A 57,671-nucleotide genomic window follows, 5' to 3' on the forward strand; every position below is an offset into this window, starting at 1 on the left:
GCCGCATGTGCTTGTCATGAGTGCGACGCCGATCCCGCGGACGCTGGCGATTATTTTATATGGGGATCTTGATATTTCCATCATCGATGAACTTCCGGCAAACCGGCAGCCGATCAAGAACTGTGTCGTGAACCGTGAATTTCGCCCGAATGCCTACCGTTTCATCGAAAATGAAGTCCGCGCCGGCCGTCAGGCATACGTCATCTGCCCGATGGTCGAGCCGAGCGAGATGCTGGAGGCAGAGAACGTCATCGATTATACCGAAGAGCTGCGCCGCGCCCTGTCCCCGTCGATCCGGGTGGAATATCTGCACGGAAAGATGAAGGGAAAAGAAAAAAATGCGATCATGGAAGCATTTGCGGCAAATGAGATTCATGTGCTGGTATCCACCACGGTCATCGAGGTCGGAATCAATGTCCCGAATGCTACCGTTATGATGATCGAAAATGCCGAGCGTTTCGGTCTGGCGCAGCTCCATCAGCTCCGCGGCCGTGTCGGTCGAGGAAAAGATCAGTCCTACTGCATCATGGTCAACGCCTCCGGCGAGGAAGACGCCGGAAAGCGGCTGGATATTCTCAATAAGTCAAATGACGGCTTCTACATCGCCTCCGAAGACTTAAAACTGCGCGGTCCCGGCGACCTATTTGGCGTCCGCCAGAGCGGTGATCTCGAATTCCATTTAGCGGATATATTTGCAGATGCAGATATATTGAAGGCAGTTTCGGATGAAGTGAAGAAATTAATGGATAAAGATCCGCTGTTGGAGGCGGAGGAGAATCAGGAACTGAAACGGAAGATGAATGGGTATTTGGAGAGAGGTTGGGAGAAGGTGAATTTGTGATGGGGATGGATTGAATTGCAAATCGCGGTTTGAGTAGATTAATTAGAAAAAGCTCCTGCATACACAGAATGAACATTCATCTGTGTATGCAGGAGTTTTTTGAAATTTACAGCCGTTTATCAGCCGTCAATTCTCATTACATCTGTCCCTCGTTATACCGCTTAATCAGCTTCTGGATCTTCGCAGTCGGAGTCAGTGCGTTCTCCAGAGATACGTTATGGTTCAGGGAGTTGATGATTGCAGCGATAAACTTGCTCATATCAGCTTCTACATACCAGTCACGTTTAAGAAGTTCCGGCGTGTGGTAGTTTAAGTTGGTGGTTACGACGCAGTCGAGGTAACCTTTTGCGAAAAATTCGTCGAATTTCTCAAGTCCGTTGGTGAACAGACCGAAGGTAGCGCATACAACGACGCGTTTTGCCTTGCGCTCTTTGAGGGCGCGGCAGGTGTCCAGCATGCTCTCGCCGGAGGAGATCATGTCATCGATGATGAGAACGGTCTTTCCTTCAACGGAAGAACCTAAGAACTCATGGGCAACGATTGGGTTACGTCCATTGACAACACGGGAGTAATCGCGGCGTTTGTAGAACATACCCATGTCAACACCCAGGTTGTTTGCCAGATATACGGCGCGGGACATAGCGCCCTCGTCCGGGCTGATAACCATCAGGTTGTCCTTGTCGATCTTTAAGGTTTTGTCATGGTTCAGTAATGCCTTGATAAACTGGTAGGTCGGCATGAAATTATCAAAACCGCTTAACGGAATGGAGTTCTGTACACGCGGGTCATGTGCATCGAAAGTAATGATGTTGCTTACGCCCATCTGAATCAGTTCTTCGAGCATCATCGCGCAGTCAAGGGATTCACGACCGCTGCGCTTGTGCTGGCGTCCTTCATATAAGAACGGCATGATAACATTGACACGATGTGCGGTAGCAATGGATGCGCCGATGATACGTTTTAAATCCTGGTAATGGTCGTCCGGGGACATATGATTGGTAAATCCGCTCATTTTGTAGGTCAGGCTGTAGTTGGTTACATCGACCATGGCGTAAATATCGGTACCACGGACAGACTCATTGACGATGCCTTTTGCTTCACCGCTTCCGAAACGCGGGCACGCGCAGTCAAGCATGTAGGAATCAGCATCATAGCCGCGGTACTGTAAATTTTCCTGACGTTTTTTCAGGACTTCAATATCGTTGCGGCGGAAATTGATAATGTGGGAGTTGACTTTCTCAGCCAGATCCCGGCAGCTCTCCAGTGCGGCAATTTTAAGCGGCGCAACCGGAAGCGTGTCATTAAACACGTAGTCATTCGACATGATTATACCTCCAAACAGTGTAGGTCCTTCGATGCATGCGGGCAGAGCGTACAAGTTTGTCTGCCATTTGCAGGACATAATACAACTATTTTATACCATTTTACGATAAGAAACGTCAATAGCAAATGAGAAAATTACAAAAAAAATCAAATATTTGGCTTGCTTTTGAAAAAATCCACATCTGCGAATCAGAAGCACAACTTTACAAAAAAGCTGATTACTGTTAATATAATACTGGATTCTTAGGGTTTAAAAATATTTGAAATGAGGATTTTATAAATGAAAAAAGGTCATCTGATAAAATCGGTCGATCCGGGCTCGATTGCGGAGGAAATGGAGCTGGAGCCGGGGGACGTCCTTCTGACGATCGATGGAGATGAGATAGAGGATATTTTTGATTATGAATATAAGATAAACAGTGAGGAGATTACGCTGCTGGTCCGCAAGAAGAACGGCGAGGAGTGGGAACTGGATATCGTAAATGAGTATCAGGATCTGGGGATTACCTTTGAAAATGGTCTGATGAGCGATTATCGTTCCTGCAGGAATAAGTGCATCTTCTGTTTCATCGACCAGATGCCGCCGGGCATGCGTGAGACACTGTATTTTAAGGACGATGATTCCAGACTTTCGTTCCTGCAGGGCAACTATATCACGCTGACGAATATGAAGGATAAGGATATTGAGCGGATTATCCGGTTTAAGCTGGCGCCGATCAATATTTCAGTGCAGACGACGAATCCGGAGCTGCGCTGCAAGATGCTTCATAACCGCTTTGCCGGTGAGGCACTCCAGAAAATCGACCGCCTGTATGAGGCGGATATCCCGATGAATGGTCAGATCGTTTTATGCCGGGGCGTCAATGACGGGGCGGAGTTAGACCGTTCGATCCGTGATCTGACGAAATACATTCCGGCGATGCAGAGTGTTTCGGTCGTGCCGGTCGGTCTCTCGAAGTACCGCGATGGTCTGTATCCGCTTGAGCCGTTTACACCGGAGCAGTTGGGCGATACCATTGATTTGATAGAGAAATGGCAGAAGAAGATCTATGCGGAACACGGTATTCACTTCATTCACGCCAGCGATGAGTTTTACATGGGCGCCGGGCGCCCGCTTCCGGAAGCGGATCGCTATGATGGCTATATCCAGCTGGAAAATGGGGTCGGCATGATTCGCCTGATGGAGGAGGAGATAGCCGAGGCGCTGGAGCAGCTGCATCCGGGAGAGGCTGGCGAGGTGTGCCCGGAGGAGATTTCGATTGCAACGGGACGGCTGGCTGCCCCGTATATTGAGCAGTATGTAGAGCGCGTGTGCCGCCAGTTCCCGGGGAAAAAGGTACATGTATATGCGATCCGCAATGACTTCTTTGGTGAGCGGATCACGGTGGCGGGGCTGATCACGGCAAAGGATCTGATTGCACAGTTAAAGGAACAGCCGCTTGGCAGCCGCCTGCTGCTTCCAAGCGCCATGTTCCGAAGCGGCGAGGAGACATTTCTGGATGATCTGACCCGCACGGATGTACAAAATGCTTTACAAGTTCCGGTGGATATTGTAAAATCAAGCGGACGTGATTTTGTGGAAGCAATTCTGGCTCCTGTGAAGGAGGAAAGCTCCAGGCATGGCGAGTATGAGCCGGATCCGGAGGAATTTGCCGCTCAGATGGATGATAACTGGCAGGAAGAAGATCTGGATGGCGTACAGGTGTACGCATATGAGCCGGAAGACCTGGATTAGGATGCCCCGGACGAAGTCGTTTGTTTTGAAGAGGAAGACTCAGATCTGGAGGATGAGAAAGAAACGTGATGGCTGGAAATACAGAGGAAAACGTGCTTTCGGACACACAGAAAGAAAGCGTCTGGATGTGAAATGCATCACAATGAATGAAACAAGTAACTGGACAATAAAAATAGCAGCTGTGGATTTACAAACCAGCTGCGGAGCATGAAAATAAATGGAGGCATAAATATGAAAAAGAAACCGGTGGTGGCGGTCGTTGGACGTCCAAACGTGGGAAAATCCACCCTTTTCAACGTCCTTGCGGGCGATATGATTTCGATTGTAAAAGATACTCCAGGTGTAACGCGTGACCGTATTTACGCGGACTGTACCTGGTTAGACCATGCTTTTACCCTGATCGATACTGGCGGTATCGAGCCGGATACGAAGGATATTATCCTGTCCCAGATGCGTGAGCAGGCGGAGATCGCGATCGCGACGGCGGATGTGATCCTGTTTATCGTAGATGTGCGTCAGGGCATGACCGATTCGGATTCCAAGGTGGCGGATATGCTGCGTAAATCGAGAAAACCGGTTGTTCTGGCGGTCAATAAAGTAGACAATCCGGCGAAATTTGGCAATGATGTCTATGAGTTCTACAACCTCGGTATCGGTGATCCGGTAGCGATCTCGGCAGCCTCCCGTCTGGGACTGGGCGATCTGCTGGATGAAGTCGTGGCACATTTCCCGGAGGGAAGCGGTGACGAGGAAGAGGATGACCGTCCGAGAGTGGCGATTGTCGGAAAACCAAACGTAGGTAAATCTTCTATTATAAATAAGCTTCTGGGCGAGAACCGCGTCATCGTATCGGATATCGCCGGTACGACCCGCGATGCAGTCGATACAGAGATTGTCCGCAACGGTACCGAATATGTCTTTATCGATACGGCAGGTCTGCGCCGCAAGAGCAAGATCAAGGAGGAGCTGGAGCGCTACAGCATCATCCGTACCGTAACGGCGGTTGAGAGGGCTGATGTGGTTCTGATGGTCATCGATGCGAAAGAGGGAGTAACCGAGCAGGATGCAAAGATTGCCGGTATCGCACATGAGCGTGGAAAAGGTATTATCATCGTGGTAAATAAATGGGATGCGATCGATAAGACCGATAAGACTATTTATGAGTACACCAATAAGATTAAGACCGTTCTGTCCTTTATTCCGTATGCGGAGTTCGTGTTCGTATCCGCACTGACCGGACAGCGTATGAATAAGCTGTTTGAGATGATCGACATGGTGCGCGAAAATCAGACACTGCGTATTGCAACCGGCGTTCTCAATGAGATCCTGGCAGAGGCAGTGGCACTGCAGCAGCCGCCGTCTGACAAGGGCAAGCGTTTAAAGCTCTACTATATGACACAGGTAGCGGTCAAACCGCCGACATTCGTTGTGTTTGTCAATGATAAGGAACTGATGCATTTCTCATATACACGGTATCTCGAGAACAAGATCCGTGACGCATTCGGATTCAAGGGAACTTCCTTAAAATTCCTGATCCGCGAGAGAAAGGGGAAGGATCAATAATGGAACGTCTCATCTGTATTGTGATTGGCTATATCTTTGGTCTGATCCAGTCCGGCTATCTGTATGGAAAGGCAAATCATATGGATATCCGCCAGTACGGCAGCGGAAATGCCGGTTCTACGAACGTCCTGCGTGTGATGGGAAAGAAAGCGGGCGCGATCGTATTTTTAGGGGACTTTTTCAAGGCGGTGTTTGCAATGGCAGTCTGCCGTCTGCTGTTTAAGGGAAATGCGGATGTGGATCTTCTTGCATTGTATGCGGGTCTGGGAGTCACACTCGGTCACAATTTCCCGTTTTACCTGAAATTCAAGGGAGGCAAGGGAATTGCCTGCATGGCGGGCATCATGACAGCGATGGATCTGCGGATTACGCTGACCTGTTTCGTGATTTTCTCCGTAACGGTGTTCCTGACCCGCTATGTATCGCTTGGTTCGATTCTTGTGTCGATCACCTTTTTTGCAGAGCTTGTGATCTTTGAGAGCATGGGTTCCTACCGGGTAAGCACGCCGAACCGCATCCAGTTCTATGCACTGGGCGCGATTCTGATGTGCATGGCGATCTGGCGCCATCGGAGCAATATTGGGCGTCTGTTGTCCGGCACAGAAAACAAACTGGGCGCGAAGAAATCATGAAAGAAGTTTAGCAACACTTTACATAGTTGCCATAAGGTAATTGTTCACAGGTGGGCACTTTTGGAACCGAAAGTGCCGTAAGAAAACGTGGTGGCAGCAGGAATTTGCCGTATTTAAATGCGAAGCCACGGCAAATTCCGTTACTGGGCACGTATGCATGAACAGTAACGTCATAAGTAGTGGGAATGTATAAAAATTTCCAAATAACATTGACCTGTAGAGAGAAGAAGAGAGAAAAGCAGGTCGGGAGGTATCAGGATGGCAGCAGTAGGAATTATCGGAGCCGGAACCTGGGGCACAGCCCTGGCGGTGCTTCTGAACAATAATGGGCAGGATGTGACAATCTGGTCCGCATTTGATACAGAGATCCAGGAAATGAGCCGCACCAGACGGCACAAAAATCTGCCGGAGGTTGTACTTCCGGATCAGATCCAGATGACAGCTGATCTGCGCACCGCGATGGCGGAGAAGGATATGCTGATTATGGCGGTTCCGTCCGTCTATGTCCGCAGTACGGCGGCGAAGATGAAGGAATACCTGCGTTACGGTCAGATTGTCGTGGATGTGGCGAAGGGAATCGAGGAGCAGAGTCTTATGACGATGTCACAGGTCATCGAGGAGGAACTTCCGCTGGCGGAGGTAGCCGTCCTTTCCGGACCGAGCCATGCCGAGGAGGTGAGCCGGGGACTTCCGACTACCTGTGTGGCAGCGGCGCACCGCAAAAAGACTGCCGAGTTCATGCAGAGTGTGTTCATGAGTCCGGTGTTCCGCATTTACACCAGCCCGGACATGCTGGGCGTGGAAATTGGCGCGGCTCTTAAAAATGTCATTGCGCTGGCAGCCGGTACAGCGGATGGGCTGGGATGCGGCGATAACACGAAGGCGGCACTGATCACCCGCGGAATTGCGGAGATTGCCCGTCTGGGTATTGCAATGGGCGGAAAACAGCAGACCTTCTACGGATTATCCGGCATCGGTGATTTGATCGTAACCTGTGCGAGCATGCACAGCCGCAACCGCCGGGCGGGTATCCTGATTGGAAAGGGATACACGATGGATGAGGCGATGAAGGAAGTGCAGATGGTTGTCGAGGGCGTTTATTCTGCGAAAGCCGGTCTTCTGCTGGCACAGAAATACGGCTGCGATATGCCGATCGTTTCCCAGGTCAATCAGGTGCTGTTTGACGGAAAATCTCCGAAAGAGGCGCTGGCGGATCTGATGATGCGCGATCCGCGGATCGAATCGAGCGATCTTCCGTGGGAAGGATAATTCAGACGGCAGCCGTTTTTCTGAATTTGAGTGATAGAATTCGGAAAAATAGCAATGAGATCTACTATGTTTTTCTGGAAAATGCAGGTGTCTGTGTCAGGCGGACAAAACTTGTAAAAAGTGTTTACTATAACCCGTAAGAATATCTAATATAACTACAAGATCTGGAAAAGAGAGAATTTAGCGCAAAAAGTTGAAAATCTGCTAAATTCCCTCTTTTTTAGGTGGTTTTTGTATTGACAATTAGAGGGGTAAAATTTATAATTGCCTCATTCAAATAGTTGTTGTATTCCATTGCAGCATAGAATTGGAGGAGAATATTATGAAAAAAAGAGTAGTTAGTCTTGGGCTTGCGGCCATGATGGCGATGTCTATGACCGCTTGCGGCGGTTCTGGAAATGCGGGCACTTCTGAATCAGCAGCAGAAGATGCACAGGGCGCAGAGGGAGTTGACGGCGAAGTATTTAAAATCGGCGGCATCGGACCGATCACCGGCGCGGCTGGCGCTTACGGCGAGGCTGTAAAGAATGGTACTGAGCTGGCAATCAATGAGATCAACAAGGCTGGCGGTATCAATGGTTACCAGGTAGCGTTCAACTTCCAGGATGATGAGAATGATCCGGAGAAGGCGATCAACGCATACAATACCTTAAAAGACTGGAACATGCAGATGCTTCTTGGTACCGTTACTTCCAAGCCGTGTATCGCAGTTGTAGCAGAGACAGCAGCAGATAACCTGTTCCAGCTGACTCCGTCCGGATCTGCTGTTGAGAGTATTTCCGGCGACAACGCATTCCGCGTATGCTATTCTGACCCGGATCAGGGACGTGCATCCGCTCAGTACATCGGCGAGCACAAACTGGCAACCAAGATCGCTATCATCTACGACAGCTCCAGCGAGTACTCCGATGGTATCCGCGAGTCCTTCGTAGCAGAGGCCCCGAATCAGGGTCTGGAGGTAGTAGCCAGCGAGGCATTTACATCTGATAACAATACCGATTTCTCCGTACAGCTTGATAAAGCAAAAGAGTCCGGCGCTGATCTGGTATTCCTGCCGATCTACTATCAGGAGGCATCTGTTATCCTGAAACAGGCAAACGATAAAGATTTCCATCCGCAGTTCTTCGGCTGTGATGGTATGGACGGTATCCTGAGCGTTGATGGCTTTGATAAGTCCTTAGCAGAAGGTCTGATGCTTCTGACTCCGTTCTCCGTAGACGAGGAGTCCAGCCAGGACTTCGTAACTGCTTACCGTGATGCTTACGGCATCGACCCGCTTCAGTTCGCAGCAGATGCTTACGACGGCGTATATGCAATTAAGGCAGCTGCAGAGAAGGCAGAGATCACACCGGATATGAGCACTTCCGATATCTGCGATGCACTGAAAACAGCTATGACTGAGATCCAGATCGATGGTCTGACCGGTACAGAGATGCACTGGACGGCAGAAGGCGAGCCGCAGAAAGCGCCGAAAGCTGTAGAGATCAAAGACGGCAAATATGAGATGATGCAGTAATTAAAAATTTAAAAACTTCAGAACCGTTGCGGCTATATGTATGTAGCTCTGATGGGACTGCTACTGGATGTCCGGCGGCACAGATGGCTGCCGGGCATTTAGTAACAGCTTTCTTTTTAAAACGGTTCACTGCACATGCTTGCCTGCGACGGCAACCAGGTGTTTGCTTTCTGCAGACTGCGAGACGGTCATACTTGTTCTGCTAAATTCGGTCACAGGTAAACATGTGCAGCGAAATGCGTGTACAGGGAAATGCGAAAACGTAGAAACAAAGAGGTAGGTGTATACATATGAGTTTTCTTTCTTATTTAATCAATGGCATCAGTCTGGGAAGTGTCTATGCGATCATTGCACTGGGCTACACCATGGTTTATGGCATCGCGCGCATGCTGAACTTCGCACACGGCGATATCATCATGGTAGGCGGTTTCACAGTGTTTACGATTGTCACAACGATGGGCGGTTCTCCGGTTGTGGGTATTCTGGCTTCGGTGGTTGTGTGTACAGTGCTGGGCGTTACGATCGAGCGAGTTGCATACAGACCGCTGCGTGATGCGTCACCGCTGGCAGTTCTGATCACTGCGATCGGTGTCAGTTATCTGCTCCAGAACGTGGCGCTTCTGATTTTTGGTTCCAATGCGAGACAGTTTACATCGGTTATTACTGTACCGGCATTAAAGCTGGCTGGCGGCAAGCTTTCGATCTCCAGTGTCACGATCGTGACGATTTTAAGCTGTATCGTGATTATGGCTGCCCTGATGACATTTATCAATAAGACGAAAATGGGTCAGGCGATGCTGGCGGTTTCTGAGGACCGCGGTGCGGCAACCTTGATGGGTATCAATGTAAACCGCACGATCTCCGTAACCTTTGCGATTGGTTCCGCCCTGGCGGCAGTAGCAGGCGTGCTGCTCTGCTCGGCATACCCGTCCCTGTCTCCGTACACCGGTTCCATGCCGGGTATCAAGGCATTCGTGGCAGCGGTATTTGGCGGTATTGGTTCGATCCCGGGCGCATTTATCGGCGGTATCCTGCTTGGTATCATTGAAAACCTTGCCAAGGCGTACATTTCCTCCCAGCTTTCTGATGCGATCGTATTTTCTGTCCTGATTATTGTGCTTCTGGTCCGCCCGACCGGTATTCTCGGCAAGAAGATGACGGAGAAAGTATAATAGAGAAAATTATACGATGGTTCATGCCGGGGACTTTTGAAACGGAAAGTGCTGTGTGAAAACAAGATGGTGCATGAACTGCAATAAGCAAGAGAAAGTGCAGGTGTTTAAAATGAACGCATATAAAAATAAAATTCGGATTCAGAATGCGATCACGTATGCGATTGTAATCGGCTGTTACATTCTGATTCAGATTATGATGGCAGGCGGCCATGTAAACAGTCTTTTAAAGGGTATTCTGGTTCCACTTTGTACCTATACGATTTTGGCGGTTTCCTTAAACCTCACGGTTGGTATCCTCGGCGAGCTGAGTCTGGGTCATGCCGGATTCATGTGTGCGGGTGCGTTTTCAGGTGCATTTTTTAATCATGCCATGAAAAATCTGATCGCAAGCAACCAGGTACGCTTCATTCTGGCGCTCTTTGTCGGTGCGGCGGTAGCGGCGGTATTTGGTATCCTCATCGGTATTCCGGTTCTGCGTCTGAAAGGAGACTATCTGGCGATTGTAACGCTGGCATTCGGTGAGATCGTTAAAAATATTATCAATGTTCTGTACGTCGGCATCGACGGAAACGGAATCCACGTTTCCATGAAAGATGTAGCTTCCTTAAAGCTGGCAGCGGACGGTCAGGTGATCATCAAGGGTGCACAGGGTATCACAGGTACACCGAAGACGGCGACCTTTACGATCGGCATTATCCTGGTACTCCTGACCCTGTTTATTGTATTGAATATCATCAATTCCCGGACAGGCCGTGCGATCATGGCGATCCGCGACAACCGTATTGCGGCAGAGTCTGTGGGTATCAATATCACGAAATACAAACTGATGGCATTTACCATCTCTGCTTCCTTAGCCGGTGTGGCAGGCGTTCTGTACGCACACAACCTGGCGACGCTGGCAGCGACCCCGAAAAGCTTCGGTTATAATATGTCCATTATGATCCTTGTATTTGTGGTTCTGGGCGGCATCGGAAATATCCGTGGTTCCATGATCGCGGCGGTTATCTTAACCCTGCTTCCGGAGATGCTTCGAAGCCTCAATAATTACCGTATGCTGATTTACGCGGTCGTCCTGATTGTAATGATGCTTTTGACCTCCAGTCCGAAGGCGATCGAGGTCCGCGGGCGCATCTTTTCATCATTCCGGAAAAAGAAGACAGAAGGGGAGGCGTAAATCATGGCAATGCTGGATGTAAAAAATTTAAGTATTTCTTTTGGCGGTCTGAAAGCGGTCGATGATTTCAGCATCACGATAGAAAAAGGACAGCTCTACGGCCTGATTGGACCGAACGGCGCTGGTAAAACGACTATTTTCAACCTTTTGACGGGCGTGTACAAGCCGGATGGCGGACGGATTCTGCTGGATGGAAAGGACATTACCGGTCACAAGGCAATCCAGATCAATCAGGCAGGCATCGCGAGAACCTTCCAGAATATCCGTCTGTTCAAGGAGCTGAGCGTGCTTGACAATGTAAAGGTTGGTCTTCACAACCATCATAAATATTCTACGCTGAGCGGCATTCTGCGTCTTCCGTCCTATTACAAGGTTGAGAAAGAGATGGATGAGCGCGCGATGGAGCTTTTGAAGGTGTTTGACCTCGACAAAGAGTTTGATTATAAGGCATCGAACCTCCCATACGGCAAGCAGAGAAAGCTGGAGATCGCCAGAGCGCTGGCGACCGAGCCGAAGCTTCTGCTTCTTGACGAGCCGGCAGCCGGCATGAACCCGAATGAGACGGCAGAGCTGATGAAGACGATCCGTTTCGTGCGCGATCATTTTGATATGACCGTACTTCTCATTGAGCATGATATGAAGCTGGTCTCCGGTATCTGCGAGCGCCTGACGGTCTTAAACTTCGGTCATATGCTGGCAGAGGGACCGACCAGCGAAGTACTCAGCAATCCAGAAGTTATCAAAGCATATCTGGGAGAATAGGGGGAAGTTTCGTATGTCAATGCTGGAAGTAAAAGATTTACAGGTATATTATGGTGTGATACAGGCACTCAAGGGAATTTCCTTTGAGGTAGAACAGGGCGATGTGGTAGCGCTGATCGGTGCCAACGGAGCCGGAAAGACGACGACGCTTCACACGATCACGGGTCTGCTGCCGTCCAAGGCAGGCAATATCACATTTGAGGGAACGGATATTACCCATGTACCGGGCTATAAGCTGGTATCAATGGGAATCGCCCACGTGCCGGAGGGGCGCCGTGTGTTCGCTTCCCTGACGGTTCTCCAGAACCTGAAAATGGGTGCGTATACGAGAAATGACAAGAAGGAAATTGAAGATACGATCGAAATGATTTACAAGCGTTTCCCGCGTCTGAAAGAGCGCAAGAACCAGCTTGCCGGAACTTTGTCCGGCGGCGAGCAGCAGATGCTTGCGATGGGACGCGCCCTCATGAGCCATCCGCGCCTGATCGTTCTCGACGAGCCGTCGATGGGTCTGTCCCCACTCTATGTTAATGAGATTTTCGATATTATCCAGGAAATCAACAAGGACGGAGTGACCGTTCTTCTGGTCGAGCAGAATGCGAAAAAAGCGCTCTCCATTTCCAATAAAGCATATGTGCTTGAGACGGGCAATATCGTTCTGAGCGGTGATGCGAAAGAACTGATGAATAATGAGAGAGTGAAGAAGGCTTATCTGAGCGAATAAAAATGTTCTGTGAGCCGGAGCTTTCCAAATGGGAATATTCATAACCCCCTTATGGTCTGAATACATTGTATCAGCAGACCAAGGGGGTATTTTTATGGATCATTTTAATGTATACAGCGATATCCAGGCGCGAACCGGCGGCGAGATCTATATTGGGGTGGTTGGTCCGGTTCGGACAGGGAAATCGACCTTTATTAAGCGCTTTATGGAACTTCTCGTCCTTCCGGGGCTGGAAGATGTCCATGCCCGTGAGCGCGCCCGGGATGAACTTCCCCAGTCTTCGGCGGGGAAAACGATCATGACAACGGAACCGAAATTTATCCCTAAAGAGGCGGCAAAGCTCTCGCTTGGGGACGGTGTGGAGGTGCGGGTCCGCCTGATCGACTGCGTCGGTTTCATGGTGGAGGGCGCTGCCGGTCATATTGAAAACGAGAAAGAACGCATGGTGCGGACGCCGTGGTATGAGGAGGAGATTCCATTTACAGCGGCAGCCGAGCTGGGAACGCGCAAGGTCATCACGGATCATTCGACGATCGGGCTTGTGGTTACGGCGGACGGCAGTTTTGGGGAGTTGAAACGGGAGAATTATGTTCCGGCGGAAGAGAAGACCGTGCAGGAACTGAAAAAACTGGGAAAGCCGTTTCTGGTGCTTTTAAACTCGCAGAAACCATATTCGGAGGAGACGCGGGCGCTGGCAGCCCGGATGACCGAAAAATATGAGGTGCAGGTGCTCCCAGTCAACTGTGAGCAGTTGCGCGCCGAGGATATCCGGGAGATTCTGGGGCAGGTGCTTCTGGAATTCCCGGTCACGGAGATCGATTTTTCGATTCCGAAATGGCTGGAGATTCTGCCAAACAGCCATTGGCTTAAATCGGAGGTCATACAGGCAGTCCGGGGGATGATGGATCGGACGGTACATATGCGCGATGTGGCGTTGGCGCTGCCGGAGGAAACCGGGGAAGCGATCCGTCGGATCCGGATTGTATCAATGAAAATGGATGATGGCAGCGTTCAGGCGGTGGTCGAGCTGGACGACGGGCATTATTATCAGATCCTCAGCGAGTATGTGGGAATGCCGATCGAGGGCGAGTACCAGCTGATGCAGACCTTGAAGCGGTTGGCGTCGATGCAGAGCGAGTATGAAAAGGCATCCGTGGCGCTCACGCAGGCGCGCAAGAAGGGCTATGGGGTTGTCACGCCGGAACGCGGGGAGATCGTCCTCGATGAGCCGCAGGTGGTGCGCCACGGCAATAAATATGGAGTCAAAATGAAAGCGCAGGCGCCGTCCATCAATCTCATCAAGGCGCAGATTGAGACTGAGATCGCGCCGATTGTGGGAAATGAACAGCAGGCAGAGGATTTGATCCGATACATCCGGGAGAATGCTGGAAAAGGTGAGGAAGGCATCTGGGAAACCAATATTTTTGGAAAATCAATCGCCCAGATCGTCGATGACGGGATTCAGGCCAAGATCTCCCAGCTCACTGAGGACTGCCAGGTGAAGCTGCAGGATACGCTGCAGAAAATCATCAATGACAGCAATGGGGGTATGATCTGTATTATTATATAATAGAATAGGTCTGGCTCTTGTTGGGAAAATGGTGCGTTGTCTGGAATGGGAATGTGGGACAGATAAGGTGATTTTATGAAAATTTTATCGAAACTTTATCGGGGAAATTGCAAAATTGTCAGAAATCAGTTATAATGAGGCTAATAGCAAAAACACTTTCCGCAAGGGGTATGCGGAGACACAAACGACAGAACAGGGGGGCTGATTTTATGAGGCTTACATTTATCGGTGCGGATCATGAGGTTACAGGCAGCTGTCATTTTCTGGAGGCATGCGGGCTGAATATTCTGATTGACTGCGGTATGGAACAGGGGATCAACAAGTATGAAAATGCAGAACTTCCGATTCCGTATTCGGATGTGGACTATGTGTTGGTGACGCACGCCCATATCGATCATGTGGGATTGCTTCCGCTTATCTATGCGAGGGGATTCCGCGGACAGATTATGGCGACGCGCGCGACCTGCGATCTGTGTGATATCATGCTGAAAGATTGCGCCCATATCCAGGAGTCAGAAGCGGAGTGGAAAAACCGGAAAGCCATGCGTGCCGGAAAACCGGAGGTGACACCGATTTACACGATGAACGATGCAGAAGGGGTACTGCATCACTTTGTCCCCTGCAATTACAATGAGATTATCCGTCTGAATGACAATCTGGAGATTCGGTTTGTCGATGTGGGACATCTGCTTGGTTCGGCTTCGATCGAGATCTGGATGAAGGAAGACGATTGTTCCAAGAAGATTGTATTTTCAGGTGATATCGGTAACAAAAACAAGCCACTCATTCGCAGCCCGCAGTACATCCGTCAGGCGGATTATGTTGTCATGGAGAGCACTTACGGCGGTCGGTTCCACAAGAATACAGGCGATCACGTGGAAGAATTTGCCCGCGTGATTCAGGAGACGTTGGATAAGGGCGGCAATGTCGTGATCCCGGCATTTGCGGTCGGCAGAACGCAGGAAGTGTTGAATTACATCCGTATTATCAAGGAGAAGAACCTTGTAACCGGGCACGGCGTATTTCCGGTTTACTTAGACAGCCCGATGGCGGTGGAAGCGACCGGCGTGTTCAAGGACAATATGATGGATTGCTACAATGAAGAGACGAAGGAGCTGGTAAAAAAGGGCATCAATCCGATTTCTTTCCCGGGTCTGCATCTCTCGATCACCAGCAGCGATTCCGTTGCAATCAACTTCAACGAGGAACCGAAGGTTATCATCTCGGCAGCCGGCATGTGTGATGCGGGCCGTATCCGCCATCATCTGAAACACAACCTCTGGAGACCGGAGTGTACGATTTTGTTTGCTGGCTATCAGGCAGTCGGCACACTGGGACGCAGCATTACTGAGGGACGCGAGGAAGTGAAGCTGTTCGGTGAGTCGATCGAGGTCAAAGCACGGATCGAGAAGATCGAGGGCATCAGCGGCCATGCGGACGAGACCGGGCTTTTGGAGTGGGTTGGCAGTTTTATGGAAAAACCGTCCCAGGTCTTCGTGGTACACGGCGATGACACAGTGTGCGATGCATTTGCAGAGACGGTCAAGGAGACTTACGGCATCAATGCGATGGCTCCGTTCTCCGGCAGTTCCTACGACCTGAAAGAGGGATGCTTCGTGACTGTTACGAAGGGTATTCCGATTCAGAAACCGGCAGTGAACGAAGCAACGAAGAAAGCGGCTGGTGTATTTGCCCGCCTGCTGGCAGCCTGCGACCGCCTGCGCCGTGTTGTTATGCATAACGAGGGCGGGGCGAACAAAGATTTGGCACGTTTTGCCGACCAGATCAACTCGCTCTGCGATAAGTGGGACCGCTAAGCTTCAATAATAGACATAAAGGAGATTTCTGACTTGAAAGTAACTATATACACAGACGGCGCCGCCCGCGGCAATCCAGATGGTCCGGGCGGATTTGGAACCGTCATTCACTATGTAGATCCGGCAGGAAAACTGCACACGAAAGAGATTTCCGGCGGCTACAAACGAACTACGAACAACCGTATGGAGCTGATGGCAGCCATCGCCGGTCTCGAGGCGCTCAACCGCCCCTGCGAGATCGAACTCTATTCAGATTCCCAGTATCTCGTCAACGCTTTTAACCAGCACTGGATCGAGGGCTGGATCAAAAAAGGCTGGAAACGCGGAAAAAATGAGGAGGTTAAGAATGTAGACTTATGGAAACGCCTGCTCGCTGCCAAGGAACCCCATCAGATTTCGTTTTTCTGGGTGAAAGGGCATAATGGACATCCGGAGAATGAGAGATGTGATTTTCTGGCTACTTCGGCGGCGGATGGGGACGAGCTGATGGTGGATCCGGGGGTATAGCTCGTTACTGCTCACACATGTGTGACCAGTAACAGGATTTTGCCGATGCTTCGCATTCCAAATCGGCAAAATCTGCATCCGGAACTGTATTGTACGGAATTTTCAGTTCAGAAAATTCCTACCTGTGAGCAGTTACTATAACAACCCTTACGATATGTTTACATCTTTCGATCATCTATTTTCAAACCGTCTTAAATGTGCTATTTTAAAATTATCAAGTGAACAGGAATAGCAAAGGCGGTTGAGAGTAATTTGAAAAATAAAGGAATGATCGCTGCCCTCGGTCTGATTCTGGTGCTGGGGATTGTGACGACGGCGGCAACGCGGCGTTATATCCGGGAGCAGGCGGGAAGTGAGAGAAGCCTGACGGTCGGACCGGAGGCGATGTATGAGGCGGAACCATTTGCGGCGGAAGCAGCGGAAAATGGTCTGGCGGAGGATGCGCCGGAGCCATCTTCTAAAAAAATGGCGCATGCGGAAAGCGTGGGGACAGAAGACAGAGCCTGTATGCAGGCGGAAGGAGATGTTTCTGTCCAGTCTTTAGGTGAACAAAAGGAAAAACGTGCAGATAATCGGGCGGCTGCTAAGGCGGCAGAGAAGCAGAGCGCGGGCGATGAGTCGGATCATTCTGTGAATACAGGGGCGGTTGTGTCCCCGGTTGAAAATGGAATTGTATCTCCTGCGCGAGGCGCGTCCTCCGGGACAGGTGCAGGCTCGGACCGGACAGCGGAAGATTACCGGAACCGGCTGGGCGAGATCGAGAATACGATTCAAAACCTGGAAAATTCGGGAAGTGCGAATACGACCGACGCGATGCGGGAGGCGGTCGCGTATGAGTACCGGCTCTGGGATGCCGAATTAAATCAGATTTATCAGGCAATCATGGCGGTGCTTCCAGACGAGGAGACAGACACGCTGCGTGGTCTGGAACGCAGATGGATCCGGGAACGTGATACGGCGGCGAAACAGGCGGCGGAGCGCTACAAGGGCGGCACGATGGAAAATGTCGAGTATACGGCGTCGCTGGCAAATTCGACGCGGGATCGGGCGTATGAGCTTTTGGATTTGTATGAATCGTATCTTCCGGCAGAGTAGTGAAAAAATTAGTAAATGGGACTTTTGCGGCATATAGAATTGCGGTAAGGGTCCCATTTTTGCACACTTTTTGTACACTTTTTGTACCGATAAACCTCTTGCGAAATGTAAATTCCTATGATAGGATATAAAGAATGAGGAAAATTTTACTTAAATAGAAGTAACTATAGGAGGAAGCAACGTGAAAAAATACGGTGTGAACGAACTTAGAAAGATGTTCTTAGACTTTTTTGAGAGCAAGGGACATCTGGCAATGAAGAGTTTCTCTCTGGTTCCGCATAATGATAACAGCCTTCTGCTTATCAACTCTGGTATGGCTCCGTTAAAGCCATATTTTACGGGTCAGGAGATTCCGCCGAGAACAAGAGTATGTACCTGTCAGAAATGTATTCGTACCGGCGATATCGAGAATATCGGTAAGACTGCCCGTCATGGTACCTTTTTTGAGATGCTTGGCAACTTCTCCTTCGGTGATTATTTCAAAGAGGAAGCGATTCACTGGTCCTGGGAATTTTTAACCGAGGTTGTCGGACTTGATCCGGATCGCCTCTATCCGTCTGTGTTCGAGAGCGATGACGAGGCATTTGATATCTGGAACAAAGAGATGGGTATTCCGGCAGAGCGTATTTTCCGCTTTGGCAGAGAGGATAACTTCTGGGAGCATGGCGCTGGTCCGTGCGGTCCGTGTTCTGAGATTTACTATGACCGCGGTGAGAAATACGGCTGCGGCAAACCGGGATGTACGGTAGGCTGTGAGTGTGACCGTTACATGGAGGTATGGAACAATGTATTCTCCCAGTTTAACAATGACGGTCACGGCAACTACACCGAGCTGGAGCACAAGAACATTGATACCGGAATGGGTCTGGAGCGTCTGGCAGTGATCGTACAGGATGTAGATTCCCTGTTTACGGTTGATACCAACAAAGCTCTGTTAGACCGTGTCTGCGAGCTGGCACATACCGAATATCAGAAAGATCATGAGACCGATATTTCTCTGCGTATTGTAGCGGATCATATCAAGTCCTGCACCTTCATGATTTCCGATGGCATTATGCCATCCAACGAGGGACGCGGATATGTTCTGCGCCGCCTTCTGCGCCGTGCAGCACGCCATGGCAAAAAACTTGGCATCGAGGGTGAGTTCTTAGCAGCTCTGTCCCGCACCGTTATCGACCTTTCCAAGGATGGTTATCCGGAACTGGAAGAGAAGAGCGCGATGATTTTCAAGGTTCTTTCTGAGGAAGAGGATAAGTTCAACAGGACCATTGATCAGGGTCTTGCGATCCTTGCTGATATGGAAGAAGATATGAACAAGAAGGGCGAGAAAGTGCTGTCCGGCGACAACGCATTCAAGCTCTACGATACGTATGGATTCCCGATCGATTTAACCCGTGAGATTCTCGAGGAGAAGAGTCTCGGTATCGATGAGGACGGCTTCAACGCAGCGATGAAACGCCAGAAAGAACAGGCGAGAGCGGCGAGAAAGACGACTAACTATATGGGCGCGGATGTTACGGTATATCAGTCCATCGATCCGGCTATTACAACTGAGTTTATCGGCTATGATCGTCTGACAGCGGAATCCGAGATTTCCGTTCTGACGACCGAGGATGAGATTGTAGAGGCACTGACTGACGGTCAGACTGGTACAATTATTACCAAGGAAACCCCGTTCTACGGAACCATGGGTGGTCAGGAGGGTGACTTCGGTCAGATTACCGCTCCGGACGGCTCTGTGTTTGAAGTAAAAGATACCATTCATTTACAGGGTGGCAAGATCGGTCATGTCGGTGTTGTAGTAAAGGGTATGTTCGAGGTGGGAGAAAAAGTAATCATGTCGGTTGACAAGGAAAACCGTGAGCTGACTTCCCGCAACCATTCCGCAACTCATCTGCTTCATAAAGCGCTGCGTACCGTACTTGGTAGCCATGTAGAGCAGGCTGGTTCCCTGGTAACCCGTGACCGTCTGCGTTTCGACTTTACTCATTTCTCTGCGATGACTCCAGAGGAGATAGAGAAGGTTGAAAAGATTGTAAATGATGAGATTGCAGCATCCCTGCCGGTTGTAACCGATGTTATGTCCTTGGATGAGGCAAAGAAGACGGGCGCAATGGCACTGTTTGGCGAGAAGTACGGCGAGAAAGTCCGTGTTGTCAAGATGGGAGATTTCTCCACCGAGCTTTGCGGCGGTACACACGTATCCAACACAGGCACAATTGCATCCTTCAAGATTCTCTCTGAGGCTGGTATTGCAGCAGGCGTCCGCCGTATCGAGGCGCTGACCTCCACCGGTTTGATGAACCACTACAAAGAGGTAGAGAATGAGCTGCATGAGGCGGCGAAACTGGCAAAGACCACTCCGGCTGCACTGAGCAGCAAGATTGAGTCCATGTTAGAAGAGATCAAGACTCTGCACGCAGAGAATGAGAAGTTAAAAAGTAAGCTGGCGAACGACTCTCTGGGCGATGTTATGAACCAGGTACAGGATGTAAACGGCGTGAAGCTGCTGGCAGTTGAGGTTAAGGATGTAGACATGAACGGTCTGCGTAATCTGGGCGATCAGCTGAAAGAGAAGCTGGGCGACGGCGTTGTTCTGATTGCATCTACTCTGGATGGCAAGGTAAGCCTGATGGCTTCTGTAACTGACGGCGCGATGAAGAAGGGTGCACATGCTGGAAACTTAATCAAAGCAATCGCAGGTCTTGTCGGCGGCGGCGGCGGTGGCCGTCCGAACATGGCACAGGCTGGCGGAAAGAATCCGTCTGGTATTGCAGCAGCCCTTGAAAAAGCGGCAGAAGTAGTAGCAGAGCAAGTAAAATAAAAAAATCATAAAAAAATGTAAAATGTTGTTGACGTATCATTTTTTTATGATATAATCTTTTTAGTGCTAAAAAAATACCCATACAGTTGTATTAATATGCACTTATTACACAACTGGAGGGAGGTTAGGTGTGAGCTATGTCAAATGTAATCGTTAAAGATAACGAGAGTCTGGACAGCGCTTTACGCAGATTCAAAAGAAACTGTGCTAAGGCTGGTATCCAGCAGGAGATTCGGAAAAGAGAGCATTACGAGAAACCGAGCGTTCGTCGTAAAAAGAAATCCGAAGCTGCTAGAAAACGCAAATACAATTAAGTAACGCAAAAGTCTTGGTTTTCATATGAACCAGGACTTTTTTGTGCAATAGGAGAAAGAGAAGAAATGCGATGTGGCGGATGATGGAGTGAGGGGCATGAGAGAAAAGCAGGAAAATGAGAGACGGGGAAAGGGATTGAAACAATATATTGCGGATCGGCGCCTGGCAGCAGTCAGCCTTGTGCTTGGCGTTTTGATGGGGCTGATGATTCTTCTGGGAATCCGTTACAGCCGCAATGAGCTGATTTACCGGACGGCGGGACAGTTTTTGGGACAGTTGGCGGGCTGGGCGGTGTGTATGACGGTGATGGTCTGGGCGATTTGTGTGGGACTGGATGCTTTGGGGCGTGGCTGGCCTGAGATACGGGATTTTCAGTTCAGAGAATTCCTGCCTGTGAACAGTTACCAGAAACGGACGCAAGCACGGAGGGGGAAAGACTGCGAAGACCAGGGAAGCAGCCGCGATGTGGAAAGCCAGGGACGGGAATCGAAACAGCGCGCAGCGAAAAATTCGGATTTGGGGACATGGCTGAAATGGATGTTTCTCTCCTGGTGCGTCTATCTTCCGGTTTTTCTGGCGGTTTATCCGGGCATTTATTCTTACGATGCGTCCGCGCAGCTCCTTCAGTTTTATGGAAAACTGCCGCTGACAACCCACCATCCATTAATTCATACGCTATATCTGGGACTCTGCATGAAGATTGCGGGGCGTCTGTTCCATACCTATCAGGCAGGGATGGCGCTGTATGCGCTGTCGCAGTCGTTTTTTATGAGTGCAGTATTTTCCCTGTGTCTGTGCCGGATGAAAGCGCGGCGGGCACCGCGATGGCTCTGCGTTGCTTCGTGGACGTTCTGGATCCTGAATCCGTATCTGACGGTCTTTTCCTTTGTCACGACGAAGGATGTGCTCTTTGGCGCATTTTTCCTGCTGGCATTTGATACGGCATGTTGTCTGGCGGAGGATCCGGAGCATTTTTGGCGGGGAATGTGCCAGAAGAAAGAGGATTTGGATAAAGAAAGAGAGCTGGATAAAGAGAAAAATCCGAATGGAACAGGTTCTCGGAAAGAAGTGGGAAAGACGGGTGATTGGCTGCTCTTTTTTGTGAGTGTGTTTTTCATGTGCCTGTTCCGGAATCAGGGAATCTATGTGTTCCTGTTTTTTGTTTTGGCAGTCTGCCTGTTTTTACGAAAAAAAGTGTATCGCAGAAACTGGTTTATCGGGGCATCTCTGCTGGTGGCAGCTTTATGGTATGTTTTATCCGGTCCGATTCCAACGGCGTTCGGCGTGGGAAAGGGCGATGCGAGGGAGATGCTGTGCGTGCCAATGCAGCAGCTGGCGCGCATATATCATGAAGTCCCGGAGAAATTGACGCCGGAGGAAAAGGATTATATCGAGACGCTGATTGACCCGCAGGCGCTCAGTGAGTATGTCCGTGTCAATGCGGATCCGGTGAAAAATGGATTCCATACGGAAGTGATGCAGGCAGATATGGGACGCTTCGTTCGTATCTGGTCGGAAATCGGGAAGCGCCATCCGGGTATTTATCTGGATTCATTTCTGATGGGGAACTGGGGGTACTGGTATATGGGAGACAGCCAGTACTGGATCAGCTATATTTTATACGACGGGGCATACTTGGAAGGTAATTTAAATATCCTGCATATCACGCGTAACAGCCATTTTCAGGCGCTTTCGGACTGGTTGAGGGAGGCGACACTGACACCGGCATTCCAGTCGGTTCCGGTGCTGTCGGTGCTTCTCAATCAGGCATTTCCGTTCTGGCTGATGCTGTTTGCGGCAGGATTTGCAGTCTGGAAGCACCGGGCGTATGAGATCATTCCGCTGATGCTTCTGCTAGGCTGCTGGGGAACACTTCTGCTGGGACCGGTGGTTTCCCTGCGGTATGCATTGCCGTTGATTTACTGTGTGCCGCGGATGCTGGAAATGATAGTGGGTTTGACGGGAAAATAGTAAACGGCATAGTTTCTGCTTTCCTACATATATTAGATAATAACAATGAAATAGGCGGTAGGCGCTTGTTTGGCAGACAGAAAAAAGCGATCGTTTCGGCACTTCATCTGCCGGAGGACGTCGTTCTCGGAGAGATGCTTCTGTATTTTACCGGCAGTCGGGCGGCTGTGGTAGAAAATTACAGGAGCATTCTCTTTTTTTCCGACGAAATGCTGCGGCTGACGGGAAAGAACATCCGGCTTACTATCAAGGGGAAAGGGCTTTCGATTGAGTATTATGACCGCGACAATCTGCGGGTCACGGGGCAGATTGTGTCTGTCGAATTTGGGGTGCTGTGAGGAATGAGTATGGCGAAGGTAAGACACCTTCTACATGGGATAGTGCGGCTTAACATGCGCGGCACCTCCCCGGAGAGATTCCTGAATCTCTGTACGCTGGCAGGTTTAAATGTCTGGCAGGTAAAAAAAGAGCAGGAAAATCTGCTGTTTTATATGGAAATCCGCGATTTTAAGCGGTGTGCGCCACTGGCAAGAAAAGCGGGAGTCCGTCTGCATATCGTTGAAAAGCGTGGACTGCCGGTGTTTCTCTGGCGGAACCGGAAACGGAAAGGGTGGGCGGTCAGCTTCGTCCTTTTTTTTCTGTTATTATTGTTTCTGGCACAATTTGTCTGGGAGATCGACTGGAGTGGAAACCGGCGTTATACCGAAAGTGAGCTGAATCATTACCTCCAGACGCTGCAGATTGAAGAGGGAATTCCCAAGAAGCGGATTTCCTGTGCGAGGCTGGAGGAAGAACTGCGGGAGTCATTTGAAGATATCACCTGGGTGTCGGTGCGCCTGCATGGGACGCGCCTTTTCATCCGTCTGCGGGAGAGCGAGGTTCCGGTCCGTCAGGAAGTGGAGTCCGGCGAGGCGTGCGATCTGGCGGCGGCATCCGACGCGCGGATCACGTCGGTAGTCGTCCGGAGCGGAATCCCGCTTGTGCAGGCGGGAGATACGGTGGAAAAGGGGCAGCTTCTGGTGTCGGGAACGGTGCCGATCACAGATGATGGAGGCGAAGAAATTTCCTCTTACCGGGTGCGGGCGGATGCGGATATATATGGGATCCGGGAGCGGGTCGGGAGAAAGGAGCTTCCGCTCTGGAGGGAAATGCGGACGGAAACGGGAAAGAAACGATACGGAATTGCTTTGGAAGCAGGAACACACACATTTTACTGGAAAATTCCAGAATTTTATGATATGATAGAACATACATTCGATATGGCGGAGCAGTGGGGCTTTTTCAGACGAAGCAGGCGGATGAAACCTGCCTGGACGATCCGGACGGAGTACCGGAAATTGCGGCTCCCGCTTGATTTTTATCTGCCGCTTTCTGTCGGGTGGAGTGAGTACCGGGAGACGTCTGTCTGCGAAAAAAGGTATACAGAACCAGAGCTTGCGGCGCTGTCAGCGGCATTTCAAAAGGAGACGGAAGAAAAATTGATCGAAAAAGGTGTACATATTATGGCAAGTGATGGTAGAATACTAATAAATGGCGGAGTCTGCCATTTTGAGGTACGGCTTCAGACGGAGGAGCCGATTCAAGTTGTGACACAAGGAGAACAGCAAAGGAATGAGCATAATAGAGACAATGATTGATATTCCGATGGAACATGAGCGGAATGTATGCGGACAGTTTGACGCGTATCTGAAAAAGATTGAGCGGACGCTGCACGTGACGATGATCACACGCGACGGCGCGCTGAAAATCATCGGTCCGGAGCAGACGATCCGGCAGGCGAAGAGTGTGTTCAACAATCTGTTAGAGCTTTCCAAGCGCGGCAATACCGTTACCGAGCAGAATGTTGATTACGCCCTGTCGCTGTCCTTCACGGAGAAGGATGATCAGATTCTCGAGATCGATAAGGATATCATCTGCCGGACGATCACGGGCAAGCCGGTCAAACCGAAGACGATGGGACAGAAACAGTACGTGGACCTGATCCGCAAGAAGATGATTGTATTTGGCATCGGTCCGGCGGGTACCGGAAAAACGTATCTGGCGATGTCGATGGCGATACAGGCATTTAAGAGTGGCGAGGTAAGCCGGATCATCCTGACGCGTCCGGCGATCGAGGCGGGGGAAAAACTGGGTTTTCTGCCGGGCGATCTGCAGAGCAAGATCGATCCGTACCTGCGTCCGCTTTACGATGCGCTGTATCAGATTATGGGGGCAGAAAGTTACCTGCACAATTCTGAGAAGGGCTTGATTGAGGTGGCGCCGCTTGCGTACATGCGTGGTCGTACCCTGGATAATGCGTTCATCATTCTCGATGAGGCGCAGAATACGACCCCGGCACAGATGAAGATGTTCCTGACACGTATCGGCTTTGGTTCCAAGGTGATCGTGACGGGCGACCAGTCGCAAAAGGATCTGCCTGCCGGAGCTGCGTCCGGACTGGATACGGCGATTCATGTACTCAAGAAAATTGACGATATTGGTTTCTGCTATCTGACCAGCAGCGATGTAGTCCGCCATCCGCTGGTACAGAAGATCGTAGAGGCATACGATGCGTATGAGAAAAAAGATGCGGATGCGTCCCGCGGTTTCCGGAGAAATAGTTCCGGGACGCGTGACCGGAAAGATGGAGGAAGAAAGAACAGATGACAATCCAGATCGAATATGAAGCAGAGCGGGAGTGGGAGATAGATTACCGGCCGATCATCGAGGAGATCGTGGTTGCGGCGCTCGATTATGAAAAATGCCCGTATGAGGCGGAGGTCAATGTAGTCCTGACAAATGATGAGGAGATTCATCGTATTAATAAGGAATTCCGAGGAATTGACCGGGCAACCGACGTCCTCTCTTTTCCGATGGGTGATTACGATGTGCCGTCCGATTTTGAACGGTTGGAAGAGCAGTCAGAGGACTATTTTAACCCGGAGACGGGCGAACTTCTTCTGGGAGATATCGTGATCTCGATCGATAAGGTAGACGAGCAGGCAGAGAAATACGGTCATTCTAAGGAGCGCGAACTGGCGTTCCTAGTGGCACACAGTATGCTGCACCTGTGCGGTTACGATCATATGGAAGATGACGAACGTCTTGTGATGGAGAAAAAACAGGAGGAAATCCTGGCTGGCAAAGGGTATACGCGCTAAAAGCAGGGAAAAGAACCGGAGGGAAAGGGGAGAGCCCATTCGGGAAATGAGGCATATGGGGATGTGATGGGGGAAGTACGGAATGAAAAAAAGCAGTTGGAAAATAAGGGCACTGGCACTGACTCTGATGGCAGTCTGCTGGCTGTCAGGCTGTTCGGCTCACAAAGAAATATCGGTAACGGTAGCAGAGACACAGGAGGAGACACGTGAGCTGTCCTTAAATACAGAGACGGAGGCCGAAACGCAGCCGGAAGCAGAGCCGGAGGAACGCTGCGAAAAAGACGGGAAGATACAGAGTTATCTGACCGGGGAATGGACGGATGTCGCAAAGGCGAACCGACGTCCGCTCGCGATCATGATGAGCAATGACAAGGTGGCGCTTCCGCAGTATGGCATCAACCATGCCGGAGTGGTCTATGAGGCACCAGTGGAAGGCAGCATGAACCGCTATATGGCACTGATAGAGGACTATGACGATCTGAACCGGATCGGTTCCGTCCGGAGCTGCCGCCCATACTATACTTTTTTTGCAAGGGAATTTGAGGCGGTCTATGCACATTATGGGCAGAATACGTTTGCACTTCCGTATCTGGAGCAGATGGAACATTTAGATGGAATCAAAGGCAATGGGGCATCTGCGTATTTCCGGACCAAGGATCGGAAGACCCCGCACAATGCCTATGCATCGGGACCAAAGCTGCGCCAGGCGATCGAGGCGAGCGGTTATGCGGATGTGTACCCGGAGAGCTATGAGGGGCATTATACTTTTGCGCCGGAGAGTGCGCCGGTGTGCTTTGAGGATGGTATCGCAGCGGCCAAAGTAGTGCCAGGTTATCAGTTAAGCAATCCCTGGTTTGAGTATCACCCGGAGGACGGGCTGTACTACCGGTATCAGTATGGCGGTCCGCATATGGGAGATGAAGGACAGATAGCGGTTAAAAATATTATTTTCCAATACTGTTTGTGGAAATATTATAAACCGACGGAATATCTGGATATTGATGTCCATACACCGGCGACGGGGTATTATTTTACAAATGGACACGGCATTCTGATTCGTTGGGAAAAAGACGGCGCTTACGGCGTCACAAAGTATTACGATATGGACGGTCAGGAAATCAAGCTGAATCCGGGCAAGACCTGGGTCTGCATCCTTCCGAATGACCGTATGGATAAGGCGGAATTCTATGGAGAACAGACGGAGTAGAAGAAAACCCGGAATGCGGGAAGAGACAGAAAGAGAGATAATCAGCCGGCAGCGTACGGCAGGACGTAGAGAAGAAGCAACCGGAGGCAGCCGGGAAAGTGCGGGTAGAAGCCGTAACCGGTCAGGAAGCAGCCGGAAGCCGGAAGCGGTTCCGGTGAGAAAAGAAAATTTTGTCATTCAGGGTACGATCCTGGCAGTTGCCGGTATCATTGTGCGTCTGATCGGTATTCTGTACCGCGTCCCGATGACGAATATCATCGGCGATGAGGGCATGGGATATTATTCGACGGCATTCAATGTATATAATATCATGCTGATCCTTTCATCGTACAGTCTGCCTCTGGCGGTGTCGAAGATGGTAGCGGCCCGCCTTGCGAAAGGGCAGTACCGCAATATGAACCGTGTTCTGCGGGCGGCGCTTGTCTATGCGACGGTCGTAGGTGGTCTGGCATGCTTTATTACCTGGAATTTTTCAGGCTTTTTTGCAACGACCTTGTTTAACACGCCGTTCTGCGTGTATGCACTCCGCACACTTGCGCCAACGATCTGGATCATGGCGTATCTGGGCGTGCTGCGCGGTTACTTCCAGGGACATGGAACGATGATTCCGACGGCGATCTCCCAGATCCTGGAGCAGGTGGTCAACGCGATTATCAGTGTGGTGGCCGCCAGCGTCCTTTTCAAGGTGGGACTGGATACAGCGAAAGTATATGGAAAAGATGGATATGCACAGGCATTTGGCGCGGCAGGCGGTACGATCGGCACAGGAAGCGGCGCGTTTGCAGCCCTGTTATTTGTGCTGGTATTGTTTTTACTCTACCGTCCGACGGCAAAACGGCGGATTGCCAAGGATCGGAGCGGTAGTGTGGATTCCTACCGTCAGATTTCGAGAATCTTCTTCTTTACCGTTATTCCGGTTATCGTAAGCTCGGGTGTTTACAATATTAACTCGGTTATTGACAACGGTATCATGGCGCACGGCATGGAGTCGCTGGGACGCGGCAAAGAGTTTTTAGCCCTCTGGGGTATCTACAACAACAAATATATGCTGCTGGTACATGTCCCGCTTGCGATGGCGAACTCACTGTCCTCATCGCTGATTCCTTCGCTGTCCGGTGCAATAGCGCGTAAGGACCGAAAGGCGGCGATTGAGAAGACAGCCCTTGCGATCCGGTTTGCTATGCTGATTGCGATTCCGTCGGCGGTGGGGCTGACGGTACTTTCAGCGCCGGTCAATAACCTGTTATTCCGGGGCGGCAACAATGCGGAAGCGATCCGTATGATGATGATTGGCGCTTCAGCCGTTATCTTCCTGTCGCTTTCGACGGTTACCAATGCAATCTTACAGGGACTTAACCGGATGAATGTTCCGGTGCGGAACGCCTTGATTTCGTTGGCATTACACGTGATTGCGCTGTATATTATGCTGATGATCTTCAATATGGGTATCTACAGTATGGTATTTGCAAGTATTTTATTTGCGCTCTTTATGTGCATTTTAAATGCGATCGCGATCCGCAACACACTCGGTTACCGCCAGGAGATGGTCAAGACCTTCCTGCTGCCGGCGATCAGCGCAGCATTTATGGGCGCGGCGGCATATGGCGTGTACCGTGGGGTTACGCTGGTGATCCACAGCAATGTGCTGGGAACGCTGCTGGCGGTGCTTGTGGCGGTCGCGGTATATGGCGTGCTTCTTATCAAGCTGCACTGTATCGAGGAAGATGAGATGTATTCGATGCCGATGGGACGGAAACTCACACGCATCTGCCGGAAGCTGCATCTGATGTAGGGTTAGAAATTTAGTTATGATTAAAATTTAGAAAAAAGTGAATAATAAGGATACACAACAGGAGGTATCCTTATTATGAGAAAATATCAGGGAATACTGTTTGCGGCGCTTTTTTGTTTTGCAATGCTTCTGCTTCTGGCGGCAGGGCTCTGGTGGTACCGTCCACGGCGGGCGGAACCGGTACCGGGGCGCGTGTATGAGTCAGAGCGGATGCCGGAGAATAATGCGGTTCTGAACCCGGAACCGGAAGTGGCGGAGAAACAATCCGGCTATTGTCTGACGGCGGAGGATGGGATGCTGCTTATCTTTGACGGAACAAGCGGCGAAGTCTGTTTCCAGACCCATATGCCGCTCTCAGAATTTTCCGTGGAAGAACAGGAAAAACTGCTGGAAGGAGTCTGGTTCGACACAATGACGGATGTGTTTCACTATCTGGAGTCTTTCAGCAGTTAGATGTGATTATAATACAGTCAAAAAACAAAGAAGAAAGTCCGCGTATGAACGGTACGAAGCAAACGGTCAGGAAGGGAAATAGGAATGAGTCAGAATAAAGTAATCATAGTGGGAGCGGGAGCAGCCGGAATGACGGCTGCCATTTTTGCTGCCAGGGAGGGCGCACAGGTGGTTCTGCTGGAACATAAAGACCGGGTCGGCAAGAAGATCCTGTCTACCGGCAATGGACGCTGTAACCTTTCAAACCGTTTGCAGGAGCCGTTCTGCTACCGCAGTGGTCAGCCGGATTTTCCATGGAAGGCGCTTGGGGCGTTTACGCTTCCGATGACACTGGAATATTTTGAGGATCTCGGCGTTTTGACGCGGGAACGGGACGGATATCTGTATCCATATTCCGGGCAGGCAAGCGCTGTTTTAGATGCACTCCGTCTGGGACTTGCGCGGGAGTCGGTTCAGGTGGTGACGGAATGTGAAGTTTTCTCGATCACGCCGCGCGAAGATGCGAAACACCGGTTTGAAGTGAAGACGTCCCAGGGGAGCTTTTCGAGCGAGACGCTGATTCTGGCGTGCGGCAGCAAGGCGGCACCGGGTACAGGTTCGGATGGAAGCGGATACAAACTGGCGAAACGGCTGGGACACCATATCATCAAGCCGCTTCCGGCACTGGTTCAGCTTCGTTGCCCGGAAAAGTTCTTTAAACAGCTCGCTGGAGTACGCGCGGATGCCTCTGTGATACTCTACAGCGATGGCAGAAAGCTGGCGGAGGACAAGGGTGAGGTGCAGCTTACGGATTATGGTATTTCGGGGATTCCGGTTTTCCAGGTCAGCCGCTTTGCGGCGCGCGCGCTCGATGAGGGACGGGATGTACGGGCGGTACTCAATTTTTATCCGGAATGCCCGGAAACGGAGACACGCCGGATATTAAAAGAGCGGAGTGAGCGCCTGAAAGAACGGCAGGTGGAGGACTTTTTTTCCGGCTGGATACATAAAAAACTGGCAGCTCTGTTTTTAAAACAGGCAGGAATCCGGCCAGATCGGACGGTTGGCAGCCTGACAGAGGTACAGATTCAGACGCTGGGGGATCTGCTCTGCCGGTTTGAGGTCAGCGTGAACGGTACAAATTCCTTTGAACAGGCACAGATCTGCTGCGGCGGCGTCGATGTGCGGGAGGTTGACGCACAGACGATGGAATCGAAGAAGGTAAAAGGGTTATATTTTGCCGGGGAGATTCTGGATGTCGATGGCATCTGCGGCGGTTATAATCTCCAGTGGGCGTGGAGCAGCGGCGCAGCAGCTGGAAAATGTGCTGGAAGGGAGTCAGATAAATGATACGAGTAAATCAGGTAAAACTGCCGGTCAGCCACAGTGAGGCGGATCTTCGCAAGAAAACCGCCAAAATGATGGGAGTATCGGCAGATCAGATACAGTCGGTGGAGCTGGTGCGCCAGTCTCTGGATGCGCGCAAAAAGCCAGATCTGTACTATTTATATGCATTAGATGTTGCAGTGGCAGGGAAAGAGGCGGCGATTGTCAAACGTGCGCGTAGTGTAAATGTGCAGATCCGAAAGGAAGAGGCGTACCGCCTGCCCGATCCGGGAATAGAGCCGCTTCGGGAACGACCGGTAATCGTGGGTTTTGGTCCGGCAGGTATGTTTTGTGGTCTGATGTTGGCGCGTGCCGGATATCGCCCGCTTATTCTGGAACGGGGGCTGGATGCGGACAGCCGTGCAAAGGCGGTTGCACGTTATTGGACAGATGGAACGCTGGATCCGGAGTGCAATGTGCAGTTCGGCGAGGGCGGTGCCGGTACGTTTTCAGATGGAAAGCTGAATACGCTGGTCAAGGATCCGTCTGGGCGGAATAAGGAAGTGCTGAAAATCTTGGCGCAGGCGGGCGCGGATCCGACAATTACCTATGTGAACAAGCCGCACGTTGGAACGGATGTTCTGCGGACGGTGGTAAAGAATATTCGAAGTGAGATAGAGAGCCTGGGCGGTGAGGTACGGTTTGGCTGCCGTCTGGAGGACTTTGAGACACAGAATGGTCATTTGTGTTCCATCCGCGTTAGTGCCCGTAAAGGCACGTCGGAGGCAGGACGGACGGTGGAGGAGATTCCGGCATCGGCACTGGTGCTGGCGATCGGGCATAGCGCCCGCGATACGTTTGCGATGCTGGCAGAGAAACCGCTCGACATGCAGGCAAAGGCATTTGCGGTGGGACTGCGGATCCAGCACCCACAGACGCAGATCAACTTAAGCCAGTACGGACGGGAAGAAGCCGGGAATCTGGGGGCGGCCAGCTATAAGCTGACGGCACAGACCTCCGGAGGCAGGGGCGTGTATTCTTTCTGTATGTGTCCGGGCGGCTTTGTTGTGGATGCATCCTCAGAGCCGGGACGGCTGGCAATCAACGGCATGAGCAACCATGATCGTGCCGGTGCAAACGCAAACAGCGCCCTGATTGTGACCGTTACACCGGAGGATTTTCCACAGCCGGGCACACTTGGCGGCGTGACGTTCCAGCGTCAGCTGGAGGAAGCGGCATACCGCTGCGGCGGCGGAAAAATCCCGGTACAGCTTTATGGAGATTTCCGGGAAAACCGGATTTCAACGGGATTTGGAGCAGTGACACCACAGTTTGAAGGGCAGTTTGCATTTGGAAATCTGCGGGAGGTGCTGCCGGAAGTGCTTTCGGCAGCGATGTTAGAGGGAATGGAACATTTTGGACATGTGATTCATGGCTTTGACCGCGAGGATGCGGTTTTTGCCGGAGTAGAGAGCCGGACCTCCTCGCCGCTGCGGATTCCGCGTGACCACGCGACGATGGAGAGCAGCACGATCGCGGGCATCTACCCATGCGGCGAAGGCGCTGGATATGCGGGCGGCATTACCTCGGCGGCGATGGATGGGATGAAGACGGCAGAGGCAATTATCGCGAAGTATGCTATCCCCAAAATTAAATTGTGAGAGAGAATGGTTCAGCGGCTTTAGGCTTTATAGTAAGGATGTCTGCCTGTAGCTGCGAAGAAACAAGCATTATAAGAGGAGAAATGATAGATGAAACAGGAAAGAATTGACCGTATTAATACGTTATATCATAAGAGCCAGGCAGTTGGATTGACCGAAGAAGAGAAAAAAGAGCAGGCAGCGCTTCGGAAGGAGTACATTGAGTCAATCCGTGGAAATATGCGAGGACAGTTAAATTCGATACTGATTAAAGAGAAAGACGGTTCTATTACGGATCTGGGTAAGAAATACGGCGGCGTTACGGATACGAAGAATTAATTGAAGGGTAGAAGAGATGGTTATTCATTCATCTGGATCGCAGATATCAAAACAGGAGGTTCGCGCATATGTCCTTCAAAAACGCGGGACTCTGCTGCCAGAAGAAAAACAACGATGGGATGAGGCATTGTTAGAACGTCTCCACCCCTTCTTTCCATCAGCCGGGACGGCAGTGTATGCCTATACGAGTGTGCGCGGTGAGGCAAGTACGGAATATTTGATTGACGAGCTGTTAAAACGCGGCTGCCGGGTGGCGCTGCCGCGGGTGTTTGGGCGTGAGATGCGTTTTTTCTATGTCACAGATCGGTGTCAGCTTGTGACGGGGGCATATGGCATCCCGGAACCGGCGGACGGATGTCAGGAGGCAGATGCGCCGAAAGCGCTGGTGATCACGCCTGGCGTAGGGTTTTCCAAGGATGGAAACCGCATCGGTTATGGGGCGGGGTATTATGACCGCTTTTTTGCGGCAGAACCGGATCATATGGCGGTGGGACTCTGCTATGGATTCCAGTTGTTTCCGGCATTTGAAACCGAAAAGCACGATAAAAAAATGGCATATATTGTGACACCGGAGCAGACAATTAAAGTTTTGTAATGTCTGGCGCACTCGCGCGAAGCAGAAACATATCAAAGGCATACAGGAACAGAGCAGCCGTGTGGTAAACTCTGTTTTTGCTTCCAGATACATGAACCGGAATATTTTGTAAGAAACTGGAAAGGATTCTGGCAGGAATGGGACTTGCGAAAATGAGCACCATATAGTAATATTATCTAATGTATGAAATATTAGGATTATTAGGATAATGAAAGAATAGTAAGGAGCAATACAATTTATGGATTTACATACAAACGATTCGTCCGAATCCGCAGCAGGCGTGTTTGTGTCTGACAAATGTCAGATTCCGGTGGGCGGTGTACCGCAGCAGGAACCGGAGCGCCAGCAGTATTATATGGCACTCTGCCGCCAGAAGGTACAGGAGATTTCGGACAAACTGGGGCGTCCGCTGACCTGCTTTATCTCGACGTTTGGATGTCAGATGAATGCACACGATTCAGAAAAGCTTCTCGGTATTCTGCTGGAAGCAGGATTTGTGGAAGGAACCAGTGAGGAATCGGATTTCGTCCTCTACAATACATGTACAGTCCGTGAAAATGCGAACCTGCGCGTGTATGGACGTTTAGGGTATCTTCACAGCCTCAAGAAAAAGAATCCGCACATGATGATCGCACTCTGCGGCTGCATGATGCAGGAGCCGGAGGTTGTAGAGAAATTAAAGAAGAGCTACCGCTTTGTGGACTTGATTTTCGGTACGCACAATGTATATAAACTGGCAGAGCTGCTGGAACAGCGCTTTGAGACGGGGAAGATGGTCATCGATATCTGGAAAGGAACTGATAAGATCGTTGAGGATCTGCCGTCGGAGCGCAAATATACATTTAAGTCTGGCGTTAATATCATGTTTGGCTGCAACAATTTCTGCAGCTATTGCATCGTCCCGTATGTGCGCGGACGCGAGCGCAGCCGTGCGCCGGAGGACATCATCCGTGAGATTGAAGAGCTGGTTAAGAACGGCGTCGTGGAGATCATGCTGTTAGGGCAGAATGTCAATTCCTACGGAAAGAACCTGGAATCTCCAATTACCTTTGCAGAACTTCTGCGCCGGGTAGAGCGGATTGAGGGGCTTAAACGGATCCGTTTCATGACCTCCCATCCGAAGGATCTGTCGGATGAGCTGATCGAAGTGATGGCATCTTCCAAGAAGATCTGCCGCCATCTGCATCTGCCGCTTCAGTCGGGCAGCAGCGAGATCCTAAAGAAGATGAACCGCCATTACACGAAGGAGCAGTATCTGGAACTGGCAGAGCGCATCCGCAAGGCGGTACCGGATATTTCCCTGACGACGGATATCATCGTTGGATTTCCGGGAGAGACGGAGGAAGATTTCGAGGAGACACTGGAGGTTGTGCGGAAAGTCCGCTACGACAGCGCATTTACCTTTATTTATTCGAAGCGCACCGGAACTCCGGCGGCAGCGATGGAAAATCAGGTTCCAGAAGAAGTTGTCAAAGAACGTTTCGACCGTCTGCTCGCAGAGGTACAGGCGATTTCTGCACAGGTCTGTGGACGAGATGTCCATACGGTGCAGGAGGTTCTGGTGGAGGAACCGGACAGTCACGTGGAGGGACTGGTAACCGGACGTATGTCCAATAACACAATCGTTCATTTCCCAGGTGGAAAAGAGCTGATTGGTAAAATTGTTAAAGTATATCTGAAGGAATCCAAGGGATTTTACTATATGGGATCCCTGGTAGATTAAGGAGGATAAATTTATGAAAAAGCATTATAAAGGATTGACGGTTCTGCTGTCAGCCTGCATGCTGGCAGGAAGTGCTTCTGTCGCATATGCAGGACCGGCAGATGACATTGCAAACGGTACAGTCGGTATGCCAAACACCGGTTCGTCAACATCGGCAGAGCAGTTCAACCAGGGAACCGGGCAGCAGGATGAGAACACGGCACTTCATGTCGGCGTCAATTATCTGTATAATGCGGAAGGCGATATTTCTGCATTTGCGATGGATTTGAAAAACTTTGAGGGGATCGGCGGCGTGTCCTATCGTGCATATACCAACACAGGCGGTTATCTGTGGTGGTACCATGACGGCATCCAGACCGGTGTGGTTGGTTCTGGAAGCTGGGTAGAGGCGATCCAGATTCAGCTTTCCGGTCAGGCTGAGAAGATGTACGATGTTTACTATAGCGTTACATCCAGCGGTCAGGGCAAGATGGGATATGCGAAGAACGGCGAAGTGGCTGGTACCGTGGATATCGGCGAGAAGATCCTTTCGATTGAAGTCGTATTAGTTCCGAAGGGAAGCGCAGGTCCGCAGAGTGCAGCACCGCGCTACAAATCAGCTGCTTCCGGCAGACTGAGCGTAGCAGAAAATGCAACGGTTATGTTCAATGAGGACGGAAGCGTATATAACGGCTGGCTTTCCGATGACTTTGTACGTTATTATTTTGAAAATGGCTATGCAAAGACCGGCTGGCAGTATATCGATGGTTACAAGTTCTACTTTGACTCCTGCGGTCGTCTGGTTCAGGACGTAGACAGCCTGATTGGCAAGCAGTCCGATTATCTCCTGAAGGTAAATAAGACACTGAACTGCCTGACGGTTTATGCAAAAGACGGCAATAACGGATATATTATTCCAGTGAAAGCGATGCTGACCTCCGTCGGTGATGATACACCGATTGGAACTTTCAAGACACCGGAGAAATATCGCTGGAGACTGATGGTAAATGATACTTACACCCAGTATGCAACCCGTATCACACAGGGATTCCTGTTCCATTCGATTACATACGCAACCCCGAATGGGAATAACCTTCTGACCGTCGGCTATAATGGTCTGGGTGTTTCCCGTTCTTTAGGCTGTGTACGCCTGAACTGTAGAAACTCCAAGTGGGTATATGATAACTGCCATCTGGGAACGACTGTACAGGTATACGAGGATGCCAATGTAGCATCTCCATTTGATAAGCCGGAGCTGGTACCGATCTCCGATCAGCAGACCTGGGATCCGACGGATCCGAAATTCAACTAAAATAAAACGACAGCGGTCTGTCCGGTCTGGCATTCAGATGAGTGAAGTGCCGGAAAACGGGCGGATCGCGATGAAGAGAGGTAAATTGTGGCACTTTCACCAATGATGACTCATTATCTGGAGACGAAAAAACAGTATCCGGACTGTATTCTGTTTTATCGTCTTGGCGATTTCTATGAGATGTTTTTTGAGGATGCCCAGACTGTTTCGAAAGAACTGGAACTTACCCTGACTGGAAAAGACTGCGGACTGGAGGAACGCGCGCCTATGTGCGGTGTTCCTTATCATGCCGTAGAGGGTTATTTGAGCCGTCTCGTCCAGAAGGGCTATAAGGTCGCCATCGCAGAGCAGATGGAGGATCCGAAACAGGCAAGGGGACTTGTGAAGCGGGAGGTAATCCGGGTGGTGACGCCGGGAACCCTGACAAATTCACAGGTTCTGGAGGAATCAAAAAACAATTACCTGATGGGAATTGTATACATAGACGGTGTATTCGGCGTTTCGACGGTTGATGTCAGCACGGGCGACTATCTTGTGACGGAGGTTCGCAACGAGCGCAGTCTGTTAGATGAAATTTATAAATTTTCGCCGTCGGAGCTTATCTGCAACGAGGCTTTTTACATGTCAGGAATCGATTTAGAGGACTTGAAAGTACGGTTAAACGCCGTGATCTCAGCACTTGAAAATCGGTTCTTTTCTGATGATTCCTGCCGGAGAATCCTGCGGGAACATTTTCATGTAGAGCACCTGGAAGCGTTGGGACTGGCAGACTATGAGACGGGCGCGATCGCGGCGGGTGCTGTCCTGCAGTATCTGTATGAGACGCAGAAAAATACACTGGAACACCTGACGCGCCTGACTGTCTATACGACCGGACAGTTTATGATGCTGGATACGTCCACGCGCCGGAACCTGGAGCTTACAGAGACGCTCCGGGAAAAGCAGAAGCGGGGAACACTTCTCTGGGTGCTTGATAAGACGAAAACGGCGATGGGCGCCCGTATGCTGCGGACACTTGTGGAGCAGCCGCTCATCAGCCGGGAGGAGATCCTGCGCCGCCAGAATGCGATCGAAGAGCTGAACATGAACTATATCAGCCGCGAGGAGCTGTGCGAATATCTGAATCCGATCTACGATCTCGAACGTCTGATCGGACGCATCAGTTACCGGACGGCAAATCCGCGCGATCTCATCGCGTTTGGCAATTCACTGGCGATGCTTCCGTATATCAAACAGATTTTGAAGGAGTTTTCAGGCGAGCTGCTTAAAAACCTGGAAACCGCTCTGGATCCACTGGCAGATTTGAAGGAACTGATTGACAAGGCGATCGTGGAAGAGCCGCCGATCACGGTGCGCGAGGGCGGCATCATCAAGGAAGGCTACCATGAGGAGGCAGACCGTCTGCGTCATGCAAAGACAGAAGGAAAAGACTGGCTGGCACAGTTAGAGCAGAGCGAGCGCGAAAAGACAGGCATCAAAAACCTGAAAGTCAAGTTCAATAAGGTATTTGGCTATTATTTTGAGGTGACTAATTCCTTTAAGGATCTGGTGCCGGATTATTTCATCCGTAAACAGACCCTGACAAACGCAGAGCGCTATACGACCGACCGGCTGAAAGAGCTGGAAGATATCATTCTCGGCGCCGAGGACAAGCTGGTTTCTCTGGAATATGATCTGTTCTGCCAGGTGCGCGACCAGATCGCGGGCGAGGTAAACCGGATTCAGAGTACCGCCCGTGCGATCGCGATGACGGATGTGCTGGCGTCTCTGTCGGTGGTGGCGACGCGTTACAATTACGTGAAACCTCATATCAACGAAAAGGGCATCATCCGCATCAAAAACGGACGTCATCCGGTCGTAGAGCGCATGATGGGCGGCGAGATGTTTGTCGCCAATGACACATATTTAGACAACGGAAAGAACCGGATTTCGATCATTACCGGTCCGAACATGGCTGGTAAGTCAACTTATATGCGTCAGACGGCGCTGATCACGCTGATGGCGCAGATCGGAAGCTTCGTCCCGGCGGATGAGGCGGATATCGGTCTCTGCGACCGTATTTTTACCCGTGTGGGCGCTTCGGATGATTTGGCATCCGGTCAGAGTACCTTCATGGTGGAGATGACCGAGGTTGCGAATATCCTGCGGAATGCGACGAAAAACAGCCTTCTGATTCTCGACGAGATCGGGCGCGGTACGAGTACCTTCGACGGCCTTTCGATCGCCTGGGCGGTTGTGGAGTATATTAGTAATACGAAGATTCTGGGTGCTAAGACGCTGTTTGCGACACATTACCATGAACTGACAGAGCTGGAAGGAACCTTAAGCGGCGTCAACAACTACTGTATCGCGGTCAAGGAACAGGGCGACGATATCGTCTTCTTGCGTAAAATCGTGAAGGGTGGCGCCGATAAGAGCTACGGCATCCAGGTGGCGAAGCTTGCAGGCGTTCCGGCTCCGGTCATCGATCGGGCAAAAGAACTGGTGGAAGAGTTGAGCGATGCCGACATTACAGCGCGTGCGAAGGAGATTGCAGAAAATGGTCCGGGAACCCAGACGCGCAAAAAGGTGGCAAAACCGGACGAGGTAGATCTGCAGCAGATGTCGATCTTTGACACGGTCAATGAGGACGATATCATCAAGGAGATCATGGAACTGGAAGTAAACCGGATGTCTCCGCTGGATGCGCTCAATACATTAGATAAGCTGCAGGCGAAGCTGAAAAACCGGTGGATGCACCAGTAAAAAAGAGTTTAGGAAGGATGTGGAGGAGATAGATGGCTGCGATTCAGGTCTTGGATTCCAATACAATCAATCAGATTGCAGCCGGCGAGGTCATTGAACGGCCGGCGTCGGTTGTCAAGGAGCTTTTGGAAAATGCGATCGATTCGAAGGCGACGGCGATCACGGTGGAGATTCAGGGCGGCGGTCTGCAGACGATCCGGGTGACGGATAACGGAAGCGGCATTGTACGCGAGGAGATCCCACTGGCATTTAAGCGCCATGCGACCAGCAAGATCCGGACGGCGTCGGATTTGTTTCAGGTGGCATCGTTAGGGTTCCGCGGCGAGGCGCTGGCGTCGATCGCGTCGGTGGCGAAGGTGGAACTGATCACGAAAACAAACGATTCGATCAGTGGTTCCCGTTACCGCATCGAGGGCGGCGAGGAACTGGGACTGGAGGAGGTCGGTGCGCCGGAAGGTACGACCTTTATCGCCAGAGATCTGTTCTACAATACACCGGTACGCCGGAAGTTTTTAAAAACGCCGGCGACAGAAGGATCCCATGTGGCAGATTTAGTCGAAAAGATTGCTCTGTCGCATCCGGAAATCTCCATCCGTTTCATCAATAACAACCAGAGCCGTCTCCATACCTCTGGAAATCATAACTTAAAAGATATAATTTATGCGGTCTTTGGACGCGAGATCACGGCAAACCTGATTGAGGTGGATGCCGGAGCTGATCCGATCCGGGTAGGCGGCTTCATCGGTAAGCCGCTGATCGCGCGCGGCAACCGCACGTATGAAAATTATTTCATCAACGGACGCTATATCAAGAGCAGTATCATCGGAAAGGCGATCGAGGACGCATATAAACCGTTCATGATGCAGCACAAGTATCCATTTACGATGCTGCAATTTACGATCGATCCGTCGTATATTGACGTCAACGTCCATCCGGCGAAGATGGAGATCCGTTTCAGGGACGGCGAACAGATCTACCGGATGGTCTACCATACGATCGCGATGGCACTCGCTAACCGGGAACTGATTCCGGCGGTTTCGCTGGAGAATGAGAAGGATGCAGAGAAAGAGCTGAAGATTCCGGGGCTGGAAAAGGGAGTGCTGCCGGAGCTTCCAACCAGAAAGATGGAAAGCAGCCAGGGCAGCCGTCCGTCCTTAAAACCGGTCCGTATCCGTGAGGAACATCCGGAACCGTTTGAGACGAAACGTCTGGGGGCGTCGCAGGCAGAAATGATGTCGGTCTCGGAAGATATGCCGGGATATGGGGCTGAAAACGGCAGCGGATCAAATGTGGCTGTGTCAGGAACGGGGCGGTTCGATGAAGTGTTTGGAAGAACCGACACAACCGGCAGAGTTGAAAATGTTTCAATTAATACAGAGTCAGATCTGCCAGAGCCGACCACGTCAGCGCCTTCCAGCGAATCCGTCTCAGCTTCAGCGGGGCAAACTGTATCTCCTGCATCTGTTTCAACGGGAGTGACCCAGTCCGCCCCATCTGAAAAGCCCCGTCAGATGGATCTGTTTGAAGATAAACTCCTGACCAAACCGGCGCGTGCGAACCACCGCCTGATCGGACAGCTGTTTGACACATACTGGCTGGTGGAGTATCATGATAATCTGTACATCATTGATCAGCATGCGGCGCATGAGAAAATCCTCTATGAGCGGACGATGGCATCCCTTCAAAAGAGGGAGTACACCTCCCAGATGATCGATCCGCCGATCATTTTGAGTCTCAACAGCAGTGAGCAGCTCAAATTAGAGCAGTATATGGAACATTTTACCTCGATTGGATTTGAGATTGAGCCGTTTGGCGGCAAGGAGTACGCGGTGCGTGCCGTTCCGGCGAACCTCTTTTCCGTCGCAAAACGCGAGCTTCTGATGGAGATGATCGACGATCTGGCGGAGGGCAATGGAAGCGGAACCCCGGATCTCATCAATGAGCGTGTGGCGACGATGTCGTGTAAGGCGGCGGTCAAGGGCAATCACACATTATCATTTGCCGAAGCGGACAAGCTGATCGATGAGCTTCTGGAACTCAAAAATCCGTATGCGTGCCCACATGGACGCCCAACGATCATATCGATGAGCAAATATGAGTTGGAGAAGAAATTCAAACGGATTGTATAACCCATTAAAAGGAGAGAAAGTCTTATGGGAAATCTGGAACAAGCGGCTGAAAAAAAGCCCCTGATTGTCCTGACCGGACCGACAGCAGTCGGAAAAACGGCGCTGTCCATTCAGCTTGCCAGGCGGATCGGCGGCGAGATCATCAGCGCGGATTCGATGCAGGTGTACCGCCACATGGATATCGGTACGGCAAAGATACGCCTGGAGGAGATGGACGGTGTGCCGCACCATCTGATCGATATTTTAGAGCCGACTGAGGATTTCAATGTCGTGCGGTTTCAGGCGCTTGCCCGCGCGGCGGCGGAAGATATTTACAGCCGCGGAAAAATTCCGATCGTGGCAGGTGGAACCGGCTTTTATATTCAGGCACTGCTCAATGATATTGATTTCACCCAGATCGACGAAAATACGCAGTTTCGGGAGGAGATGGAACGCCTGGCAGCCGAACAGGGGGCGGAAGTCCTGCATGAGCGCCTGCGGGCGGTCGATCCAGAATCGGCGGAGGCGATCCACGCAAACAATGTAAAACGTGTGATCCGCGCGCTGGAATATTATGAGCAGACGGGCGAGAAGATTTCTGCCCACAATGAGGCGGAGCGGGCAAAGACTTCACCGTACCATTTCTTCTATTATGTATTAAATACCGATCGGACGGTTCTTTATGAGCGGATCGAGAAGCGGATCGATGAGATGATGGAAGAGGGACTGGTCGAGGAAGTGAGGCAGCTGCAGGCGATGGGCTGCAGGCGTGATTCAGTGGCGATGCAGGGACTTGGATATAAAGAAATTCTGGCATATTTAAATGGCGAAATGTCATTGGAGACAGCGGTCAATATCCTGAAACGCGATACGCGCCATTTTGCGAAACGTCAGCTTACCTGGTTCCGGCGGGAACGCGACGTGCGTTTCTTATATTTGCCGGAATTTGATAATGACCGGGAACGCGTGCTGGAACATATTCTGCAGGAATTAGCGGCGGAAGCGGGTATTATGGAGTGTGATTCATAAGATGGATGGAACACTCTAAATTATAAATTGTAAAAATCAAGAAAAGTTAAAGAAACAAAAAAGGAATTATAGAATAACCGTAACTGTTCAGTAGGTCTGCGCATTTACTGCGCTGACCGTACGAAAACATGGGTCAGCAGGCAAAAATCCCATTGCCGTAGGCAATTTTTAATGGATTTTTGCGCGTGACTGTGAAGGTACTGAACAGTTACGAATAACCGACAACAGGAAAGGAAGCACCATGGAGTTAGAGAAAATGTATGGCGACCTCGGCATTTCGAAAGAAGTGCTTGAATATGGAGCCAGAATCGAAGCGGCTCTGGAAGACCGTTTCACAGAGATCGATGGCAATGCAGAGTACAATCAGTTAAAGGTAATCGCTGCGATGCAGAAAAACCGCGTCAGCGATATTCATTTTTCCGGTACAACCGGATATGGTTACAACGACCTCGGACGTGAGACGCTGGAACAGGTATATGCGGATGTATTCCACACTGAGGACGCGCTGGTGCGCCCGCAGATCGTGTGCGGAACGCACGCGCTCTACACGGCATTAGCCGGAAACCTGCGCCCGGGTGACGAGCTGCTTTCGCCGGTGGGAAAACCGTATGATACTCTGGAGGAAGTGATCGGCATCCGCGAGTCCAACGGTTCCCTGCGGGAGTACGGCATTTCATACCGTCAGGTTGACCTGCTGCCGGACGGAACCTTCGATTACGACGGCATCCGCGCGGCGATCAACGAGAAGACAAAACTGGTAACCATCCAGCGTTCCAAGGGATACGCATCCCGCCCAACCCTCTCGGCAGAGCAGATCGGTGAACTGATTGCATTTGTTAAATCCATCAAACCGGAAGTGATCTGTATGGTAGACAACTGCTATGGCGAATTCGTTGAGCGGATCGAACCGAGCGATCTCGGTGCGGACATGGTAGTCGGTTCCCTGATCAAAAACCCGGGCGGCGGACTGGCGCCGATCGGCGGCTATATCGCCGGAACCAGACAGTGCATCGAAAATGCAGCGTACCGCCTTGGTTCTCCGGGACTCGGACGGGAGGTCGGCGCGAGTCTTGGCGTCAACCAGTCCTTCTTCCAGGGACTTTTCCTGGCACCGACCGTTGTATCCGGCGCATTAAAGGGAGCTATCTTTGCGGCAAACGTCTATGAGCGCCTGGGCTTTGATGTGGTTCCGAACAGCACGGAGCCGCGCTATGATATCATTCAGGCGATCACGTTTGGAAAACCGGAGGGTGTTATTGCGTTCTGCCAGGGCATTCAGGCGGCGGCGCCGGTTGACAGCTATGTATCGCCGGAACCGTGGGATATGCCGGGGTATGATTCCCAGGTTATTATGGCAGCAGGTGCCTTTATCCAGGGATCCTCGATAGAGCTTTCCGCGGATGGTCCGATCAAACCGCCGTACAGCGTCTTCTTCCAGGGCGGACTGACCTGGTACCATGCGAAGTTAGGCATTTTAATGTCCCTGCAGAAGCTTCTGGATGCAGGCATAGTAAAACCTGAGCAGCTCAAAATCGACTAGAAATGACGTTTTTTGAATGATTTTGTAATTAATTTTAAGAAAACTTTAAAAAAAAATCTGCCGGACTGTCTATACACATTCCGGCAGTTTGTGCTAAGATAATAAAGATTATAGAAAGGGACGGTATTCAGTATCATGAATCGAGCAAAAAATTTCTGGATTCTGCTGCTGCTTCTGATGACAGGGATTGTGTTAGGTGGATTTATCGGAAATATGGCCTCCGGCGTCAGGGGACTGTCGTGGCTGAATTACGGACAATCCTTCGGTCTGATGGACCCGGTTGTTCTTGATTTAGGAATCCTGGTTATCACGTTTGGTCTGTCAATCCGGGTGACGATGGCGAGCATCATCGGCGTTGTCATTGCACTGATCGCATATCGTCTGATTTAATCAAAGAATCCCGACTGGCGGGAATGGCTTTCTGTATGCGGAGGAGAGGCACGCAGGAGGACAATCAATGAAAAAAGAAACAAAGAAACCAGTAAAAAGTTCTGAACCGACCGCTGGATGGCGTCTTACCATGAAAGATATCCCTGAAAAAGACCGCCCCTACGAAAAATGTGAGAGGGAGGGAGTTGGGGCACTGACGGACGCCGAGCTTTTAGCGATCCTTATCCGGACCGGAAACCGGCAGGAGTCGGCACTTTCCCTGGCAACCCGGATTCTGGCGCAGGCGCAGCCGCCGGGAATTTTAGGGCTTTTGCATCTGACTCTTCCAGAACTGATGGAGCAGAAAGGAATCGGCAGGGTCAAGGGAATCGAACTTTTGTGTGTGGGAGAACTGTCACAGCGGATCTGGCGCACCTTGACGCTTTCAGAAGCGCCTGCGTTTACGGCGCCGGAGGCGATCGCCGCCTTTTATATGGAGGAAATGCGTCACAAAGAGCAGGAAGAGATGCACCTGATGATCCTCAATACGAAGCAGAGGCTGATTCGGGATATCCTGCTGTTTCGGGGAACCTTCAATCACTCTCCGGCGTCTCCGAGGGAGATATTTATCGAGGCGCTGCGCTATCATGCAGCCAGCATCGTTTTAGTACATAATCATCCGAGCGGGGATCCTACCCCCAGTGCGGAGGATCGGCGGACGACCGTCCGGATTCAGGAGGCGGGCGCTATGCTGGGAATCCGGCTTTTGGATCATGTGATTATCGGCGAACAAGCCTATTTTAGTTTCAAAGAACGGGGAATACTATCATTATGAAAAACAGCAAGTATATTCTGGCAGGTATGTCAGCCTTCTGTCTTGTGCTGATTACAGCAACGTCTATCAAATCAAGCTTTCTGATGCCGCTTCGGACGGGTGTCGGTTTTGTTCTGGTACCGCTGCAGTCAGGCGTCAACGCGATTGGCACAGGACTCTACAATGCGCTTGAAAATTTTTCCTCCCTGCGGGAGGCGCAGGAGGAGAACAAAAATCTCCAGATGCGTCTGGATCAGATGGTGGAAGAGAACAACCGCTTGCAGTCGGAGCTTTACGAGTTAGACCGTCTCAGAGAGCTGTATCAGCTTGATCAGGAATATATGCAGTATAAAAAAATAGCCGCCCGTGTCATTGCAAAGGACTCTGGAAACTGGTTTCAGGTATTCCGGATCGACAAGGGAGCGGACGATGGCATCCAGGAAGATATGAATGTCATGGCAGGCGGCGGACTGGTCGGTATTGTAACCGATGTCGGGGCAAACTATGCAACTGTCCGCGCGATCATCGATGATGACAGCAACGTCAGCGGCATGTCCCTGCGGACCGGCGATACCTGTAATGTATCCGGCAACCTGACGCTTTACCAGGATGGACGGCTGGGACTTGACCATATCAAGAAAGAGGCAGATATCCAGGAGGGCGACAAGATCGTGACCTCCAATATCAGTGATATTTTCCTGCCGGGCATTCTCATCGGTTATGCCTCCGGGCTGACGACCGATGCCAACAACGTAACCAAATCCGGTACAATCATTCCGGTTGCAGATTTTGATAACCTGCAGGAGGTACTGGTAATCACCCAGCTGAAAAATGGGGATGGAGGCGACAATAATGCGGAAACTGCTGATTAACCTTGTCATGCTGATTCTGGCATTCACGATCCAGATCTGCGTGTTCCCACAGATCGCCTTCTTATCTTCGGCTCCGAACCTGCTGCTGATTGTGGTGTTTGTGTGCAGCTTCATCGAGGGGCGCGAGCGGGGGATGTTCTACGGGCTGGTGGCAGGTCTTTTTATGGATCTGTTTTACAGTGGACCATTTGGCTTTTATACACTGTTTTTCATCAATCTGGGGTATGTCAGTGGAATCTGCAACAAGTATTATTATGAAGACTACATCACGCTGCCGCTGCTTTTGAGCCTGGCAAGTGATTTAATCTATAACCTGTACATCTATGTATTCCGGTTCCTGATACGGAATCGTCTGAATTTTGGGCATTATCTGGTCTCCATCATTATCCCGGAGATCATATTTACCACGGTTACGACGCTTGTCGTATACCGGTTTTTCCTTTTTATCAACCGGAAACTGAAAGAATGGGAACAAAGGAGAGATTCGAACATTGTTTGATGACCTGAAAGAATATCTGCGAGAATGGTTCAAAAAAGTGATTACCTCCCGGCTTTTTGTCCTGGCGGTTGTGTTCTGCCTGATGTCGTCCGCATTGGTGATGCGGTTGTTCAATCTGCAGATCATCAAGGGCGAAGAGTATCAGGATGCATATACAGCGATGACGGAAAAAGTCATAAAGACTGCCAGCACGCGGGGTAATATCTACGATCGGAACGGCAATGTGCTGGCGTACAACGAACTGGCATACGACGTTACCATACAGGATACCGGTGCGTACAAGACGGATGCACAGTGGAACACGATGCTCTACGATCTGGTATCGATCTTGAATAAACACGGTGAGAGCGCACAGACCAGTTTAGAGCTTACGCTCGATCACGATGGAAATGTCGTGTATACCTCCGAGACACAGTCCGGACGCAAGCGATTCCTGCGTGATTATTATGGTCTTAAAAATGTGGATGAGATGGACGATTCAGATGGAAAATACCCGTCCGACATTTCAGCGCCAGATCTGCTGGAGCGGATGAAAAAGGAGTACCACCTGACACTCGGTGACGATAAGAACCGGGACGGGCGCCCGCTTGACAAAGACGGCAATCCGATCGATGTTTCGGATGAGGTGGCGCTGCAGATCGTCGGTATCCGCTACACGATGCGTTTTACCGCGTTCCAGAAGTACGAATCGACAACGATCGCGACGGATATCAGCGATGAGACCGTTGCAGACATTTTAGAGCACGCAGCCGATCTGGTGGGCGTCAATATACAGGAATCGACGATCCGTGTGTACAATGAAAGCCTCTACTTTGCGCCGATCATTGGATATACGGGAAAAGTAACGAGCGAACGTCTGGAGGAGTTAAAGACGGTCAACGATGACTATGAGTTAAATGATGTCGTAGGCCGTACCGGCATCGAATCCTCGATGGAGCTGGAATTAAAGGGTAAGAAAGGTTCCCAGACGGCATATGTAGATAACGTCGGAAGAATCCTAAGCGTGACCGGGGAAGTCGCACCGGTGGCAGGCAACGATATCTGGCTGACCCTCGATCTGAACCTTCAGAAGGGTATTTACCACATTCTGGAGAAGCAGCTGGCGGGCGTCTTGTTAAAGACGATTGTCAACCAGGATGAGAAAGATATCGCTTATATCGATTCTTCCAGTATTAAGATACCGATCAAGAAGGCATACTTCCAGCTGATCAACAACAACGTCCTCTCGATTGACAATTTCGCTTCCGAAGAGGCATCCGATGTGGAACAGCAGATTTATCAGAAGTACGAGAGCTCACGCGTGCGGATTGAACAGGAACTGCGGGGCGAACTGCAGTCTGAAAATGCAACGCCGATGAACGCGCTGTCAGAGGAAATGCAGGCATATATGCAGTATATCTATTCGTATCTTTCTTCCAGCAACAAGGCGATTGTCCAGCGTGATGCGATCGATACGTCCAGTGACATGTATCAGGCGTGGAAGAACGGTACGATCAGTCTGCGGGAATACTTATATTATGGAATTGCCAACAACTGGATCGATACGACGAAGCTGGACATCCAGAGCCGGTATTCGAATGCGGACGATGTCTTCACGGCACTGCTGGACGACTGTTTCCGCGATCTGGAACAGGATCCGGCATTCGAGAAACTGATTTATCAGTATTTAATCAATAATAATGTTGTGACCGGGCGCGAGCTCTGTATGGCGCTCTATTCCCAGAATGTGCTTGCATACGATGAGAATGAGGTCAACCTGCTGCGTGTCAGCGGGGAAGAATATGCGTACCAGTTCCTGATGAATAAGATCCGCAATATTGAGATCACACCGGCGCAGCTGGCACTTGACCCGTGTACGGCGAGCTGTGTCGTGACGAGCGCGAAGACTGGCGAGGTGCTGGCACTGGTATCTTATCCAAGCTATGACAACAACCGGATTTCGGACAGTACCTATTTTGCCCAGCTAAATGCCGATCAGTCGCTGCCACTGCGAAACAATGCGACGCAGACACTGAAAGCACCAGGCTCCACCTTCAAGCCGATCACGGCGATTGCAGGTCTGGAAGAGGGGGCAATCACGCTTTCTGATATGATTAACTGTACCGGTATTTATGAGGAAGTCAGCAATCCGATCCGATGCTGGAAATATCCGGGCTTCCACGGACCGTTAAATGTCGTGGGAGGCATCGAAAATTCCTGTAACTATTTCTTCTCGGAGGTGGCGCACCGCCTGTCCACAGAGGCAGATGGAAGCTACAAACCGGAGAAAGGTCTGGAGACGCTGAAAAAATACGCGACCATGTTCGGTTTGGACCAGACTTCGGGCATTGAAATCTCGGAGGCGACGCCGTCTATCAGTGATACCGATCCGGAGCGTTCCAGTATGGGACAGGGTACGCACCAGTTTGCGAGCGTGCAGCTTGCCCGCTATGTGACGGCGCTTGCCAACCGCGGCACGGTCTATGATCTGAGCTTGATTGATAAGGAAACGGATTCCCAGGGTAATCTGGTCAAGGATTATTCGCCGGCTGTGGCGTCAACCCTTGATTTCCAGACAAGCACCTGGGATGCAGTCCAACAAGGTATGCGCCAGGTAGTTACCAACAGTTCGACCAAGCGTGTGTTTGATGGTCTGGACGTACACGTGGCCGGTAAGACCGGTACGGCGCAGGAGTCCCAGAAACGGGGCAACCACGCGTTCTTTATTTCGTTTGCACCGTATGAGAATCCGGAAATTTCGGTGACGGTCAGTATCCCGAATGGATATTCTTCTTCGAATGCGGCGATGGTGGCAAAACACGTATACCGTTACTTCTATGGCTATGCGAGTCTGGATGATATCCTGAATTCAGGAGCTTTGGATGCGTCCAATGAACGAATCAATGGAGATTAAGAGGTGATGGAACTATGAAAAGTTCCGTAGTAATAAAGGGATGTAAGTCCGGTATGACGGTAATTCTGAATCCGGACACCCCCTTTGAACAGTTACTGGAGGATGTAGGGAAAAAGTTTAAAGAAAGTGAAAAATTCTGGGGATCCGCCCAGATGACGCTGACCCTGGAGGGGAGAGAACTGACCCCAATCGAGGAACTGCAGGTGACGGATGCGATTACCGCCAATTCCCAGATAGAGATTCTCTGTCTGCTGGATACTGACGCTAACCGCATCGCCCGCTGTGAAAAGGCGCTGACCGAGCGGCTGATGGAGCTGACTGCCCGGACGGGACAATTCTATAAGGGTAATTTATCCCGGGGCGATCTGCTGGAATCCGATGCGAGTATCGTGATCATCGGGGATGTGGAGCGCGGCGCGCGTGTCAGCGCACGGGGCAATATCGTCGTTCTTGGCACGCTGGCGGGTTCCGCCCATGCTGGGGCGGCGGGAAGTGAGGACGCGGTGATCACCGCGCTGGAAATGTCGCCGATGCACCTTCGGATTGCTGATCTGACAGCCAAAACGCGCAGCCAGGGTAAAAAGATGGGGCGCGGACCGATGATTGCATCGGTATCCGATGGAAACATTGACGTAGAATCGGTCAAAAAAAGTTTTTTAGATTATTTTCATTTTATTTAGCGTATTTAATGGATTTAAGACTGGAATTATTCTACTTTTTAGAGTAGAATAAAATGGTAAAACAGAATACAGGAGGATGTTCCTATGAGCGAAGTTATCGTTATTACTTCCGGAAAAGGAGGCGTCGGCAAAACGACAACCTCAGCGAACGTCGGCACCGGGCTTGCCATGCTCGGCAAACGGGTGGTTCTCATCGACACTGATATCGGTCTGAGAAACCTGGATGTCGTCATGGGACTGGAAAACCGGATTATCTACAATCTGGTCGATGTGATCGAGGGAAACTGCCGGATGAAGCAGGCGCTGATTCGAGACAAAAGATATCCTGACCTGTTCTTATTACCTTCCGCCCAGACGCGGGACAAGTCGTCCGTGAGTCCGGGGCAGATGATAAAATTAGTAGAAGACTTAAGAGAAGAGTTTGATTACATACTGCTTGACTGTCCCGCTGGGATTGAGCAGGGCTTTCGCAATGCGATCGCCGGGGCGGACCGGGCGCTGATTGTCACGACACCGGAGGTATCCGCGATAAGGGATGCTGACCGGATCATCGGACTTTTAGAAGCATCCGGGGTCGGGCGTATGGACCTGATCATCAACCGGATCCGGAGCGATATGGTGCGCCGGGGCGATATGATGTCGGTGGATGATGTGATGGATATTCTGTCTGTCCCTGTGATTGGCACAGTCCCGGACGATGAGGATATCGTTATATCCACGAATCAGGGCGAACCGCTGGTCGGCATGAATGGATATGCCGGGCAGGCATATTTAAACATATGCAAACGAATACTTGGAGAATCGGTACCATTTATACAGCTTGATGCGTCTCCGGGCTTCTGGTCCCGGATATCCGGCTTCCTCAAACGTGCATAGGAGGGGACGCTATGATTCTGATTGCAGAACTGTTTACGAAAAAGAATTCCGGCGAGATAGCCAGAAAGCGTTTAAAACACCTTCTGACTGCCGATCGGGCGGGTTGTTCGCCGGAACTTCTGGATCTGATTCGCGCAGATTTCCTGAGGAGCGTGTCACGTTATCTGGAGATTGATCCGGGGGATGTGACACTCCGGATTCTGAGGACATCCTCAGAACAGCCGGCGGAGGTATTCCCGGCGGTCTGTGCGTCGGTGCCGGTTCTTACTTTAAGGAGCCATTTACAGCATGATATTCGATTACCAATTTAGAAATTACAACTTTCGAGCCCTCATTTATATGATTCTGCTGAGTGTTCTCGGCATTTTGGTTGTCGGGAGCGCCAGCAATCAGGACCGTTCCTCTGTGATAAAACAGATTATCGGAGTGGTTGTATCCCTGATTATCTGTCTGGTTCTGTCTTTGATTGATTACCATCAGTATTTCCGATTTACCACGCTTATCTATGTGGTCTGTGCCGGAATGCTGGCGGCAGTTCTTTTGTTTGGACGTACCACCAAGGGCGCGACCCGCTGGCTGCGGATCGGCGGGATTCAGATCCAGCCGTCCGAGTTTGTAAAGATCGGTCTGATCCTCATCCTGGCGAATTTTCTTTCCAGAAACCGGGAGAAAATCAATGAGCCAAAGACATTGGGGATGACGGCGCTTATCTGTGCCCTTCCGGTCGGCATGGTATATTTACAGCCGAACCTTTCCACCACCATCGTCATCTGCTTCATGATTCTGTGCATGATTTATGTAGCCGGTATCAGTTACAAATGGATTGCCGGTGCGGTGGCGGTCGGGGTACCTGGATTTGCGGCGCTTATCTATCTGTCGCTGCAGGGATTCATCCCGTTTCTCCAGAAATACCAGGCACAGCGTATCATGGGAAAGATTTTCCACAGCAGCAGTGAATTTACGGATCTGAACCGTCAGCAGGATAACTCCATGATGGCGATCGGCTCCGGGCAGCTGCGCGGCAAGGGGCTTTTTAACAACACATTAAGCTCCGTCAAGAATGGAAATTTCCTCTCGGAGGAACAGACAGACTTTATCTTCGCTGTTATCGGAGAGGAACTTGGGTTTGTCGGCGGCGTGGCGGTCATTGCCCTCTATGCGCTGCTGGTGTATGAGTGCCTCTGGATTGCGGCGCGCGCAAAGGACACAGCTGGACGTCTGATTGCATCGGGCATGGCGGCGCTTCTGGCGTTCCAGAGTTTTGCCAACATTGCGGTAGCCACGGGAATCTTCCCGAACACGGGTCTTCCGCTTCCTTTCATAAGCTCCGGACTTAGTTCGTTGCTCAGTATGTTTATCGGAATGGGAGTTGTTCTCAATGTTGGATTGCAACGAAATAACGTAACCGTTCAGTAAGTACATGCATGGACTGTGAAGCTGCATGGAAATTGAATTTTATGGTTATGAAAAATAGGAATCATTAAGGAGGCAGGTATAGATGTATATCGGGTTAATCGCACATGATGCGAAGAAAAAACTGATGCAGAACTTCTGTATCGCATATCGCGGCATCCTGAGCAAGCATGAACTCTATGCGACAGGAACGACAGGCCGCCTGATTGAGGAGGTTACGAATCTGACCCTCCATAAATATCTGCCGGGTCATCTGGGAGGTTCCCAGCAGCTCGGCGCACAGATCGAACACAATCAGATCGATCTGCTGATTTTCCTGCGCGATCCGTTGGCGCCGAAGCCGCATGAGCCAGATGTTAATGATGTTGTCCGCCTCTGTGATATTCACAATATCCCGATGGCGACAAACCTGGCGACGGCAGAGCTTCTCGTTAAGGCGCTTGACCGCGGCGATATGGAATGGCGGGAGATGTACAAATGAGAAAACAGACAATCGGACTTGCGGGCGCACTGATGCTTTGCGGTATCAGCACGCTGACCGGCTGTGGTGCCCGCGGTCTGGAACAGGCATATTCATTTCAAGAACGGGAAGCGCAGATGACGCCAGCGGCAGGTGCCGGGCTGGCGCCCTTTTTTGCGTCTTCTCTCTGCGTACCGGAATCTGCAGACGGCGATATTGCTCCAGATGATGCGGTGACGGCGCAGGCGGGCGCATTGTTTGATGTGACCGACTCCAGCGTTATATATGGTAAGAACATCTATGACCAGATGTACCCGGCGAGCATTACGAAGGTAATGACGGCGATCATCGCGATCGAGGAAGGCAATCTTTCCGATGCGGTGACGGCAAATGACGATGTCGTGATCCACGAGGCAGGCGCTTCGATGGCAGGCATCAAGCCGGGCGATACCTTTACGCTGGAGCAGCTCTTATACGGACTGATGATTCCGTCCGGCAACGATGCAGCCAATGCGATTGCGGATCATATCGCCGGAAGCACGGATGCGTTTGTGGAGAAGATGAATGCGAAAGCGAAGGAACTCGGTGCGACCCACACGCATTTTGTCAATGCAAATGGTCTGCACAGCACCGACCACTATACAACGGCATATGATCTCTACCTGATTTTCAACGAGGCGCTTAAACTGCCGCTGTTTTGTGAGATCATCAACGCGCAGTCTTATACAGCTGATTATACCGATGCAAATGGAGCCGCAAAACAGCAGGTCTGGAAGGTTGGCAACTGGTATCTGAAGGGAGACCGCGAGGCACCGGAGGGAGTGACTGTCTTAGGCGGCAAAACCGGCACCACACAGGCGGCTGGCTACTGCCTGATCATGGCGAGCGATGGGGACGATGGCAAGGAATATATATCGGTTGTGCTAAAATCTGCAAATCGTCCGTCACTTTATGACAATATGACGGAAATTTTGACTAAAATTTCAAATAAGTGATTGCAATATTTATAAATTTATACTATAATTATTTATACAATAAAAGATTTTACATACAACTTAAATAAACTCAAGGAGGAGATTGTTATGGTTCAGATCATCGCAGGAGCAAAGGGAAAAGGAAAAACTAAATATTTACTCGATATGGCGAACACGGCTGTCAAAGAAGCCAAGGGTTCCGTTGTCTATCTGGATAAGAGTTCCAAACATATGTATGAGTTGAATAACCAGATTCGCCTTATCAATGTACAGGAATATCCGATTGATACCAGCGATGGATTTATCGGATTTATTTGTGGTATTATCTGCCAGGATCACGATCTGGAGCAGATGTATCTTGACAGCTTCCTGAAACTTGCCTGCCTCGAGGGAGCGGATATTGAAGAGACCTACAAGACGCTGGAGACCATCAGTGAGAAATATCATGTAAAATTCGTTTTAAGCATATCCATGAATGCAGCCGATCTTCCAGAGTGCGCGAAAGAAAGTGTTGTAGTATCTTTATAAGAGATTAAAAATGAATGAAACCGCAGCTGTCAGCGCAGGGCGGAGACAGGAGACTGTCCGATTCATCTGAAAAAGGAGAATTGGATGGTCTCTTTTTTTTCCTAATTTTCTAGTTTGGGCTCAAAACCATCTTTCCACATTTTCATTGAAATGCTTCTTTTGCAGGTACCACCTTTGGGAAAAAATAGATATGCTTTTACATTTTTTTCAAAATTATAAGTATTTCCTATCATGCATATGAAATTTTTTGTATTGGATAAAAAAATTACAAAATATACTGAAAAATAATTGTAAAATTTCGATTTATACGGTATAATGACACGTGTCGGGAGACAAAAGATTCCGATGCGTCTATTTGTGAGACAGATACAAAAGTATGCGGAAATCATTTAAAAGACAGGAAGGAAAATACTATGAATGCAGAATTCTACCAGGGGAACCGACAGCGGCTGTATGACAGCCTTCCGGATCACACCCTGCTTCTCCTGTTTTCCGGTTCTTCCATCCGAAAAACAGCCGATGAAAATTATCCGTTTTATGCCGATCGGAGTTTTCTCTATCTGACCGGCATCGGGCAGGAACACACAGTCCTGATGGCAGAGAAGGACGGAGAAGAGGTACAGGAAACACTTTACATACTTCCGCCGGATATGCTGGCCGAGCGGTGGACCGGGAAACGGTTCACACCGGAGGAGGCCAGGGCGCGATCCGGGGCCGCGCAGATCGCATCGAGCGGCGAGTGGGAAAACCGTCTGAAACTTCTGATGCGGAGCGGACGGTTTGAGCGGATTGCGATGGATCTGTACCGGCACGATCCGGAGGATGCAGATACCGAGAGTATCCGGATGGCACGGAAACTTAGAAAGTGGTACCCGGCAGCCACACTCACGGATATTTCCCGTCAGATACGCCGCCAGCGCACCATCAAGCAGCCGTGTGAGATCGAGGCGATGCGGGAGGCAGTCAAGATTACAAGGGACGGCATTCTGGCGATGATGAAGGCATCAAAGCCGGGAATGTACGAATACCAGTATAAAGCCGAATTCGACTACGCACTGGCGCAGCACGGATGCCTTGCACCGGCATTTCCGAGTATCATTTCCGCGGGAGCCAATAATTTCTGTATTCACTATTATGAGTACACAGGGCAGGCGAAGGACGGCGATATGATTCTCAACGACGTAGGCGCCCAGTACGACCACCTCTTCAATGATGTATCGCGCGGCTGGCCGTGCAACGGAAAGTTTTCCGAACGGCAGCGACTTCTTTACACATGTGCATACCGGACTTCGCAGCACATGTTCTCTATCATCCGGCCGGGAATGAAGATGGCAGACGTGGACCGGCTGGCGAGGGAATACAATTTCGAACAGCTCAAAGCGATCGGCTTATGTGACCGGTATGAGGATGTCGGCAGATATATCTGGCACGGCGGCGCCCACCATGTTGGCTGGGACACACATGATCTGGTCGATGTCGATATCGTAGAGCCGGGTATGGTTTTCTGCGTGGATATCGGCATCTACTGCGAGGAATGGGGCATCGGCTTCCGCCTCGAGGATAACTGCCTGGTAACGGAGGATAGCTGTGAGAATCTGACAGCATCCATCCCCAGAACGATAGAGGAAATAGAATCAGTGATGGGAGGAGAGTAAGCATGGAACAGTTACTTGCGTATATGCAGAAAGAGCACCTGGATGGCATGTTCATCAGCCGCCCGGTCAATGTAAAGTATGTCAGCCATTATACCGGCGAAGATTCCTGGCTTTTTATCACGGAGCAGGAAAAATTCTTTCTGACAGATCCGCGCTACACCGAGCAGGTTTCCTATGAGTGCCCGGATTACACAATTTTGAACTGGAGAGACACCTACGGTTCCATCGGAAAGGCACTTGCCTACGCGGCGGAAAAGGTTGGGGCAAAGACGATCGGCTTTGAAGCAGCCCACCTGACCGTTGAACAGTACCAGAACCTCCAGTCGGAGGTAAAAGCAGAGCTGGTACCGGCGGACGGCATCATCGAGGAGTTCCGCTCCATCAAGAGGCCGGAAGAGATTGAGTGCCTGCGTATCTCCTGTGATATTGCTTCAAGGGCATATGAAAAGATCCAGAAGGATATCCGGGTCGGCATTACCGAGAAAGAGCTGGCGGCGCGTTTAAGCCTCTATATGGTTCTGGAGGGCGCGGATACACAGCCATACGGCAATATCCTCATCTCCGGTGCGAGAACATCCCTGCTTCATGGAATTCCGTCCCAGAAGGCGATTGAATACGGCGATCTGGTCCTGATGGATTATGGATGCCAGTATCATGGTTATTTATCTGATATGACGCGTACCCTGGTAGTCGGACGCGCAACGCCGAAGCAGAAGGAAGTATACAGGATTGAGCAGCAGATGGTCGCTGCGGTGGAAGGATTCTTAAAAGATGGGGTTTCGGCATCGGATGCATATTATGAATCCACGAAGATCATCGAGGGGACTGAGTATTTTCCGTATCACTACACAGGAATCGGACACGGCGTCGGCATGTTTGTCCATGAGATCCCATTTATGAGCCCTGTTTCTAAAAATATCGTGCATGCCAATAATGTCATGACCGTGGAACCGGGTATCTATATTCCAGGATGGGGCGGTATCCGCATTGAGGATCAGCTTCTCATCACGGAGACAGGCAATGAAAACCTGATCAGCGCCACCAAGGAGCTGATTGAGCTTTAATAAAAGAGGACAAGGAGGAATATTATGAGAAAAAACAAACTACTTGCACTGGGATTAGCTGCACTGATGGCAGCGAGTGTAGCGGGCTGTTCCACTCCGAGCGCTTCGGTGGATGACACGAAGGCAGCCGAATCGGGAAGTGACAGCTCCCAGAGCGCAGCAGCGGGCGAAAAGATTTTCCGTTATTCCAACACGGCGGATATCGCGACGATTGACCCTGATAAGACAAACTCCGTAGCAGACGCGACCGTCTCCTATCATATCTATGATGGTCTGTACCGTAACGTACAGGGCGAGCTTCAGCCGGCAACCGCTGAGAGTTATGAAGTCAGCGATGATGGTCTCATATATACTTTCAAACTCCGTCAGGATACAAAGTGGAGTGATGGACAGACTGTTACGGCTAAGGATTATGAGTACGGTATGAAGCGTCTCTGCGATCCGGCAGCAGCCTGCCCTGCCAGCTATCTGGGGGCTGTTTTAAAGAACGGCGCCAAGGTCAGTGGTGGTGAACTCTCAGTCGATGAGCTGGGCGTTAAGGCACTGGATGACTTCACACTGGAGATAACCCTTGAGAATCCGGCTGATTATTTTGTCAGCATGACGAGCATGAGTGCATTCATGCCGGTGCGTGAAGATCTGGTTGAGAAATATGGCAATGAGTTCGGCGGAAGTGCCGATAAACAGGTTTACAATGGACCGTTCGTTGTAAGTGAATACAGTAACGGCAAAGTGGAACTGGCAAAGAACCCGGATTATTATGACAATGAAAAGATCAGCCTGGACGGCGTTGAGATTCTGACCGTAGCCGATCAGACTACCGCTGTTTCGATGTTCGATGCAGGCGAGCTGGA

At 50.6% G+C, this 57,671-nt stretch carries 50 protein-coding genes (2 of these 50 cut by a window edge); 49 read left to right on the plus strand and 1 reads right to left on the minus strand.

What is annotated here, in order from left to right; genetic code table 11:
* Positions 1-841: the final stretch of an ATP-dependent DNA helicase RecG gene (gene recG / locus DXC57_RS00530; protein WP_118650697.1), read on the plus strand. It extends 1,217 nt beyond the left edge of the window; 841 of the gene's 2,058 nt are visible here — the last part of the coding sequence; its start codon lies beyond the left edge, outside the window; its stop codon occupies positions 839-841.
* 136 nt (positions 842-977) lie between these two features.
* Here recG and DXC57_RS00535 read toward each other — a convergent pair whose 3' ends face one another.
* Positions 978-2,165 (minus strand): ribose-phosphate pyrophosphokinase, encoded by a 1,188-nt coding sequence (locus DXC57_RS00535; RefSeq protein WP_022359714.1) that lies wholly within the window; start codon positions 2,163-2,165, stop codon positions 978-980.
* A gap of 279 nt (positions 2,166-2,444) precedes the next feature.
* Here DXC57_RS00535 and DXC57_RS00540 point away from each other — a divergent pair, with 279 nt between their 5' ends.
* The 48 genes from DXC57_RS00540 to DXC57_RS00775 form a co-directional block, all read left to right on the plus strand.
* Positions 2,445-3,899, plus strand: a complete 1,455-nt coding sequence (locus DXC57_RS00540; protein WP_118467626.1) for a DUF512 domain-containing protein — start codon at positions 2,445-2,447, stop codon at positions 3,897-3,899.
* Positions 3,900-4,130: 231 nt separating this feature from the next.
* Positions 4,131-5,462, plus strand: a complete 1,332-nt coding sequence (gene der / locus DXC57_RS00545; protein WP_118472304.1) for a ribosome biogenesis GTPase Der — start codon at positions 4,131-4,133, stop codon at positions 5,460-5,462.
* Entirely contained in the window at positions 5,462-6,094 is a 633-nt protein-coding gene (plsY, locus tag DXC57_RS00550; protein WP_022359710.1) for a glycerol-3-phosphate 1-O-acyltransferase PlsY, read from the plus strand. The genes der and plsY overlap by 1 nt, the downstream gene beginning before the upstream one ends.
* Positions 6,095-6,352: 258 nt before the next feature.
* Positions 6,353-7,363, plus strand: a complete 1,011-nt coding sequence (locus DXC57_RS00555; RefSeq protein ID WP_118472305.1) for an NAD(P)H-dependent glycerol-3-phosphate dehydrogenase — start codon at positions 6,353-6,355, stop codon at positions 7,361-7,363.
* Between the two features lie 322 nt (positions 7,364-7,685).
* Positions 7,686-8,879 (plus strand): ABC transporter substrate-binding protein, encoded by a 1,194-nt coding sequence (locus DXC57_RS00560; protein WP_118472306.1) that lies wholly within the window; start codon positions 7,686-7,688, stop codon positions 8,877-8,879.
* A gap of 290 nt (positions 8,880-9,169) precedes the next feature.
* The gene (locus DXC57_RS00565) at positions 9,170-10,051 is read left to right on the plus strand and encodes a branched-chain amino acid ABC transporter permease (protein ID WP_022359707.1); all 882 of its coding nucleotides are present in this window, start codon (positions 9,170-9,172) and stop codon (positions 10,049-10,051) included.
* Between the two features lie 112 nt (positions 10,052-10,163).
* Positions 10,164-11,228, plus strand: a complete 1,065-nt coding sequence (locus DXC57_RS00570) for a branched-chain amino acid ABC transporter permease (RefSeq protein ID WP_106999829.1) — start codon at positions 10,164-10,166, stop codon at positions 11,226-11,228.
* Between the two features lie 3 nt (positions 11,229-11,231).
* On the plus strand, positions 11,232-11,990 hold the full coding sequence (locus DXC57_RS00575) for an ABC transporter ATP-binding protein (protein ID WP_022359705.1): 759 nt from the start codon (positions 11,232-11,234) through the stop codon (positions 11,988-11,990).
* Positions 11,991-12,003: 13 nt separating this feature from the next.
* The gene (locus DXC57_RS00580; RefSeq protein ID WP_022359704.1) at positions 12,004-12,714 is read left to right on the plus strand and encodes an ABC transporter ATP-binding protein; all 711 of its coding nucleotides are present in this window, start codon (positions 12,004-12,006) and stop codon (positions 12,712-12,714) included.
* Between the two features lie 94 nt (positions 12,715-12,808).
* Positions 12,809-14,284 (plus strand): stage IV sporulation protein A, encoded by a 1,476-nt coding sequence (spoIVA, locus tag DXC57_RS00585; RefSeq protein ID WP_106999830.1) that lies wholly within the window; start codon positions 12,809-12,811, stop codon positions 14,282-14,284.
* Between the two features lie 209 nt (positions 14,285-14,493).
* Positions 14,494-16,101 (plus strand): MBL fold metallo-hydrolase, encoded by a 1,608-nt coding sequence (locus tag DXC57_RS00590; RefSeq protein WP_118472308.1) that lies wholly within the window; start codon positions 14,494-14,496, stop codon positions 16,099-16,101.
* 33 nt (positions 16,102-16,134) lie between these two features.
* Complete coding sequence (gene rnhA / locus DXC57_RS00595) at positions 16,135-16,608, plus strand: ribonuclease HI (RefSeq protein WP_022359619.1); 474 nt, start codon at positions 16,135-16,137, stop codon at positions 16,606-16,608.
* A gap of 252 nt (positions 16,609-16,860) precedes the next feature.
* Positions 16,861-17,703 (plus strand): lysozyme inhibitor LprI family protein, encoded by an 843-nt coding sequence (locus tag DXC57_RS00600; RefSeq protein WP_118472309.1) that lies wholly within the window; start codon positions 16,861-16,863, stop codon positions 17,701-17,703.
* A 214-nt stretch (positions 17,704-17,917) separates the two neighbouring features.
* Entirely contained in the window at positions 17,918-20,527 is a 2,610-nt protein-coding gene (alaS, locus tag DXC57_RS00605; RefSeq protein ID WP_207722918.1) for an alanine--tRNA ligase, read from the plus strand.
* A 137-nt stretch (positions 20,528-20,664) separates the two neighbouring features.
* Positions 20,665-20,841, plus strand: a complete 177-nt coding sequence (gene rpsU / locus DXC57_RS00610; protein ID WP_003504099.1) for a 30S ribosomal protein S21 — start codon at positions 20,665-20,667, stop codon at positions 20,839-20,841.
* Between the two features lie 97 nt (positions 20,842-20,938).
* A complete protein-coding gene (locus DXC57_RS00615) occupies positions 20,939-22,813 on the plus strand; it encodes a DUF6020 family protein (protein WP_118472311.1) in 1,875 nt (624 codons plus the stop codon).
* A gap of 65 nt (positions 22,814-22,878) precedes the next feature.
* Positions 22,879-23,151: a YabP/YqfC family sporulation protein gene (locus DXC57_RS00620; RefSeq protein ID WP_106999834.1), complete on the plus strand. Its 273-nt coding sequence runs from the start codon at positions 22,879-22,881 to the stop codon at positions 23,149-23,151.
* Positions 23,152-23,160: 9 nt separating this feature from the next.
* On the plus strand, positions 23,161-24,450 hold the full coding sequence (locus DXC57_RS00625) for a sporulation protein YqfD (RefSeq protein ID WP_182431287.1): 1,290 nt from the start codon (positions 23,161-23,163) through the stop codon (positions 24,448-24,450).
* Positions 24,425-25,459 (plus strand): PhoH family protein, encoded by a 1,035-nt coding sequence (locus tag DXC57_RS00630; RefSeq protein ID WP_243017788.1) that lies wholly within the window; start codon positions 24,425-24,427, stop codon positions 25,457-25,459. Before DXC57_RS00625 ends, DXC57_RS00630 begins: the two co-directional genes overlap by 26 nt.
* The gene (gene ybeY / locus DXC57_RS00635) at positions 25,456-25,953 is read left to right on the plus strand and encodes an rRNA maturation RNase YbeY (protein WP_022359625.1); all 498 of its coding nucleotides are present in this window, start codon (positions 25,456-25,458) and stop codon (positions 25,951-25,953) included. Before DXC57_RS00630 ends, ybeY begins: the two co-directional genes overlap by 4 nt.
* A gap of 82 nt (positions 25,954-26,035) precedes the next feature.
* On the plus strand, positions 26,036-27,160 hold the full coding sequence (locus tag DXC57_RS00640; protein ID WP_118472313.1) for a DUF3048 domain-containing protein: 1,125 nt from the start codon (positions 26,036-26,038) through the stop codon (positions 27,158-27,160).
* Positions 27,141-28,952, plus strand: a complete 1,812-nt coding sequence (locus DXC57_RS00645; protein ID WP_243017789.1) for a polysaccharide biosynthesis protein — start codon at positions 27,141-27,143, stop codon at positions 28,950-28,952. Before DXC57_RS00640 ends, DXC57_RS00645 begins: the two co-directional genes overlap by 20 nt.
* A gap of 75 nt (positions 28,953-29,027) precedes the next feature.
* Complete coding sequence (locus tag DXC57_RS00650) at positions 29,028-29,405, plus strand: hypothetical protein (RefSeq protein ID WP_106999838.1); 378 nt, start codon at positions 29,028-29,030, stop codon at positions 29,403-29,405.
* Between the two features lie 84 nt (positions 29,406-29,489).
* The gene (locus DXC57_RS00655; RefSeq protein WP_118472315.1) at positions 29,490-30,734 is read left to right on the plus strand and encodes an NAD(P)/FAD-dependent oxidoreductase; all 1,245 of its coding nucleotides are present in this window, start codon (positions 29,490-29,492) and stop codon (positions 30,732-30,734) included.
* Positions 30,731-32,371 (plus strand): FAD-dependent protein, encoded by a 1,641-nt coding sequence (locus DXC57_RS00660; protein WP_118472316.1) that lies wholly within the window; start codon positions 30,731-30,733, stop codon positions 32,369-32,371. Before DXC57_RS00655 ends, DXC57_RS00660 begins: the two co-directional genes overlap by 4 nt.
* Positions 32,372-32,461: 90 nt before the next feature.
* Positions 32,462-32,689, plus strand: coding sequence for a DUF896 domain-containing protein (locus DXC57_RS00665; protein WP_022359502.1), 228 nt, complete (start codon positions 32,462-32,464; stop codon positions 32,687-32,689).
* A gap of 16 nt (positions 32,690-32,705) precedes the next feature.
* Positions 32,706-33,284, plus strand: coding sequence for a 5-formyltetrahydrofolate cyclo-ligase (locus DXC57_RS00670; RefSeq protein WP_118472317.1), 579 nt, complete (start codon positions 32,706-32,708; stop codon positions 33,282-33,284).
* A 355-nt stretch (positions 33,285-33,639) separates the two neighbouring features.
* Complete coding sequence (gene miaB, locus DXC57_RS00675; protein WP_243017797.1) at positions 33,640-35,007, plus strand: tRNA (N6-isopentenyl adenosine(37)-C2)-methylthiotransferase MiaB; 1,368 nt, start codon at positions 33,640-33,642, stop codon at positions 35,005-35,007.
* A gap of 13 nt (positions 35,008-35,020) precedes the next feature.
* A complete protein-coding gene (locus tag DXC57_RS00680; protein WP_118650699.1) occupies positions 35,021-36,298 on the plus strand; it encodes a L,D-transpeptidase family protein in 1,278 nt (425 codons plus the stop codon).
* 102 nt (positions 36,299-36,400) lie between these two features.
* Complete coding sequence (gene mutS / locus DXC57_RS00685; RefSeq protein ID WP_118472320.1) at positions 36,401-39,043, plus strand: DNA mismatch repair protein MutS; 2,643 nt, start codon at positions 36,401-36,403, stop codon at positions 39,041-39,043.
* A 32-nt stretch (positions 39,044-39,075) separates the two neighbouring features.
* Positions 39,076-41,172 carry a DNA mismatch repair endonuclease MutL gene (gene mutL / locus DXC57_RS00690; protein ID WP_118650701.1) on the plus strand — a complete coding sequence of 699 codons (2,097 nt, stop codon included), beginning with the start codon at positions 39,076-39,078 and terminating at the stop codon, positions 41,170-41,172.
* Positions 41,173-41,196: 24 nt separating this feature from the next.
* A complete protein-coding gene (miaA, locus tag DXC57_RS00695; RefSeq protein WP_118472322.1) occupies positions 41,197-42,180 on the plus strand; it encodes a tRNA (adenosine(37)-N6)-dimethylallyltransferase MiaA in 984 nt (327 codons plus the stop codon).
* 241 nt (positions 42,181-42,421) lie between these two features.
* Positions 42,422-43,720 carry a methionine gamma-lyase family protein gene (locus DXC57_RS00700; protein ID WP_117795348.1) on the plus strand — a complete coding sequence of 433 codons (1,299 nt, stop codon included), beginning with the start codon at positions 42,422-42,424 and terminating at the stop codon, positions 43,718-43,720.
* A gap of 135 nt (positions 43,721-43,855) precedes the next feature.
* Positions 43,856-44,110, plus strand: coding sequence for a DUF4321 domain-containing protein (locus DXC57_RS00705; protein WP_106999848.1), 255 nt, complete (start codon positions 43,856-43,858; stop codon positions 44,108-44,110).
* 67 nt (positions 44,111-44,177) lie between these two features.
* On the plus strand, positions 44,178-44,924 hold the full coding sequence (radC, locus tag DXC57_RS00710; RefSeq protein ID WP_118522582.1) for a DNA repair protein RadC: 747 nt from the start codon (positions 44,178-44,180) through the stop codon (positions 44,922-44,924).
* Entirely contained in the window at positions 44,921-45,775 is an 855-nt protein-coding gene (mreC, locus tag DXC57_RS00715) for a rod shape-determining protein MreC (RefSeq protein WP_118650703.1), read from the plus strand. The genes radC and mreC overlap by 4 nt, the downstream gene beginning before the upstream one ends.
* Positions 45,756-46,274: a rod shape-determining protein MreD gene (mreD, locus tag DXC57_RS00720; protein WP_022359512.1), complete on the plus strand. Its 519-nt coding sequence runs from the start codon at positions 45,756-45,758 to the stop codon at positions 46,272-46,274. Before mreC ends, mreD begins: the two co-directional genes overlap by 20 nt.
* The gene (locus DXC57_RS00725; protein WP_118650705.1) at positions 46,267-49,167 is read left to right on the plus strand and encodes a penicillin-binding transpeptidase domain-containing protein; all 2,901 of its coding nucleotides are present in this window, start codon (positions 46,267-46,269) and stop codon (positions 49,165-49,167) included. The genes mreD and DXC57_RS00725 overlap by 8 nt, the downstream gene beginning before the upstream one ends.
* A gap of 14 nt (positions 49,168-49,181) precedes the next feature.
* Positions 49,182-49,847, plus strand: coding sequence for a septum site-determining protein MinC (locus DXC57_RS00730; protein ID WP_118522581.1), 666 nt, complete (start codon positions 49,182-49,184; stop codon positions 49,845-49,847).
* 84 nt (positions 49,848-49,931) lie between these two features.
* Positions 49,932-50,723, plus strand: coding sequence for a septum site-determining protein MinD (minD, locus tag DXC57_RS00735; RefSeq protein WP_022359515.1), 792 nt, complete (start codon positions 49,932-49,934; stop codon positions 50,721-50,723).
* Between the two features lie 11 nt (positions 50,724-50,734).
* The gene (locus DXC57_RS00740; protein ID WP_022359516.1) at positions 50,735-51,034 is read left to right on the plus strand and encodes a cell division topological specificity factor MinE; all 300 of its coding nucleotides are present in this window, start codon (positions 50,735-50,737) and stop codon (positions 51,032-51,034) included.
* 28 nt (positions 51,035-51,062) lie between these two features.
* On the plus strand, positions 51,063-52,139 hold the full coding sequence (locus DXC57_RS00745; RefSeq protein ID WP_338126552.1) for an FtsW/RodA/SpoVE family cell cycle protein: 1,077 nt from the start codon (positions 51,063-51,065) through the stop codon (positions 52,137-52,139).
* 82 nt (positions 52,140-52,221) lie between these two features.
* Positions 52,222-52,617: a methylglyoxal synthase gene (locus DXC57_RS00750; protein ID WP_022359519.1), complete on the plus strand. Its 396-nt coding sequence runs from the start codon at positions 52,222-52,224 to the stop codon at positions 52,615-52,617.
* Positions 52,614-53,591, plus strand: a complete 978-nt coding sequence (locus tag DXC57_RS00755; RefSeq protein ID WP_182457171.1) for a serine hydrolase — start codon at positions 52,614-52,616, stop codon at positions 53,589-53,591. Before DXC57_RS00750 ends, DXC57_RS00755 begins: the two co-directional genes overlap by 4 nt.
* An 87-nt stretch (positions 53,592-53,678) precedes the next feature.
* Positions 53,679-54,098, plus strand: a complete 420-nt coding sequence (locus DXC57_RS00760; RefSeq protein WP_022359521.1) for a hypothetical protein — start codon at positions 53,679-53,681, stop codon at positions 54,096-54,098.
* Between the two features lie 413 nt (positions 54,099-54,511).
* Positions 54,512-55,753 carry an aminopeptidase P N-terminal domain-containing protein gene (locus DXC57_RS00765; RefSeq protein ID WP_118467662.1) on the plus strand — a complete coding sequence of 414 codons (1,242 nt, stop codon included), beginning with the start codon at positions 54,512-54,514 and terminating at the stop codon, positions 55,751-55,753.
* Positions 55,754-55,755: 2 nt separating this feature from the next.
* On the plus strand, positions 55,756-56,817 hold the full coding sequence (locus DXC57_RS00770; protein WP_118650707.1) for a Xaa-Pro peptidase family protein: 1,062 nt from the start codon (positions 55,756-55,758) through the stop codon (positions 56,815-56,817).
* Between the two features lie 24 nt (positions 56,818-56,841).
* A protein-coding gene (locus DXC57_RS00775) for a peptide ABC transporter substrate-binding protein (RefSeq protein ID WP_118650709.1) crosses the window boundary here: on the plus strand, positions 56,842-57,671 show its 5' end (the start). It continues 832 nt past the right edge of the window; 830 of the gene's 1,662 nt are visible here — the first part of the coding sequence; the start codon lies at positions 56,842-56,844; its stop codon lies beyond the right edge, outside the window.

The sequence above is a fragment of the Clostridium sp. TF06-15AC genome, from assembly GCF_003481165.1.
Lineage (GTDB): Bacteria > Bacillota > Clostridia > Lachnospirales > Lachnospiraceae > Otoolea > Otoolea fessa.

Bases quoted from the DNA above. Each gene is read 5' to 3' on its own strand.
- DXC57_RS00700 (WP_117795348.1), top strand. From the start codon at position 42,422: ATGGAGTTAGAGAAAATGTATGGCGACCTCGGCATTTCGAAAGAAGTG.
- DXC57_RS00745 (WP_338126552.1), top strand. From the start codon at position 51,063: ATGATTCTGCTGAGTGTTCTCGGCATTTTGGTTGTCGGGAGCGCCAGC.
- DXC57_RS00540 (WP_118467626.1), top strand. From the start codon at position 2,445: ATGAAAAAAGGTCATCTGATAAAATCGGTCGATCCGGGCTCGATTGCG.
- DXC57_RS00730 (WP_118522581.1), top strand. From the start codon at position 49,182: ATGAAAAGTTCCGTAGTAATAAAGGGATGTAAGTCCGGTATGACGGTA.
- DXC57_RS00755 (WP_182457171.1), top strand. From the start codon at position 52,614: ATGAGAAAACAGACAATCGGACTTGCGGGCGCACTGATGCTTTGCGGT.
- mutS (WP_118472320.1), top strand. From the start codon at position 36,401: ATGATGACTCATTATCTGGAGACGAAAAAACAGTATCCGGACTGTATT.
- DXC57_RS00770 (WP_118650707.1), top strand. From the start codon at position 55,756: ATGGAACAGTTACTTGCGTATATGCAGAAAGAGCACCTGGATGGCATG.
- DXC57_RS00565 (WP_022359707.1), top strand. From the start codon at position 9,170: ATGAGTTTTCTTTCTTATTTAATCAATGGCATCAGTCTGGGAAGTGTC.
- DXC57_RS00650 (WP_106999838.1), top strand. From the start codon at position 29,028: ATGAGAAAATATCAGGGAATACTGTTTGCGGCGCTTTTTTGTTTTGCA.
- spoIVA (WP_106999830.1), top strand. From the start codon at position 12,809: ATGGATCATTTTAATGTATACAGCGATATCCAGGCGCGAACCGGCGGC.
- DXC57_RS00665 (WP_022359502.1), top strand. From the start codon at position 32,462: ATGAAACAGGAAAGAATTGACCGTATTAATACGTTATATCATAAGAGC.
- DXC57_RS00660 (WP_118472316.1), top strand. From the start codon at position 30,731: ATGATACGAGTAAATCAGGTAAAACTGCCGGTCAGCCACAGTGAGGCG.
- mreD (WP_022359512.1), top strand. From the start codon at position 45,756: ATGCGGAAACTGCTGATTAACCTTGTCATGCTGATTCTGGCATTCACG.
- miaA (WP_118472322.1), top strand. From the start codon at position 41,197: ATGGGAAATCTGGAACAAGCGGCTGAAAAAAAGCCCCTGATTGTCCTG.
- DXC57_RS00655 (WP_118472315.1), top strand. From the start codon at position 29,490: ATGAGTCAGAATAAAGTAATCATAGTGGGAGCGGGAGCAGCCGGAATG.
- plsY (WP_022359710.1), top strand. From the start codon at position 5,462: ATGGAACGTCTCATCTGTATTGTGATTGGCTATATCTTTGGTCTGATC.
- minD (WP_022359515.1), top strand. From the start codon at position 49,932: ATGAGCGAAGTTATCGTTATTACTTCCGGAAAAGGAGGCGTCGGCAAA.
- DXC57_RS00535 (WP_022359714.1), bottom strand. From the start codon at position 2,165: ATGTCGAATGACTACGTGTTTAATGACACGCTTCCGGTTGCGCCGCTT.
- radC (WP_118522582.1), top strand. From the start codon at position 44,178: ATGAAAAAAGAAACAAAGAAACCAGTAAAAAGTTCTGAACCGACCGCT.
- mutL (WP_118650701.1), top strand. From the start codon at position 39,076: ATGGCTGCGATTCAGGTCTTGGATTCCAATACAATCAATCAGATTGCA.
- alaS (WP_207722918.1), top strand. From the start codon at position 17,918: ATGTTCTTAGACTTTTTTGAGAGCAAGGGACATCTGGCAATGAAGAGT.
- DXC57_RS00615 (WP_118472311.1), top strand. From the start codon at position 20,939: ATGAGAGAAAAGCAGGAAAATGAGAGACGGGGAAAGGGATTGAAACAA.
- DXC57_RS00630 (WP_243017788.1), top strand. From the start codon at position 24,425: ATGAGCATAATAGAGACAATGATTGATATTCCGATGGAACATGAGCGG.
- DXC57_RS00670 (WP_118472317.1), top strand. From the start codon at position 32,706: ATGGTTATTCATTCATCTGGATCGCAGATATCAAAACAGGAGGTTCGC.
- miaB (WP_243017797.1), top strand. From the start codon at position 33,640: ATGGCACTCTGCCGCCAGAAGGTACAGGAGATTTCGGACAAACTGGGG.
- rpsU (WP_003504099.1), top strand. From the start codon at position 20,665: ATGTCAAATGTAATCGTTAAAGATAACGAGAGTCTGGACAGCGCTTTA.
- DXC57_RS00625 (WP_182431287.1), top strand. From the start codon at position 23,161: ATGGCGAAGGTAAGACACCTTCTACATGGGATAGTGCGGCTTAACATG.
- DXC57_RS00740 (WP_022359516.1), top strand. From the start codon at position 50,735: ATGATTCTGATTGCAGAACTGTTTACGAAAAAGAATTCCGGCGAGATA.
- DXC57_RS00645 (WP_243017789.1), top strand. From the start codon at position 27,141: ATGGAGAACAGACGGAGTAGAAGAAAACCCGGAATGCGGGAAGAGACA.
- DXC57_RS00640 (WP_118472313.1), top strand. From the start codon at position 26,036: ATGAAAAAAAGCAGTTGGAAAATAAGGGCACTGGCACTGACTCTGATG.
- DXC57_RS00760 (WP_022359521.1), top strand. From the start codon at position 53,679: ATGGTTCAGATCATCGCAGGAGCAAAGGGAAAAGGAAAAACTAAATAT.
- ybeY (WP_022359625.1), top strand. From the start codon at position 25,456: ATGACAATCCAGATCGAATATGAAGCAGAGCGGGAGTGGGAGATAGAT.
- DXC57_RS00555 (WP_118472305.1), top strand. From the start codon at position 6,353: ATGGCAGCAGTAGGAATTATCGGAGCCGGAACCTGGGGCACAGCCCTG.
- DXC57_RS00575 (WP_022359705.1), top strand. From the start codon at position 11,232: ATGGCAATGCTGGATGTAAAAAATTTAAGTATTTCTTTTGGCGGTCTG.
- DXC57_RS00580 (WP_022359704.1), top strand. From the start codon at position 12,004: ATGTCAATGCTGGAAGTAAAAGATTTACAGGTATATTATGGTGTGATA.
- DXC57_RS00590 (WP_118472308.1), top strand. From the start codon at position 14,494: ATGAGGCTTACATTTATCGGTGCGGATCATGAGGTTACAGGCAGCTGT.
- DXC57_RS00570 (WP_106999829.1), top strand. From the start codon at position 10,164: ATGAACGCATATAAAAATAAAATTCGGATTCAGAATGCGATCACGTAT.
- DXC57_RS00680 (WP_118650699.1), top strand. From the start codon at position 35,021: ATGAAAAAGCATTATAAAGGATTGACGGTTCTGCTGTCAGCCTGCATG.
- DXC57_RS00560 (WP_118472306.1), top strand. From the start codon at position 7,686: ATGAAAAAAAGAGTAGTTAGTCTTGGGCTTGCGGCCATGATGGCGATG.
- mreC (WP_118650703.1), top strand. From the start codon at position 44,921: ATGAAAAACAGCAAGTATATTCTGGCAGGTATGTCAGCCTTCTGTCTT.
- DXC57_RS00750 (WP_022359519.1), top strand. From the start codon at position 52,222: ATGTATATCGGGTTAATCGCACATGATGCGAAGAAAAAACTGATGCAG.
- DXC57_RS00705 (WP_106999848.1), top strand. From the start codon at position 43,856: ATGAATCGAGCAAAAAATTTCTGGATTCTGCTGCTGCTTCTGATGACA.
- DXC57_RS00765 (WP_118467662.1), top strand. From the start codon at position 54,512: ATGAATGCAGAATTCTACCAGGGGAACCGACAGCGGCTGTATGACAGC.
- der (WP_118472304.1), top strand. From the start codon at position 4,131: ATGAAAAAGAAACCGGTGGTGGCGGTCGTTGGACGTCCAAACGTGGGA.